General features: G+C 50.7%; 58 protein-coding genes and 2 riboswitches (2 of these 60 running past the window's edge). Of the genes, 40 read left to right on the top strand and 18 right to left on the bottom strand.

What is annotated here, in order from left to right; all coding sequences use genetic code 11:
• Together PLA01S_RS18560 and PLA01S_RS18555 are read left to right on the top strand one after the other, a co-directional pair.
• Window positions 1–538, top strand: partial view of a YheC/YheD family protein gene (locus PLA01S_RS18560; RefSeq protein ID WP_127593488.1) — the 3' portion only. 125 nt of this gene lie to the left of the window's left edge; 538 of the gene's 663 nt are visible here — the last part of the coding sequence; the start codon falls outside the window, past its left edge; the stop codon is at window positions 536–538.
• A 298-nt stretch (window positions 539–836) separates the two neighbouring features.
• Window positions 837–980, top strand: coding sequence for a sporulation histidine kinase inhibitor Sda (locus tag PLA01S_RS18555; protein ID WP_006212600.1), 144 nt, complete (start codon window positions 837–839; stop codon window positions 978–980).
• Window positions 981–1,176: 196 nt separating this feature from the next.
• On the opposite strand, the gene PLA01S_RS18550 is transcribed toward PLA01S_RS18555, so the two are convergent.
• Complete coding sequence (locus tag PLA01S_RS18550) at window positions 1,177–2,178, bottom strand: NAD(P)/FAD-dependent oxidoreductase (RefSeq protein WP_127593487.1); 1,002 nt, start codon at window positions 2,176–2,178, stop codon at window positions 1,177–1,179.
• Window positions 2,179–2,658: 480 nt separating this feature from the next.
• Here PLA01S_RS18550 and PLA01S_RS18545 point away from each other — a divergent pair, with 480 nt between their 5' ends.
• Window positions 2,659–3,852 (top strand): NAD(P)/FAD-dependent oxidoreductase, encoded by a 1,194-nt coding sequence (locus PLA01S_RS18545; RefSeq protein ID WP_076324836.1) that lies wholly within the window; start codon window positions 2,659–2,661, stop codon window positions 3,850–3,852.
• On the top strand, window positions 3,853–4,113 hold the full coding sequence (locus PLA01S_RS18540; RefSeq protein ID WP_076324835.1) for a hypothetical protein: 261 nt from the start codon (window positions 3,853–3,855) through the stop codon (window positions 4,111–4,113).
• A 69-nt stretch (window positions 4,114–4,182) separates the two neighbouring features.
• Here the strand turns inward: PLA01S_RS18540 and hemQ are convergent, their stop codons facing one another.
• Entirely contained in the window at window positions 4,183–4,932 is a 750-nt protein-coding gene (gene hemQ / locus PLA01S_RS18535; RefSeq protein ID WP_100539224.1) for a hydrogen peroxide-dependent heme synthase, read from the bottom strand.
• A gap of 250 nt (window positions 4,933–5,182) precedes the next feature.
• On the opposite strand from hemQ, the gene PLA01S_RS18530 reads away from it, so the two are divergent.
• The 3 genes from PLA01S_RS18530 (at window position 5,183) to dnaI (ending at window position 8,173) form a co-directional block, all read left to right on the top strand.
• The gene (locus PLA01S_RS18530) at window positions 5,183–5,482 is read left to right on the top strand and encodes a YuiB family protein (protein ID WP_036644784.1); all 300 of its coding nucleotides are present in this window, start codon (window positions 5,183–5,185) and stop codon (window positions 5,480–5,482) included.
• 198 nt (window positions 5,483–5,680) lie between these two features.
• Entirely contained in the window at window positions 5,681–7,186 is a 1,506-nt protein-coding gene (locus PLA01S_RS18525; protein ID WP_127593486.1) for a replication initiation and membrane attachment family protein, read from the top strand.
• 33 nt (window positions 7,187–7,219) lie between these two features.
• Window positions 7,220–8,173 carry a primosomal protein DnaI gene (gene dnaI, locus PLA01S_RS18520; RefSeq protein ID WP_127593485.1) on the top strand — a complete coding sequence of 318 codons (954 nt, stop codon included), beginning with the start codon at window positions 7,220–7,222 and terminating at the stop codon, window positions 8,171–8,173.
• Window positions 8,174–8,293: 120 nt separating this feature from the next.
• Here the strand turns inward: dnaI and PLA01S_RS18515 are convergent, their stop codons facing one another.
• Entirely contained in the window at window positions 8,294–8,449 is a 156-nt protein-coding gene (locus PLA01S_RS18515) for a hypothetical protein (protein WP_006212594.1), read from the bottom strand.
• 254 nt (window positions 8,450–8,703) lie between these two features.
• Here PLA01S_RS18515 and trxA point away from each other — a divergent pair, with 254 nt between their 5' ends.
• Window positions 8,704–9,021 carry a thioredoxin gene (gene trxA, locus PLA01S_RS18510; RefSeq protein ID WP_009592891.1) on the top strand — a complete coding sequence of 106 codons (318 nt, stop codon included), beginning with the start codon at window positions 8,704–8,706 and terminating at the stop codon, window positions 9,019–9,021.
• A gap of 134 nt (window positions 9,022–9,155) precedes the next feature.
• A complete protein-coding gene (gene uvrC / locus PLA01S_RS18505; RefSeq protein ID WP_127593484.1) occupies window positions 9,156–11,159 on the top strand; it encodes an excinuclease ABC subunit UvrC in 2,004 nt (667 codons plus the stop codon).
• On the opposite strand, the gene PLA01S_RS18500 is transcribed toward uvrC, so the two are convergent.
• Entirely contained in the window at window positions 11,131–12,819 is a 1,689-nt protein-coding gene (locus PLA01S_RS18500) for a CPBP family intramembrane glutamic endopeptidase (RefSeq protein WP_127593483.1), read from the bottom strand. The genes uvrC and PLA01S_RS18500 overlap by 29 nt on opposite strands.
• A gap of 291 nt (window positions 12,820–13,110) precedes the next feature.
• A riboswitch (cyclic di-AMP (ydaO/yuaA leader) is annotated at window positions 13,111–13,255 on the top strand.
• 64 nt (window positions 13,256–13,319) lie between these two features.
• Between PLA01S_RS18500 and PLA01S_RS18495 the strand changes: the two genes are divergently transcribed.
• Together PLA01S_RS18495 and PLA01S_RS18490 are read left to right on the top strand one after the other, a co-directional pair.
• Window positions 13,320–14,660, top strand: a complete 1,341-nt coding sequence (locus PLA01S_RS18495; protein WP_127593482.1) for a TrkH family potassium uptake protein — start codon at window positions 13,320–13,322, stop codon at window positions 14,658–14,660.
• Window positions 14,661–14,676: 16 nt separating this feature from the next.
• On the top strand, window positions 14,677–15,351 hold the full coding sequence (locus PLA01S_RS18490) for a potassium channel family protein (RefSeq protein WP_009592874.1): 675 nt from the start codon (window positions 14,677–14,679) through the stop codon (window positions 15,349–15,351).
• A 33-nt stretch (window positions 15,352–15,384) separates the two neighbouring features.
• On the opposite strand, the gene PLA01S_RS18485 is transcribed toward PLA01S_RS18490, so the two are convergent.
• The gene (locus PLA01S_RS18485; protein WP_127593481.1) at window positions 15,385–16,302 is read right to left on the bottom strand and encodes a LysR family transcriptional regulator; all 918 of its coding nucleotides are present in this window, start codon (window positions 16,300–16,302) and stop codon (window positions 15,385–15,387) included.
• A gap of 348 nt (window positions 16,303–16,650) precedes the next feature.
• On the opposite strand from PLA01S_RS18485, the gene PLA01S_RS18480 reads away from it, so the two are divergent.
• From PLA01S_RS18480 to PLA01S_RS18460, 5 genes are all read left to right on the top strand, one after another.
• Window positions 16,651–17,319, top strand: coding sequence for a succinate dehydrogenase cytochrome b558 subunit (locus tag PLA01S_RS18480; protein WP_127593480.1), 669 nt, complete (start codon window positions 16,651–16,653; stop codon window positions 17,317–17,319).
• Window positions 17,320–17,335: 16 nt separating this feature from the next.
• Window positions 17,336–19,078, top strand: coding sequence for a succinate dehydrogenase flavoprotein subunit (sdhA, locus tag PLA01S_RS18475; protein ID WP_076324824.1), 1,743 nt, complete (start codon window positions 17,336–17,338; stop codon window positions 19,076–19,078).
• A 19-nt stretch (window positions 19,079–19,097) separates the two neighbouring features.
• Complete coding sequence (gene sdhB, locus PLA01S_RS18470) at window positions 19,098–19,862, top strand: succinate dehydrogenase iron-sulfur subunit (RefSeq protein ID WP_127593479.1); 765 nt, start codon at window positions 19,098–19,100, stop codon at window positions 19,860–19,862.
• 113 nt (window positions 19,863–19,975) lie between these two features.
• Window positions 19,976–20,776, top strand: a complete 801-nt coding sequence (locus tag PLA01S_RS18465) for an AAC(3) family N-acetyltransferase (RefSeq protein WP_127593478.1) — start codon at window positions 19,976–19,978, stop codon at window positions 20,774–20,776.
• A gap of 217 nt (window positions 20,777–20,993) precedes the next feature.
• Window positions 20,994–21,680 carry a potassium channel family protein gene (locus PLA01S_RS18460; RefSeq protein ID WP_127593477.1) on the top strand — a complete coding sequence of 229 codons (687 nt, stop codon included), beginning with the start codon at window positions 20,994–20,996 and terminating at the stop codon, window positions 21,678–21,680.
• Between the two features lie 69 nt (window positions 21,681–21,749).
• Here the strand turns inward: PLA01S_RS18460 and PLA01S_RS18455 are convergent, their stop codons facing one another.
• Entirely contained in the window at window positions 21,750–23,129 is a 1,380-nt protein-coding gene (locus PLA01S_RS18455) for an aldehyde dehydrogenase (RefSeq protein ID WP_127593476.1), read from the bottom strand.
• Window positions 23,130–23,226: 97 nt separating this feature from the next.
• Here PLA01S_RS18455 and PLA01S_RS18450 point away from each other — a divergent pair, with 97 nt between their 5' ends.
• A complete protein-coding gene (locus tag PLA01S_RS18450; RefSeq protein ID WP_127593475.1) occupies window positions 23,227–24,135 on the top strand; it encodes a metallophosphoesterase in 909 nt (302 codons plus the stop codon).
• Window positions 24,136–24,370: 235 nt separating this feature from the next.
• Here the strand turns inward: PLA01S_RS18450 and PLA01S_RS18445 are convergent, their stop codons facing one another.
• Both PLA01S_RS18445 and PLA01S_RS18440 read right to left on the bottom strand, forming a co-directional pair.
• Entirely contained in the window at window positions 24,371–25,180 is an 810-nt protein-coding gene (locus tag PLA01S_RS18445) for a histidinol-phosphatase (protein ID WP_100539213.1), read from the bottom strand.
• Between the two features lie 53 nt (window positions 25,181–25,233).
• Complete coding sequence (locus PLA01S_RS18440) at window positions 25,234–26,136, bottom strand: LysR family transcriptional regulator (protein WP_071222421.1); 903 nt, start codon at window positions 26,134–26,136, stop codon at window positions 25,234–25,236.
• Window positions 26,137–26,554: 418 nt separating this feature from the next.
• Here PLA01S_RS18440 and PLA01S_RS18435 point away from each other — a divergent pair, with 418 nt between their 5' ends.
• Both PLA01S_RS18435 and PLA01S_RS18430 read left to right on the top strand, forming a co-directional pair.
• Window positions 26,555–27,013, top strand: coding sequence for a chemotaxis protein CheX (locus tag PLA01S_RS18435; RefSeq protein ID WP_127593474.1), 459 nt, complete (start codon window positions 26,555–26,557; stop codon window positions 27,011–27,013).
• 95 nt (window positions 27,014–27,108) lie between these two features.
• Window positions 27,109–27,882, top strand: a complete 774-nt coding sequence (locus tag PLA01S_RS18430) for an SDR family NAD(P)-dependent oxidoreductase (protein ID WP_127593473.1) — start codon at window positions 27,109–27,111, stop codon at window positions 27,880–27,882.
• A gap of 11 nt (window positions 27,883–27,893) precedes the next feature.
• On the opposite strand, the gene PLA01S_RS18425 is transcribed toward PLA01S_RS18430, so the two are convergent.
• Entirely contained in the window at window positions 27,894–28,727 is an 834-nt protein-coding gene (locus tag PLA01S_RS18425) for a nucleotidyltransferase domain-containing protein (protein ID WP_127593472.1), read from the bottom strand.
• A gap of 45 nt (window positions 28,728–28,772) precedes the next feature.
• Window positions 28,773–29,714, bottom strand: a complete 942-nt coding sequence (locus tag PLA01S_RS18420) for a helix-turn-helix transcriptional regulator (RefSeq protein ID WP_127593471.1) — start codon at window positions 29,712–29,714, stop codon at window positions 28,773–28,775.
• Between the two features lie 148 nt (window positions 29,715–29,862).
• Between PLA01S_RS18420 and PLA01S_RS18415 the strand changes: the two genes are divergently transcribed.
• The gene (locus tag PLA01S_RS18415; protein WP_127593470.1) at window positions 29,863–30,615 is read left to right on the top strand and encodes an alpha/beta fold hydrolase; all 753 of its coding nucleotides are present in this window, start codon (window positions 29,863–29,865) and stop codon (window positions 30,613–30,615) included.
• Here the strand turns inward: PLA01S_RS18415 and PLA01S_RS18410 are convergent.
• Window positions 30,602–31,882 carry an adenylosuccinate synthase gene (locus PLA01S_RS18410; RefSeq protein ID WP_127593469.1) on the bottom strand — a complete coding sequence of 427 codons (1,281 nt, stop codon included), beginning with the start codon at window positions 31,880–31,882 and terminating at the stop codon, window positions 30,602–30,604. The two genes, PLA01S_RS18415 and PLA01S_RS18410, sit on opposite strands and share 14 nt — an antisense overlap.
• 209 nt (window positions 31,883–32,091) lie before the next feature.
• On the opposite strand from PLA01S_RS18410, the gene PLA01S_RS18405 reads away from it, so the two are divergent.
• The 4 genes from PLA01S_RS18405 (at window position 32,092) to PLA01S_RS18390 (ending at window position 36,667) form a co-directional block, all read left to right on the top strand.
• A complete protein-coding gene (locus PLA01S_RS18405) occupies window positions 32,092–32,976 on the top strand; it encodes a LysR family transcriptional regulator (RefSeq protein WP_127593528.1) in 885 nt (294 codons plus the stop codon).
• A 258-nt stretch (window positions 32,977–33,234) separates the two neighbouring features.
• Entirely contained in the window at window positions 33,235–34,581 is a 1,347-nt protein-coding gene (locus tag PLA01S_RS18400) for a DEAD/DEAH box helicase (RefSeq protein ID WP_127593468.1), read from the top strand.
• Window positions 34,582–34,697: 116 nt separating this feature from the next.
• Complete coding sequence (locus tag PLA01S_RS18395) at window positions 34,698–35,450, top strand: ABC transporter ATP-binding protein (protein WP_100539205.1); 753 nt, start codon at window positions 34,698–34,700, stop codon at window positions 35,448–35,450.
• Window positions 35,447–36,667 carry an ABC transporter permease gene (locus PLA01S_RS18390; protein WP_127593467.1) on the top strand — a complete coding sequence of 407 codons (1,221 nt, stop codon included), beginning with the start codon at window positions 35,447–35,449 and terminating at the stop codon, window positions 36,665–36,667. The genes PLA01S_RS18395 and PLA01S_RS18390 overlap by 4 nt, the downstream gene beginning before the upstream one ends.
• 130 nt (window positions 36,668–36,797) lie before the next feature.
• Here PLA01S_RS18390 and PLA01S_RS18385 read toward each other — a convergent pair whose 3' ends face one another.
• Window positions 36,798–36,920 carry a hypothetical protein gene (locus PLA01S_RS18385; RefSeq protein WP_009592125.1) on the bottom strand — a complete coding sequence of 41 codons (123 nt, stop codon included), beginning with the start codon at window positions 36,918–36,920 and terminating at the stop codon, window positions 36,798–36,800.
• 256 nt (window positions 36,921–37,176) lie between these two features.
• Between PLA01S_RS18385 and PLA01S_RS18380 the strand changes: the two genes are divergently transcribed.
• On the top strand, window positions 37,177–37,833 hold the full coding sequence (locus PLA01S_RS18380; protein WP_164817464.1) for a hypothetical protein: 657 nt from the start codon (window positions 37,177–37,179) through the stop codon (window positions 37,831–37,833).
• Between the two features lie 115 nt (window positions 37,834–37,948).
• Here PLA01S_RS18380 and PLA01S_RS18375 read toward each other — a convergent pair whose 3' ends face one another.
• Both PLA01S_RS18375 and PLA01S_RS18370 read right to left on the bottom strand, forming a co-directional pair.
• Window positions 37,949–39,247 (bottom strand): aminotransferase class I/II-fold pyridoxal phosphate-dependent enzyme, encoded by a 1,299-nt coding sequence (locus tag PLA01S_RS18375; RefSeq protein ID WP_127593465.1) that lies wholly within the window; start codon window positions 39,245–39,247, stop codon window positions 37,949–37,951.
• 125 nt (window positions 39,248–39,372) lie between these two features.
• Window positions 39,373–39,987 carry a pyridoxamine 5'-phosphate oxidase family protein gene (locus tag PLA01S_RS18370; RefSeq protein ID WP_127593464.1) on the bottom strand — a complete coding sequence of 205 codons (615 nt, stop codon included), beginning with the start codon at window positions 39,985–39,987 and terminating at the stop codon, window positions 39,373–39,375.
• Window positions 39,988–40,108: 121 nt separating this feature from the next.
• On the opposite strand from PLA01S_RS18370, the gene pdxR reads away from it, so the two are divergent.
• From pdxR to PLA01S_RS18355, 3 genes are all read left to right on the top strand, one after another.
• Entirely contained in the window at window positions 40,109–41,572 is a 1,464-nt protein-coding gene (gene pdxR / locus PLA01S_RS18365; protein WP_127593463.1) for a MocR-like pyridoxine biosynthesis transcription factor PdxR, read from the top strand.
• Between the two features lie 59 nt (window positions 41,573–41,631).
• Entirely contained in the window at window positions 41,632–42,417 is a 786-nt protein-coding gene (locus tag PLA01S_RS18360) for a helix-turn-helix domain-containing protein (RefSeq protein ID WP_127593527.1), read from the top strand.
• A gap of 575 nt (window positions 42,418–42,992) precedes the next feature.
• Window positions 42,993–43,847 carry an SDR family oxidoreductase gene (locus PLA01S_RS18355; RefSeq protein ID WP_127593462.1) on the top strand — a complete coding sequence of 285 codons (855 nt, stop codon included), beginning with the start codon at window positions 42,993–42,995 and terminating at the stop codon, window positions 43,845–43,847.
• Window positions 43,848–43,912: 65 nt separating this feature from the next.
• Here PLA01S_RS18355 and asd read toward each other — a convergent pair whose 3' ends face one another.
• Complete coding sequence (gene asd, locus PLA01S_RS18350) at window positions 43,913–44,716, bottom strand: archaetidylserine decarboxylase (protein ID WP_127593461.1); 804 nt, start codon at window positions 44,714–44,716, stop codon at window positions 43,913–43,915.
• A 163-nt stretch (window positions 44,717–44,879) separates the two neighbouring features.
• Window positions 44,880–44,992, top strand: a riboswitch (TPP riboswitch).
• 91 nt (window positions 44,993–45,083) lie between these two features.
• Between asd and PLA01S_RS18345 the strand changes: the two genes are divergently transcribed.
• The 7 genes from PLA01S_RS18345 (at window position 45,084) to PLA01S_RS18315 (ending at window position 50,946) form a co-directional block, all read left to right on the top strand.
• Window positions 45,084–45,713, top strand: a complete 630-nt coding sequence (locus PLA01S_RS18345; protein ID WP_100539197.1) for an ECF transporter S component — start codon at window positions 45,084–45,086, stop codon at window positions 45,711–45,713.
• Window positions 45,706–47,382: an ABC transporter ATP-binding protein gene (locus tag PLA01S_RS18340; RefSeq protein WP_127593460.1), complete on the top strand. Its 1,677-nt coding sequence runs from the start codon at window positions 45,706–45,708 to the stop codon at window positions 47,380–47,382. The genes PLA01S_RS18345 and PLA01S_RS18340 overlap by 8 nt, the downstream gene beginning before the upstream one ends.
• Window positions 47,379–48,185 (top strand): energy-coupling factor transporter transmembrane component T family protein, encoded by an 807-nt coding sequence (locus PLA01S_RS18335; protein ID WP_127593459.1) that lies wholly within the window; start codon window positions 47,379–47,381, stop codon window positions 48,183–48,185. The genes PLA01S_RS18340 and PLA01S_RS18335 overlap by 4 nt, the downstream gene beginning before the upstream one ends.
• 308 nt (window positions 48,186–48,493) lie before the next feature.
• Window positions 48,494–49,063, top strand: a complete 570-nt coding sequence (locus PLA01S_RS18330; protein ID WP_127593458.1) for a TetR/AcrR family transcriptional regulator — start codon at window positions 48,494–48,496, stop codon at window positions 49,061–49,063.
• Window positions 49,064–49,067: 4 nt separating this feature from the next.
• The gene (locus PLA01S_RS18325; RefSeq protein ID WP_127593457.1) at window positions 49,068–49,427 is read left to right on the top strand and encodes a DMT family transporter; all 360 of its coding nucleotides are present in this window, start codon (window positions 49,068–49,070) and stop codon (window positions 49,425–49,427) included.
• Window positions 49,428–49,563: 136 nt separating this feature from the next.
• On the top strand, window positions 49,564–50,160 hold the full coding sequence (locus tag PLA01S_RS18320; RefSeq protein ID WP_071222441.1) for a LysE family translocator: 597 nt from the start codon (window positions 49,564–49,566) through the stop codon (window positions 50,158–50,160).
• Between the two features lie 6 nt (window positions 50,161–50,166).
• Window positions 50,167–50,946: an AraC family transcriptional regulator gene (locus PLA01S_RS18315; protein WP_100539186.1), complete on the top strand. Its 780-nt coding sequence runs from the start codon at window positions 50,167–50,169 to the stop codon at window positions 50,944–50,946.
• Between the two features lie 199 nt (window positions 50,947–51,145).
• On the opposite strand, the gene PLA01S_RS33060 is transcribed toward PLA01S_RS18315, so the two are convergent.
• Window positions 51,146–51,229: a putative holin-like toxin gene (locus PLA01S_RS33060; RefSeq protein ID WP_367398280.1), complete on the bottom strand. Its 84-nt coding sequence runs from the start codon at window positions 51,227–51,229 to the stop codon at window positions 51,146–51,148.
• 265 nt (window positions 51,230–51,494) lie between these two features.
• On the opposite strand from PLA01S_RS33060, the gene PLA01S_RS18310 reads away from it, so the two are divergent.
• Window positions 51,495–52,226: a hypothetical protein gene (locus PLA01S_RS18310; RefSeq protein ID WP_127593456.1), complete on the top strand. Its 732-nt coding sequence runs from the start codon at window positions 51,495–51,497 to the stop codon at window positions 52,224–52,226.
• A gap of 195 nt (window positions 52,227–52,421) precedes the next feature.
• On the opposite strand, the gene PLA01S_RS18305 is transcribed toward PLA01S_RS18310, so the two are convergent.
• A complete protein-coding gene (locus tag PLA01S_RS18305; RefSeq protein ID WP_127593455.1) occupies window positions 52,422–52,847 on the bottom strand; it encodes an ImmA/IrrE family metallo-endopeptidase in 426 nt (141 codons plus the stop codon).
• Between the two features lie 69 nt (window positions 52,848–52,916).
• Window positions 52,917–53,336: a helix-turn-helix domain-containing protein gene (locus PLA01S_RS18300; protein WP_100539183.1), complete on the bottom strand. Its 420-nt coding sequence runs from the start codon at window positions 53,334–53,336 to the stop codon at window positions 52,917–52,919.
• A gap of 298 nt (window positions 53,337–53,634) precedes the next feature.
• Here PLA01S_RS18300 and PLA01S_RS18295 point away from each other — a divergent pair, with 298 nt between their 5' ends.
• The 4 genes from PLA01S_RS18295 to PLA01S_RS18280 all read left to right on the top strand — a co-directional run.
• A complete protein-coding gene (locus PLA01S_RS18295; RefSeq protein ID WP_127593454.1) occupies window positions 53,635–54,111 on the top strand; it encodes an ArpU family phage packaging/lysis transcriptional regulator in 477 nt (158 codons plus the stop codon).
• A 468-nt stretch (window positions 54,112–54,579) separates the two neighbouring features.
• A complete protein-coding gene (locus PLA01S_RS18290) occupies window positions 54,580–55,419 on the top strand; it encodes a hypothetical protein (RefSeq protein ID WP_127593453.1) in 840 nt (279 codons plus the stop codon).
• A 10-nt stretch (window positions 55,420–55,429) separates the two neighbouring features.
• The gene (locus tag PLA01S_RS18285) at window positions 55,430–55,639 is read left to right on the top strand and encodes a YqzN/YkzM domain-containing protein (protein ID WP_100539180.1); all 210 of its coding nucleotides are present in this window, start codon (window positions 55,430–55,432) and stop codon (window positions 55,637–55,639) included.
• 2 nt (window positions 55,640–55,641) lie between these two features.
• Window positions 55,642–55,840 carry the 5' portion of a phage tail sheath family protein gene (locus PLA01S_RS18280; protein ID WP_127593452.1) on the top strand. 1,268 nt of this gene lie beyond the right edge of the window, so the window shows 199 of its 1,467 coding nt (coding positions 1–199); it begins with the start codon at window positions 55,642–55,644; its stop codon lies off the right edge, out of view.

Raw genomic sequence — 55,840 nt, 5'->3', positions numbered from 1 at the left:
CGAACACGAAACGGTCGTGGTCAAGCCGATTGTAGGAACCGGTGGTAACGGAGTCATCCGAATACAGAAGGACGGAACGGGATACTTGGTAACCCATAAGAGGCGTACTGTTCATGTAGATACATTGAATTCCCTGTTATACGTATTGAGCAGAATGAGACTGAGACGGCGCTATATGATACAGCAGGGGATTCATTTGGCTAAAATTCAGGGACGTCCGCTGGATTACCGTGTAAAGGTAGTCAAGGATCGAGGGAGATGGGTATTCCGGGCCATGCTTGGGCGGCTCGCGAGCCCAGGGCTTTTCGTGACGAATATTTGTAAAGGGGGGACGCTGCTTCGTTGTGGTCCTGCACTCCGGCTGTCACTGCCCCATATTAATGCAAGGGAAAAGCGCAATGAAATGCGCCACGTAACCAGACTGTGCATAGCGATACTGGAATCCCATTTTCCAGGGATCGGGGAATTGGGATTTGATTACGGATTAGACAACGAGGGCAAGATTTGGATTTTGGAGGTTAATACAAGACCAGGCTGAATTTTTGTTTAATAATCCCAAATGAAATCGTTTATATGATTTTTTAATAGGGTAATAAAAAAATAACCACAATCTACCGATATTATAATTGATCAATTTTTTTTATAGTAGATTTTCCCCATATCCTGTGTATAACATTTATCCCCATAATCCACTTTGATATGACCCTGTTTTTTACACTTACCAACAAATTATACACAGGATTTCCACAAGAGGTTGTGGATAAGCGAACAGTTGTTCCGTTTTAGCATGTCTGATATGATAGACTCAGGAAATTTGAGGAAGGGGTGTGAGAGGGATGGCTATGTTGACGGATGAGATGCTTCTCGATTCCTATCATATGGCTGTTGAGTTGAAGTTGGAGCGAGAGTTCATCACTCTACTGCTAGCCGAAATTCATAAACGGAACTTGGACACCGATTCCGGCAGCATCCTGCATTAATCAGATTTTTCGTATATAGAATAGATAAATTACGACATGATACGTATATAATGTGGGAGCTTTTAACCAAGTTCTACATATGGTTTGAAGAATAGAAAAGGTATCTTCGATTCCGGGGCGGCGCAACCCCCTCGGAATGAAGATACCTTTTTTTCTATGAATATAGATGTATATGAAGTTAAAATCCTAAATGTCCTTACAATTTCATGTTACTGCTGTGGCCCGGAGCCAATCTGGCTTCAGGATCGAAGTAAACCTTGGCATTGTTCACGGCGGTAGGTGCTTCACCAAATCCAACAGCGATCAGTTTGACCTTGCCCGGATAGGTGGTGATATCGCCGGCTGCAAAAATACCCGGGATACTTGTTTCCATACGGGAATCCACCACAATGGAGTTGCTTTCGATGGCGATGCCCCATTCGGAGATCGGACCGAGGGAGGACACAAACCCGAAATTGACGATGACATCGTCCACTTCAATCTCTTGCGTCTCTTTAGTCTTAATATGCGAAAGCGTAACCTTCGTAATCGTGTCCTCACCGTGTAATTCAGTGATTTCGGTTGGCGTAACGATATTCACCTTCGATGCCATTAGCTGCTCAACGCTATGCTCATGGGCACGGAATTTGTCACGGCGGTGAACCAGTGTAACCTGCTCGGCGATCGGCTCGATCATGAGCGCCCAGTCTACCGCGGAGTCGCCGCCGCCGCTGATGAGAACCTTCTTGCCCTTAAAGCGGCTGAGATCGTTGACAAAATAATGAAGGTTGGTCTTTTCGTATGCTTCTGCCCCTTCAATCTCCAGTCGACGAGGTTGGAACGCTCCTACACCAGCAGTAATGATAACAGCTTTGGCGTGGTGTTCACCCAGATTCGTTTTTACGACAAAATGACGTTCTTCGAGTTTTTCGACAGCCTGTACTTTCTCTTCAAGACGAATGTCCGTTTTAAAGAGCTCCATTTGGGCCGACAGATTATTCACAAGCTCTTGAGCGGTTACTTTCGGAAAGCCTGCTACGTCATAAATATATTTCTCAGGATACAGCGCAGCCAATTGGCCTCCAAGCTGAGGCATGCTCTCGATAAGTTTTACCGAAGCTTGGCGCATTCCGCCGTAAAAAGCAGCAAACATACCTGCAGGTCCGCCACCGATAATCAAAAGATCCGTCATATTGCTGTCTTGTGGCATCGTTGTCATGCGGTAAGCACCTCCATAAAATGAGTTTATATTCGAATCAGACAGACGTTCTTGTCCGGATAAAGCTGATTCAAGAATTCCTTACCTATTATAATCGTCCCGAACCGGCATGAAAAGACGAGAAATGAGTTAAAATACCTAACAATGGAATGGATGCGCTTACTTAGCAAGTAAGGGGATAAATGGCGGAATCATTTGCACATTATATGGCAAAAAAATTCTTGATATTTGCATAGTTTATGCATATGATTAACGTGATAACTTGTGTTCATTACAGGGTAGTCCTATATATTGTCAGCTGGTGCAACAGTAAGGGAAACCTTAGTGTTTCAGCTATGTTTGAACCTTAATGAACCATCAGGTCAAATGATGAAACGGGCTCTGATAAGGGCTCTTCTCTTTTTTTGGATGCAATTTCACAGAATGTTAACATGTGCACCATACTGTATATATAAAGAGTAAGCTGGAAGGAGCAATAGAATGAGCAGCATACCGAAGATCGTAATCCTTGGCGCGGGTTACGGGGGCATATTGACAGCGCAGCGGCTGCAAAAAGAGCTGAATTATAATGAGGCCGATGTTACATTGGTGAATCGCCATGATTATCATTATATTACAACGCATTTGCATATGCCGGCAGCAGGAACAGACAGCATTGAGAACACCCGGGTATCCATTTCCAAGTTGATAGACGAATTCAAAATCGACCTGGTCAAATCCTCGGTTCAGGAAATCCGCCTTCATGATAAGAAGGTTATTCTTGAAGATGGAACGTTATCCTATGATTATCTTGTCATCGGACTCGGCGGAGAGCCGGAAACCTTTGGCATTCCAGGTCTCGCAGAGCATGCGATGACAATCCGAAGCATCAACTCGGTACGATTGATTCGTGAGCATATTGAGTATCAATTTGCTTTATATAAAAATGAACGCAGACCGCAAGAGCGCATTAACTTTGTGGTTGGCGGCGCCGGATTCAGCGGCATCGAGTTTGTAGCCGAGCTGGCGGACCGCATTCCGAGACTGTGCAAGGAATATGACGTCGATCCGACGCTGGTAAATATCTATAATGTCGAAGCCGCGCCTGCCGCGCTGCCGGGGTTTGCACCGGAGCTGGTGGAGTACGCCATGAACGTTCTTGAGAAGAAAGGCGTTACCTTCAAGATGGGCATTGCGATCAAGGAATGCCTGCCAGGCGGAGTCGTTCTGAACAATGGCGAAGAGATCCGGGCGGCAACGGTGGTATGGACCGGCGGCATCCGCGGGAACCGTCTGGTGGAAGCAGCCGGTTTCGAAACGATGAGAGGCCGCGTCAAGGTTGATGAATATTTGCGTGCTCCCGGATACGAGAACATTTATATTATCGGCGATAACTCCCTGATTTTTAATGAGGAAGGCAGACCTTATCCGCCGACCGCCCAAATGGCGATGCAGCAGGGCGTGTGCTGTGCCCAAAATATCGTTGCGGCGATTCGGGACAAATCGATGCGCAAATTCGAGTTCCATAATAAAGGCACGGTTGCTTCCCTCGGCCGGGGCGAAGGCATTGCGGTTGTCGGGGATAAGAAATATCAGGGATGGAAAGCGGCTCAGCTGAAAAAGTTGGTTGATCTGCGCTACCTCTTCATTATTGGAGGAATTCCGCTCGTCCTGAAAAAAGGTAGGTTTCTATAAATGAGACACTGCAGCGTTCAAGTACGGGGGCTGCTCACGAGAGATGAGTTGGATCGTTATAATGCGCTGATGGAGGTCGGCTCCTATCTGGAGTCGCAAGAGCGGTACGATCTGGCCTATACCATTCAGCAGGAAGTCGACATTCTCATTCTTCCTGCTATTGAGCGGCTCAAGGATAAAGGACGTGCCCGGGACCGGGCGACGGCTGAATATCTTGAAACCTTGCGCAAGCAAGAGCAAGATGAGGACGACAGTGAGTAATAGAAGAAGGGATGCTCTCATGATGAGAGCATCCCTTTTTGTGTACATGCTTTTTATGTGCAGAAGGAATTATACCTTCATTAAATCTGTAAATGAAGCCTGATCGAGCAGGTTGCCAACATAGAAAGGACCAAACTCGCCGAAACGCGCACTGACTTCGTCAAATCTCATTTCGTACACGAGTTTCTTGAACTGAAGCGCGTCGTCGCTGAACAGGGTTACGCCCCATTCCCAGTCGTCGAATCCAACGGAACCGGTGATGATCTGTTTGACCTTGCCGGCATAACCGCGGCCAATCATCCCATGGCTCTTCATCATCGATTTGCGTTCATCCATGCTCAGCATGTACCAGTTGTCCGACAAATCCCGCTTTTTGTTCATCGGATAGAAGCAGATATGCTTCGATTTTGGCAGAGCCGGCTTCAGACGGGCAATGACATGCGGATTCTGCATCGGATCCTCATCGGAGGAGCCGGCCAGGTAGTTGCTCAGCTCGACAATGCTTACATAAGAGTAAGCCTTGGTGGTGAACTGGGCGAATGTTGTTTTGTTAAAGGCATTCTCGATCGCGTTCAGCTCTTCCAGCGTCTCGCGCAAAAGCATGAATACGAAATCGGCTTTTTGACCGACGATGGTATATACAGCTGTGCTGCCCTGCTGGGCAGCTTCGACGGCATCCCATTCCTCGAGGAACGCATTCAGCTCGTCCAGCGCAAAAGCACGTACTTCTTCATCTGCAGCTTTCCAGGCCGGCCAATTGATGGTGCGGAAATCATGCAGCGCATACCAGCCCTCAAGCGTCATTGCAGCTTCGTTCATGTGATCACTCCTAAACGTTATGTTCGTTATAATTGAAGCGGATGACCGCTTGCATTAACTTCCTATATTGTACTGTAAGCGCAGTCGGAAGGGCAAACGCCGACACAATGTATTCACGATTGTTCGTTGATCTGTGACATGTTTTTTAGTAAACTAGCTATTAGCTAAAGCTTGGTGTGCTGTTTCTTGCTGCAATAAAGTAGAATAGCTGCTACGCGTAGGTGATAAAGAAGAGGTGAAAACAGCGATCATGCTTCAATTTATTCCTGTGCTCGTGCTGATGATTTTGTTTTTTGTCATGATGTTCGGTATCGGTTTTATCCTAAATATGTTGATGAAGACGACCTGGTTTCCTTGCTTTCTGTTCGTGATTGTCATTTTGCCGGTCGTTGTATACAGCTTGTGGGATCGGGGCCAAATGTCGTTCTGGACTCACGTTGGATCATTCCAGCTGGTGGATTACTTAACGGGAGTTGCAGGTCTGATCGGTGCCTACTTGAGCGGATGGACCATTAAGACATTGCGTATTAAAGGCTTTAGAATGTTTTAACGCGATAGGCGCAAATTGAATGTAGTGTTGATGGCGGCTCTGCAATACCTGGGGGCCGTCATTTATTATTTGTGGAAGCATGCAAATGGCGGGCGCACGAATTCCAGAATTTTTGATGCGAAAGAACCGACTTCGAAACGATGGATTTATGATAGAATAGAGGAAGTCTATTTTTGGGCGACAGGGGGAGCATAAACGATGCGCATGACTAATTTTTTACATTTTACCGAGAACCACCGTTACTGCGTATACCGTGACTTCTGCTTAAGCGGCCTGGATGACAAAATGCTTGGTTCGATTTATCAACCGATGGTTGGCGCGTTTGCTGTCAGTCTGTACCGTCTTCTCGTTTCGCATGTGCCGGTGGAGAAGGTGGGTTACTCGGCTATTGACCAGCAGCGTAGATTGTTTTTGACATTAGGGCTTGAGCCTAGTGAAAAAGGACGCCGCTTTCTTATTGAGCAAACCTCCAAGCTGGAAGCGGTAGGTTTACTGCAGACAAGCCGGATGTTTGTCCCGGAGACGGATGACCATATCTATGAATATGAGCTGCAAGCACCGCTTAGTCCAGCGGAGTTCTTTAACACCCAGCATCTGACGCTGCTGCTTCGCGACAAGGTGGGGAAATTCGCCGTTCTGTCGTTAAGAGAAGAGCTTTGGAGCAAGGAACCCCTTGAATGGTCCGGTATTTCCTTCAACAAGGAGAACATTTCGGTTCCCTTTTATGATATTTTTGAGCTGAACACGCATGTCATTGATTATGAACTGGAGCAAGCGCTGGAAGAGGTCGCGGTGTCACGGAAGTCCATGGTGCCGCCAAATCCGCAAGGTGAAGGTCTGAACTATGCGGATATTATTCTCCGTTTCCCGCGTGAATCCCGCAATCGGGTCTTTGTGGAGCGTCTTCGCTACGACCATGAGCAGATGGGCATTGTGAATTACGTGGTGCGCAAATACGATCTCAGCACGCAGGATTTGTGCCGCCTGCTGGACGAGGACGGCATCTTTACCGAGCATGGCGAGGTCGTGCTGGATGATCTTCAGCATAAGGCCAGTCTTCACTTTAGGCAGGGAATGAAGATGCAGGAGAAGCGGCAGATTACGGCGGGCAAGGTCGTTGCCTTGCATCAGGAGATGACGGCCGATCCGGAAGAGCCGGCACAGGAGCATGCGGTAGAGATGGAATATTATGTAGAGGTTCCTGCTCAGTTCCAATCGAAATGCGATATTCACCAGTATAATATGATGCTTCGCAACGAGCCTTATACCCGGCTGCTGCAGACCTTCTTCCCGGGCTCGGTTCCCGCGCAGTTTTTGGACATCTTCGAAAAGATCGACTTGAGCTACAAGCTGCCGGGTGAAGTCATCAACGTGCTCATTCATTATTTAATGTCACTCATGGCCGCAGGCGGCGAGCAGCGCATCAACCGTAATTTCGTGGAGGCCATTGCTTCCAATATGCTGCTGAAGCAGGTTAACAGCTATGAGAAAGCTGTTCAGTATATACGTGATCAAGCCAAGATGAAAGGCAAGCAGAAGGCAACCACACAACGTACGCGTACATACGCTAAAGGCGGAAAGGTGAAGCCGGAAATTCCTGTAGCTCTGGAGACCGATCAGGCGGAGGCCGTATCGGATGAGGAATTCGAGGAAATGATGCGATTTGCGGCAGAAATGCAGGCTGGCAACAAGAAGGGCGGATAAAGAAATTCTGCTGAAGAGAGGAGGGAACAAGAGATGGAGTCCCTTGGTGAACTGCTGGAAAGCATGAAAAGTCCTGCGCTCCGACGCAGAACCGAGCAGATTACGGAGGATTTGATCAGGAATCCTCTGATTCAAGCATTGCGGAGCGAATACCCGGAGATCGATGATCGGGTTATACGTTTGAATTTAAGCAAACTGTATCAATATGCTGGAGATCAGACCCACTGCAAGGCGTGTCCCGGTCTTGACCGGTGTCCCAATGATTTCCAGGGGCATTTCAGCAAGCTGGATATCCAGCGGATGAACGGAACCGTGGAGATCTATGAGCGGAAGGCGCCGTGTTCCCTGCAGATTGCGAAAACCAATGAGGATCAGATCAAAAAACGGATTCGCAGCTTTTATGTCGATGAGCATGCCTTGAACGAAGGTTATGACAATATGGAGATTATGGCGAAGGATCGCTTGCGTGCACCTGCGGTGCACCAGGTCTTTAAATACATCCGGGATACGAAGGAGAATGGCTTGTCCCCGCGCGGCTTGTATCTCACCGGTTCGTTTGGTACAGGTAAGACCTACCTGATGGGCTACCTGATGCATGAGCTCGCAAAAGCGGGTCATTCGGGCGTTATCGTGTATATGCCTGATTTTGTGGAAGATCTGAAGACCATGATGCAGGACGGCCAGAAGCTGAAGGACATGGTGGAGACGATGAAGCATTGCGATCTGCTGATCTTTGATGATATCGGAGCGGAGAATTTGAACCCGTGGGTTCGGGATCATGTCCTCGGTTCCATCCTGAATTTCCGGATGAACCGGCTGCCGACCTTCTATACATCGAACTATCCGCTGGACGGGCTTGAACAGCATCTCAGCTTCACGAGCAAGGATGGCGAGGAGCTTCACAAAGGGCAGCGGTTGATGAACAGGATTGCGCCTTTTGTGGATGTCGTTCATTTATTTGGCGAGAACCAGAGAGGGAAATTCTAGCATGGCAAGCGAAAACTTCCTATGGACAAACTCCCCTAAATTGTAAAAAGTCTGATCCCGTTAGCGTATGAAACGCGGCAGGATCAGACTTTTTATTTGTGCACAAGGAGTCATCAAGTATTAGCCGACCAAGAATTTGATAATGACGAATCCGAAAAAGATGATGGTCATGAAACCGAACATCCCCACGAAGCCCATCATCAAATCGCCAAAGTCATTGCGTGGTTCTTCATTGATGTGCTCCCGTGGATCGTTAACGCGTACGTTTACATCCATGGTGCTTGCCTCCTCAAAAGGTGAACATGCCGTGCATAACACGAAAAACTTGACAGTCACCCGACTTGTTACTAGTAGTATACCCAATGCGCAAATCATTTGTAAAGATTGCATAAAAATCCCGTGAAATCCTCTTTCTTTAGGTGAGTATATTTCACTTTTTCCGGCCGATTGTGGTATACTAAATTCGTCGACCCATTCGACAGTTATGATTCGCACTATACCTGATCTTATCCTGTGAGGAGGAGAATACAATGGCTATCGTCAATGTTACCGACCAAACCTTCGTGAATGAAGTTGAAGGTCAAGGAACGGTTGTAGTTGATTTTTGGGCGCCGTGGTGCGGCCCTTGTAAAATGCTTGCTCCGATTCTGGACGAATTGTCTTCAGAACTCGGCGATGATGTAAAAATTGCTAAGGTGAACGTGGATGAGAATCCGGAATCCGCAGCACGTTTCGGCGTGATGAGCATTCCGACCATGATTTTCTTTAAAGACGGCCAGCCTGTCGATAAAGTGGTAGGTCTGAACTCCAAAGAAGCCTTGAAGGGCATCATTGCAAAACATCAATAAGCAGGATTGTCCATAGATGCAATCTGCTTTCATACAGCGCCTTCGGTTAAACCCGGAGGCGCTTTGTGTGGTTATTCATAATGGTTTATATTTAGGGTTAATACTATATAATCTCCTTGGAGAGGAGGAACAGCATGGACGATTATGCCAAACAGCTTGAGGAGCAGGAGAAGGCGCTGGAGAATATCCGCCACAAGCTGGCATTGCTGCCGGACCAGCCCGGCTGTTACTTGATGAAGAATCATGAAGGCACGATTATTTATGTGGGCAAGGCCAAAGTGCTGAAGAACCGGGTACGCTCTTATTTTACCGGAAGCCATAACGGGAAGACCCAGATGCTGGTTTCGGAAATCCGCGATTTTGAATACATTGTGACCGGCAGCAACATGGAAGCATTGATTCTGGAATGCAACCTCATCAAAACCCATCAGCCAAGATTCAACGTGCTGCTGAAGGATGATAAAACCTATCCGTATCTTAAAATAACGAATGAAGAGCATCCCCGTCTGGAAGTGACCAGAAGGGTGCTTAAAGATAAAGCCAAATACTTTGGCCCCTACCCGAATGCTTATGCGGCACAGCAGACCAAAAAGCTGCTGGACCGGATGTATCCTTTGCGCAAATGCGGCGTCATGCCAAAAGAAGTGTGCTTGTATTATCATATGGGACAATGCTTGGCTCCATGTGTGAAGGAAATTCCGAAGTCTGCTTATGAACAGATCACCGGGGAGATTACGTCATTCCTGAGCGGCGGGCATGAAGAGATCAAGAAGGAACTGCAGCGCAAGATGCAGGAGGCCGCGGAGGACTTGTATTTCGAACGTGCCAAAGAACTGCGGGATCAGATCATCCATATCGATACGCTAATGGAGAAGCAGAAGATTACAACAACGGATACGCGGGACCGCGACGTATTCGGTTACGCTGTGGATAAAGGCTGGATGTGCGTACAGATTCTGTACATGCGCCAAGGGAAAATGGTACAGCGCAACAAGTCCGTTTTTCCGTTCTACGGCGATGCGCACAGCGACTTTATGTCTTTTATTGCCCAGTATTACAGTGATAATCCTGCATTGCCGCAGGAAATTCTGCTGCCTGAGCCTCTGTTGATAGACGAGGCTGATCCAGAGTCGGTTGCTGGAACGGCTGCGGATGAAGGTGGACGAAACGCCGAGGCAGCCGTGGATACGGCGAATCCGCTTTCGGCAGGTACATCCGATGAACAGCAGGCAGCCCTTGCCGAGGCACAGGAGAAGCAGGCGGAAGCTGCTGGCATCGTGGATGCAGCCGGAGGGGCTGCCGCCCTGCAGGAATGGCTCGGCGTGAAGGTGCATGTCCCGCAGCGCGGCTTGAAGAAACAGATGGTGGGCATGGCATTGGATAATGCGAAGGTGTCCTTAGACGAGAAATTCCGCTTGATTGAGCGCGATGAAGAACGCACCTCGGTCGCAGCGGCAAATCTGGGCGAAGTGATCGGCCTCCAGTCGCTGAACCGGATCGAGGCATTTGATAACTCCAACATTCAGGGGACCAATCCGGTATCGGCCATGGTCGTCTTTACCAATGGGAAACCGGACAAGAAGGAATACCGGAAGTACAAGATTCGCACCGTGCTGGGACCGGACGATTATGATACGATGCGTGAAGTGATCCGGCGGCGGTACGAGCGCGTCTTGAAGGAGAACTTGCCGCTTCCCGATCTGATTGTGGTCGATGGAGGGAAGGGGCAGATTTCCGCCGCCATCGATGTACTGGAGAATGAGCTGGGGTTATTTATCCCGGTCTGCGGGCTTGTGAAGGATGCCAAGCATAAAACAGCGCAGCTCATGGTCGGAGACCCGCCGGAGCCGGTTACGCTGCCCCGGGACAGCCAGGAGTTCTATTTGCTGCAGCGCATTCAGGATGAGGTTCACCGTTTTGCGATTTCCTTCCACCGCGAACAGCGCGGCAAATCGATGGTATCCTCCAAGCTGGATTCCATCCCGGGCATTGGAGAGAAGCGCCGCAAGCTCCTGTTGAAGCATTTTGGCTCGGTCAAAAAAATAAAAGAGGCTTCAGTCGAAGACTTCAAGCCCCTTTCAATCGGTGAGAAATTAGCAACGGAAATTCTTAAGGTACTTCGTGAGGAGGAGTCGTGACATACGGCTTCTCTTTTTTTGTTGGATTGAAACGGTAAATCGCATACGCGACCATCGCCGGAAGCACCATGTAGAAAGCACCGATCAGCAAGTTGCTGGTGTCCTTGAGCAGGATCAGGCTAATGCCCATCAAGATGCTGTTAAAGATGACATGGGAGAACATGGCCGCCAAATACCCGTATTTCAAAAAGATGTAGCTGAACAGCAAGCCGATGATGACCAGTTCAATGGGCCGGGAAATTACAGGGTATATCGGATAGAGCGTATGCCCGAGCGCCCAGATGAGCGAGGTAATTAAACTGGCCACAAACGTATTGCGGACGATCTTTTTCACCATTTTGATACCGAACAGTCGATAGACGGCCTCCTCGGATATGCCGGCCAGCCAAGCCATCAGTGGAAACAGCCAAGGATAGAGCATGTTATAAGGCGACTGTGTGGCATCCGTGGTGGACCATGTATTCAAGGTTAGGCCCAGAACGACAAAGATAATGGATTGGACTCCAAGCAGGATGAAAGCCCACATATACCCCAGCTTCATGCTGTCCAGTACATACTGTCCGTATCCGGGTTCTTTGGCTCGCGGCCATGGATTGAGTCCGTCTTCTTTTTGCCATAGCCCGTTGCCCCCGACAAGGGAGAAATAGAGCAGCGCGGAGAAGATAAGCGAATAGACCGCATAAAAAATCATCATTCCGATTATACCGGTTTGCGACATCCCCTCCGATTGGAAAACGGGAATCAGATTATACGTATTCAGCATCTGAATGATAAACAGCAGCGCCGATAGGAACAGGCCGCGCTTAAACGACGTATAGGCTCTGGTCTTCACGCTGTATACAATCGCAAGAATGCCAAGGATGAGGGTGAACAGGCCATACCCTGCAAGCGTCAGCAGCGTTGCATCCTGTGTCTGCTTGTTGACATAGGCGGAATGGGCGGCCGGGACTGAAAAGGATGGCTCATAGGAGCGTAATTTCCCCTGTTCGAAGGTGAAACGGTGCTCCAATCTGGAATCACCAATCTTGGATTCCGGGTCCACATACCGGAGCCGGGGTTCCCCTTCCCGCGTAACCAGCTCCAGTTGCGACGGATCATAGCCCGCTCGCTGGAGCCAAGGCTCTGCGTGAGCTTGCTTCTCGGCTAATGACATGCCGTCCTCGACGACAAGCAGCATCTGCCTTTGTACATCGCCCTTGTTCAGCTCAATCCGGTCATAGCTGGAGCGGGCGAAATCGTACGAGAATCCGACGATGCCTGAATTTTGCATGTGCACGTCCACATTGAGGGCATCGCCTCCCGGTTCGCTGAAGCGAACGCGGTATACGTCATAGGGATATTTGGCTTCATAGGTTTTGTTGTATTCCGAAAGTTTCTTTTCCTTCGCCAGATATCCGTAAAGTTCCGATTTGGATTGATATGTAACCAATGCGTCATCCGTTTCCGCAGCCGTAAACTGCAAATGCTCCTGAGCAAAGCTTGAAGCCGCTTGCCGAGCCTGCTCCTTGGATATGATATTCGGAGTTGCCATCTCGGTCGAATCCGGATTCGTCGACGGAAACACCTGAAATAATAGGAACAGAATCAGGCCGACTGCGGCAGGCGCGATGAGCTGTTTCAGATTGGGCTTCAGCTTCAAGGCCTCTCTTGCACGATTCATGAAATTCCTCCTCTAAGAAAGTTGATACTCCCACTGGTATTCGATATGCCTGATTAAGAACACATAGAGTCAATATAACATAGTTATGAAAGTCATTAGCAGCTTATCCCAATATCCGGAATAATGAAATAAATCGATGAAAATGAATGAAAGGTTTCGAAAACGTTAGAGAACCCTATGCTTGTATTCTTGAATATGCCCAATTCGCGTTCTTTTAAAGATTTTTTGGGTGAAAAACGGCATTGGGTTACGTACCGGATTGCGTTATAATCACATCATGCTTCAAGGAACCGAATATTCCAGCCGAATTTCGTACTGAAAATGGGGGAACCATGTAATTGGGGTGAATTTCATTATTCCTAGAATAATGAATAGGGCGACCTGTGGAAATGCCCGAATCCGTCAGCTAACCTCGTAGGCTGCAGCACAGGAACCAGACCGTAAGGGCACTGCGTTTTCCAGTGTCTTTTTTTCTTGATTTTTTTTAAGAAGGTGACCGATTGAACTCTAAATTTAACTGGCTCAGGTTGTCTCCGCCGCAGATTCTCGTGCTTGGGTTTGCGGCTATTATCTTCATCGGGACCGCGCTGCTAATGCTGCCAATTTCCACAAGTACGGGTGAACCGCTTGAATTTATCGATGCATTGTTCACTTCGACATCGGCAACTTGCGTAACGGGTCTGGTTGTGGTGGATACAGGAACGACATTCAGTTCCTTCGGAGAAGTCGTGATCATGCTGCTGATCCAGATCGGCGGGCTCGGATTCATGACGATGGCGACTTTATTTGCTTTGGCTCTCAAAAGGCGCATATCGCTCAAGGATCGTCTCATTCTGCAGGAAGCGATGAATCAGTCCTCGATGGAAGGAATCGTAAGGCTGATTCGCAGAGTGCTGCTGTACTCCCTCATCATCGAGGCCTGCGGCGCTGTCATTCTATCGATTCGTTGGGCGTTCGATATGCCGCTTGGCCAGGCGATTTATTACGGTGTTTTTCATGCGGTCACGATGTTTAACAACGCCGGTTTCGATTTGTTTGGTGATTTTCGGAGTTTGACCGGGTATGTCTACGATCCTGTAGTCAACGTTGTCGTGATGTTTTTGATTGTCTCAGGCGGCATTGGATTTATCGTCCTATCCGATCTGATTGATTTCCGGAAACAGCGGAGACTTTCCTTGCACTCCAAAGTGGTGCTCACCATGACGGGTACCTTGCTGCTGGTTGGATTTATCGTCATTCTTATATTCGAATTCACCAATCCGAGGACGCTCGGCTCCCTGAATTGGGGCGGAAAATTCTTCGGCGCGTTATTCCAATCCGTAACGCCGCGAACAGCCGGCGCGAATACTATAGATATTACGGGGCTTAGACAGGCCACGCAATTTTTTATCGTTATTCTGATGTTTATCGGAGCATCCCCAGGGTCAACCGGGGGCGGTATCAAAACCACAACCTTCACCATTATGGTGGGGGCGGTCATCGCCATGATGCGTGGACGTGAAGACATCGTCATGTTCCGGTATCGCCTGGCCCAGGAGCGGGTGCTGAAGGCACTGACCATTGCATTACTGGCACTGCTGCTCGTTCTAACCGTATCGATGATTCTGTCAACGACAGAGGAAGGGGACTTCCTGGAGATCCTCTTCGAAACGACATCCGCCTTCGGTACGGTGGGTCTCTCCATGGGCTTAACGCCTGATCTGACGGTGTTTGGGAAGGTTTTGATCAGCATTACGATGTTTGCAGGGCGATTGGGGCCTTTGACACTTGCTTATGCACTGGGGCCGAAAAAGGGTAAAGAATTATATCGTCATCCGGAAGGCAAAATGATTATTGGATAAGGAGTACAGGAGAGACATGAAACCAAAGCAATTTGCAATCATCGGTTTGGGACGATTTGGCGCCAGCCTGGCGCTTGAGCTGATGGAACAGGGATATGAGGTGCTCGGCATCGACCGCAATGAAGAGGTCGTCGAGGATATGAGCGAGCTGCTGACGCACACGGTGGTGGCGGATGCTACGGATGAAGAGGTGCTTAAATCGCTCGGTATCCGTAACTTCGACTGCGGGATTGTTGCGATCGGAAACGATATTCAGATGAGTATCTTATCTGCCATCTTGTTGAAAGAGCTTGGTGTTGCCATGGTCGTTGCCAAGGCAATTTCGGTGCTGCACGGCCGGGCGCTGGAGAAGCTGGGCGTGGACCGGGTGATCTTTCCGGAACGGGATATGGGGATTCGGGTAGCCCATCAGCTTGTTACGCCCAACCTGCTCGACTATATCGAATTATCCAAGGACTATCTGATTGTGGAGATGACGGTCACCGACTGCATGGACGGAAAAACGCTTAGCGAGCTCAATACGAGGGTTCGCTACGGTGTCAGCGTGGTGGCCCTGAATAAACAATCCGGCATTATCGTAGCCCCGACAGCCATGGATGTGGTGAACTCCGGCGACATTATGGTCGTTATCGGCTCCAATGATAATGTGGATCGCTTTGAGTCTGAGGTCGTGAATATGCTGGAAAAATAAATATAGAAGAAAAACCTGACGAACTTATATCCGTCAGGTTTTCTTCATTTTATCCTCTTCGAGCTTACGAAACAGGATTTCCGTTTCGTCAATCCAGCGGCTGGCCGCCTTGCTCAGCTCCGAGGCTTGGCCGTAGATCAGCGAAGTCGTGCGCCGGGTTTCAATGAGTGCCGGAATATGAATGTCAACAAGCCCGTTATCGGACAACAGCTGCGGCCTCAGATAGGATTTGGGCAGCAGTGCCGCCGCCTTGCAGGTCGGGATGAGCCTGACGATCGCTTCGAAGGAGTCGATCTCCATCCGGATATCGGGCATGATGCCCCAGCGGTGGAACAGGTCATCCGTCAGCTTGCGGTACCAGGTTCCGGTCGAGAAAATGATCATCGGCAAGCCTTGAAGCTGCTCGATGCCAACATCCTCGAGCTCCGCCAGCGGGTGTGAAGACGGGATGACAAGCTCCAGGTGGTCATCAAACAACGGGATGCAGTTTAATCCGGGCTGGTTGATGGAGGAGGCTACAATGCCGACATCAACGCGCTTATCTCTTACATAAGAAACGATCTCATGGGTCTTGCCGGTAATCAGTTTGATTTCGGCCGCGGGATGACGCTCCATGAATGCGTTAACGAGCGGGGGCAAGGTGGTCTGAAGGGTGGTCAGACTGGCGCCCAGGTTGATCGAGATCTGATCTCCCTCCCGGTAATGGGCCAGAGTCTGCATGAATTTGATCTGCTGCTGTCTCTGCTCCAAGGCAAAAGTGTACACAATCTGTCCGATGGAGGTAAGCTCCAGTCGTTTGCCCCGGCGGTTGAACAGCTGCAGCCCGAGCTGATCCTCCAGCTTGGCTATTTTTCGGGACAGGGCTGGCTGTGACAAGTTAAGCAGCTTGGAGGCTTGGTTTATGCTGGATTGCTCTACAACGACGGCGAACATGTCCAGTTCTTCGAACATGGAATTCCTCCTATATAAAATAGACATGCGTGCAAAACATTGCTTATGCGTATAGATTATAACGATTAATAATTATATTGCAATTCCATTATAAGAAAAAAAGGAGTAACATGAAACATGACACAAGTTGTTCACACGAATGCCGAAATAGGCAGCTTTTTGTCGTTGCAACGGTTAATGCGTGTTCATAAAGGTCGGTTTAGATGCCGAGTGGCTTCCTGATTCACTTCGTGATCAAAAGCGGGCTTTTTGAACAACCTTCTTTAGGACAGGGCAAGTGTAATTGTTCTGAAAATAGGAAAGATTGAAAATGAAAACGCTGCACATTGGAAAGGGGAACGTCAACTGATGAAAGGGTATTATTCCAGAAAGCTGCATTCTTTACTCGGTGTCATACCGCTTGGGGCATTTTTGCTCAGCCATATGATTTCCAACTTTAAGGCTTTCGAGGGTGGAAAGGAAGGCTTCGCGAGCGCGGTACATTTTTTGAACAGCATGCCGTTGGTATTTTTCCTCGAGCTGTTCCTGATCTGGCTGCCACTGCTATATCACGGTGTCTACGGGTTATACATCGCTTACCAGGCGAATAACAACGTGGGCAATTACAACTATGAACGGAACATCCGCTTCACCATTCAACGGATCACCGGTGTTATTACGTTCGTTTTTGTTATCTGGCATATGTACGATACGCGTTTCCAAATCATGATCGGCAAAATCACGCATGACGATTTGGGCGCCACGATGCACGGCATCATGAACAATCCGATTCTGTTTACTCTGTACGTCATCGGCGTTGTTTCGGCAGCCTTCCACTTTACAAACGGCCTGTGGGCGTTCCTCGTTAGCTGGGGCATCACCGTCGGTCCACGCGCGCAGAAGGTATCCACTTACATCTGCATGGGCTTGTTCGTATTGATGAGCTTGCTGTTCGTTCTGGCTATGACAGCATTCCGCAGTTCCGAATTCCAGGCGGCGACAGCAGCGATCGATGTAGTTAAGACAGTCTTAAGTTAAGGGGAGTGAACGAAAAATGGCATCTAATATTATTGTAGTGGGCGGTGGCCTCGCCGGGCTGATGGCAACCATCAAAGCGGCAGAAGCAGGAGCTCACGTTCATCTATTCTCGCTTGTACCTGTTAAACGCTCTCACTCCGTGTGTGCGCAAGGCGGCATCAATGGAGCCGTGAATACGAAAGGTGAGGGTGACTCTCCTTGGGAGCACTTTGACGATACGGTGTACGGCGGCGACTTCCTTGCGAATCAGCCTCCGGTCAAAGCGATGTGTGAAGCGGCTCCGGGCATTATCCACTTGATGGACCGCATGGGCGTTATGTTTAACCGTACGCCGGAAGGCCTGCTTGATTTCCGCCGTTTCGGCGGAACAAAGCGTCACCGGACCGCATTCGCCGGCGCAACGACCGGACAACAGCTGCTGTATGCGCTTGACGAGCAGGTTCGCCGCTGGGAAACCGCGGGTCTTGTGACCAAGTACGAGAACTGGGAGTTCCTGAATGCGATCATCGACGACGAAGGCGTGTGCCGCGGTATCGCTGCCCAGGATCTGCGCTCGATGGAGATCAAGGCGTTCAAAGCTGAAGCCGTCATTCTCGCAAGCGGTGGTCCTGGTATTATTTTCGGAAAAACGACCAACTCGGTGATCAACACGGGAACAGCGGCCAGTGCCGTTTATCAGCAAGGCGTTCATTATGCCAATGGCGAGTTCATCCAGATTCACCCGACAGCCATTCCAGGCGATGACAAGCTCCGCTTGATGTCGGAATCGGCACGCGGTGAAGGCGGACGGATCTGGACCTATAAAGACGGCAAGCCATGGTATTTCCTCGAAGAGAAATACCCTGCTTACGGAAACCTGGTGCCGCGTGACATCGCTACGCGTGAAATCTTCTCCGTCTGCGTTGATATGGGACTTGGCATCAATGGCGAGAACATGGTCTACCTGGATCTCTCCCATAAAGATCCGAAAGAGCTGGACGTGAAGCTTGGCGGCATCATCGAGATCTATGAGAAATTCATGGGCGACGATCCGCGTAAAATCCCGATGAAGATCTTCCCGGCAGTCCATTATTCCATGGGCGGCATGTGGGTCGATTACAACCAAATGACGAACATTCCAGGGCTGTTCGCAGCCGGAGAATGCGAGTATCAATATCACGGTGCGAACCGTCTGGGAGCGAACTCTCTGGTCTCAGCCATTTACGGTGGTATGGTGGCCGGACCGAAGGCGATTGAATATGTCAAAGGTCTGAAGAAGTCCGCTGAGGATGTTTCCTCCACGGTATTTGATCGCGTAGCGAAAGAGCAAACGACCAAATACGAAGGCCTGCTCAAGATGGAAGGAACCGAGAATGCTTATGTGATCCATAAAGAGCTCGGCGAATGGATGACCAACAACATGACGGTGGTTCGCTACAATGACAAGCTTGAAGCTACCATCGGCAAAATCAAGGAATTGAAGCAGCGCTACCGCAATATCAATATGACGGATACCTCCCGCTGGAACAACCAGGGCGTGGCGTTCACGCGCCAGCTGTGGAACATGCTGGAGCTGTCCGAGGCCATGACGCTGGGTGCGCTTCTCCGGAACGAAAGCCGTGGCGCTCACTACAAGCCGGATTTCCCTGATCGTAACGATGAAGAGTTCCTCAAGACAACCAAAGCAACCTGGACGCCTGATGGACCGCAGATTTCATATGAAGAAGTGGATGTTTCCTTAATCCCGCCGCGTATTCGCGATTATTCGAAAGACAAGTAAGAAGGAAGGGGGATTTACGATGTCTCAAACGGCAACCGCCTCAAAGAGCGTTAAGTTTATCATTACACGTCAGGACAATCCGGAGACGAAATCCTATACTGAGGAATTCGAAATTCCGTACCGTCCCGGCATGAACGTCATTAGTGCGCTGATGGAAATTCAGCGCAATCCCAAAAATGCACAGGGCCAAACGACCGCACCTGTATGCTGGGACTCCAACTGCCTGGAAGAAGTGTGCGGAGCTTGCTCCATGGTCATTAACGGCAAACCGCGCCAAGCGTGTGCGGCACTGATTGATAAGCTGGAACAGCCGATCCGGATTCAGCCGATGAAGACGTTCCCTGTTGTAAGAGACTTGGTTATCGACCGCAGCCGCATGTTCACGGCGCTCAAGCGCGTCAAGGCGTGGATTCCGATCGATGGCACCTACGACCTTGGCCCCGGACCTAAAATGGCTGAGAAGAAGCGTCAGTGGGCTTACGAGCTGTCCAAATGTATGACATGCGGCGTATGTCTTGAGGCTTGCCCGAACGTTAACGAAAAAACGGACTTTATCGGACCAGCCGCCATTTCCCAAGTTCGCTTGTTCAATGCTCACCCGACAGGTGAGATGAACAAGGAAGAGCGTCTGGAAGCGCTGATGCAGGACGGAGGCATTGAGGGCTGCGGCAACTCGCAGAACTGCGTGCGTTCTTGTCCGAAGGGCATTCCGCTGACGACATCCATTGCGGAAATGAACAAGGATACAACCAAACACTTGTTTAAGCGCTGGCTTGGCGTTTAATCGGTTTAGCTTCAACACCAAGGCGTCTGACCGGGGCATGACTTCGGTACAGGCGCTTTTTGTTATATGATATGAATGATGTGTTTTTAGATTTTGAATTTGAGGTGAGTCACTTGATCAGCGAAAGACCGATTACGATAAGGGATATAAGCGATGACCTGGTCGCTCTGGGCGTACAGAAGGGAATGACTCTGCTGGTCCATTCCTCGCTTAAGAGCTTGGGCGGATGGATTGTTGGCGGTCCGGAAGCGGTTATACTGGCCCTGGAAGACATACTGGGCGATGAAGGGACACTGGTGATGCCGACCCAGTCTGCGAACTTAACCGACCCGAAGACATGGGGAAATCCTCCGGCTGACCCGAAATGGTGGGATTTGATCCGTGAGGACATGCCTCCCTATGATCCGGATCTGACCGTCACAACAGGGATGGGGATCATACCGGAAGTGTTCCGTAAGCAAGAAGGGGTCATCCGAAGCCTTCATCCGCATGTTTCGTTTGCAGCACGAGGCAGGGACGCAAAGGCACTTATGCACTCCCATCTGCTAGATTACGGCTTGGGAGAAGCCTCGCCCCTGGCGCGTTTATATGAAGCTGGGGCCTACGTGCTTATGCTGGGCAGCGGCTATGGCAATAATACTTCTTTCCACTTAAGCGAATATCGTGCGAATTGGGCAGGCAAGAAGGCGGTCACCGCCCACGCGCCAGTACGCAGGGTACAGGGAATAACAGAGTGGGAGGCATTCCAGGATATCAACTATCACTCCGACGATTTTGAAGCGATTGGAGCCTCGTTTGAAGCGCAATGCCCCGGTGCATATAAGCATGGTCGTGTAGGAAAGGCAGACTGCGTATTGGCTGAACAACGGGCAATGGTGGATCATGCCGCGCAGTGGTTGGAGAAGAACCGTTAGATGCTAAAGCAAGCAGTTGGACGGCTTTCTTTCGACTCGCTATATACGTGTTTGGCGCTATTTTTAACACGAGCTCGGCTGGTCATAAACGTTGTCTAAAGTGAGCTGAGGCTCGACTACCAGCGACCTCCAGGTGCATAAATACCGTTACAAGGGTAATAAAGATGTAATGGTACGGTCTGTAGTTTCAGACCTCAAGCCAAAGGAGGGGCTTAAAATGTCATGGTGGATGTGGCTGCTCAATTTGACGGGCTTCCTGCTGTTGATTTATTTGTTCTACAGTATGGACAAGAAGTGGTCCAGCAGGCCTTTGCTGCTTGCTCCACTGCTCATTTATGTCCTGGTATCAGTTGAAGATTTGCTGGGGTGGATCGATCTGATGAACGTGGTGCCCGGAGAAGGCGGCATGCGTGCTCTGATCCTGTTGTTTGCATTATGCTCCGTTATTTTCTATGTGCTTTATATATTCGACAAGATTGCAGACTCCGTTCATCAGCATGTTGACATGAAAACAACCCTGGTTCGGATCAGCATGGCCGCGGGGATGTGCATTTTGTTTTTCACGATGGTGTATATGTCGATCTATAAGCTGTTCGGAGGCACTTCCTTCGAAGGCGAGAATATCGGCCAGGATTTCCTGAGCCAGTTCATTACCTTCCTGTATTTCAGCATGGCGACGTTTGTCACGGTCGGGTATGGTGATGTAGCCCCAGTCGATAATACGTCCCGGCTTGTCGTGGTGTTGGAGATTGCCTTCAGTTTCATTACCGTTGCGTATGCGCTGTCCATGCTGGGAACGCTGCGCCGGATTTTCACACCCGGCGATGACGGCTTGGATGTGGCTGGCAGTGAAGAGAAGTCGAAGGCGAATAAGCCGCATCGAAGAAAGCATTCATCCATGTAAAAAAGGCGCATCTCGATGCGCCTTTTTTTATTTGTGCATATGGTCAAGTAAGCAAAGTCTTAGTTAAAGCTACGGCTTCATCAGCTTTTTCAGAATGCCGAGCCCGTTCTTGGAAGGGTAGCGGAATTTAAAATCGAACCGGTTGGTTTGCTTGAGCACGCTTTTCTTATGGGAGAAGGTATGGAAGCTGTGTTCCCCGTGGTAGGCGCCCATCCCGCTCTCGCCGACACCCCCGAATGGAAGGAAGGGAGTGGCCAGATGCATCAGCGTATCGTTGACACATCCCCCGCCAAAAGAAACCGAGGAGAGTACGTAATCCTGAACGTCTTCATTCTCCGTGAACAAGTAAAGGGCGAGCGGCTTGGGACGGTGATGAATCGCCTGGACAGCTTCGTGTACATCCTCATATGTCAGGATCGGACACAGGGGGCCGAAAATCTCTTCTTCCATAACCGGCATATCCCAAGTGATATCGTCCAGCACGGTGGGCTCGATGAGCAAGTTTTCCTTAGAACGGTTCCCGCCATGGCGAAGGGTTCCATTGTTCAGAAAGCCGGACAGCCGGTCAAAATGCTTCTCCGAAACAATGCGCCCATAGTCGGGATTGGTCAGGGGGTTCTCGCCGTAGAACGAAGTGATGGCGTCTTTCAGGTGCGCGATGAACTTCTCCTTCACCTTGCTGTGTACAAGAATATAATCCGGCGCAACGCAGGTTTGGCCGGCATTTGTATATTTGCCGAATGCGATACGTGAAGCCGCCAGGGCCAGGGGTGCATCCTCGTGGACGATACAGGGGCTTTTGCCTCCAAGCTCTAGCGTCACCGGGATCAACTGCTTGGCGGCGGCTTCCATGACGATTTTGCCGACATGGGTACTGCCGGTAAAGAATATATAATCCATCGGCTGCTCCAGCAGGCTCGTGCTTACCTCAGGTCCTCCCTCCACCGAAGCCACGTATTGCGGCTCAAACGTCTCCGTGATGATGGACGTAATGAGTCCGGATACGTTAGGTGTCAGCTCGGAGGGCTTTACAATCGCGGTGTTCCCGGCGGCCAAAGCCCCGATCAGCGGAGAGATGGCCAATTGCCAAGGATAATTCCAGGGAGCAATAATCAGTACCGTACCGTAAGGCTCAGGGTAGACCATTCCCTTGCTGCCTACATGCGTCAGTGCGGTTTTGACTCGCTGCGGCTTGGCCCAGCGCTTCAGATTCTTTATGATAAAGGAAAGCTCCTTATAGACAATGCCGATCTCCGTCGTGAAGGCCTCCTGTTCACTTTTGTTCAAGTCTTTGCGAAGGGCCTCGATGATATCGTTTTCCCTGGCAATCAGAACTTGGCGCAGCTTGGTCAGCTGCTGCAGACGGAAATCCACTTCCTTGGTGATGTCTTTATGAAAAAAATGCCGCTGAGCTGAAACTAATGCAGCGATCGAATCGTTATCAGTCATACATAAACCCCTTTCCCTTGCTATTCCATATATATGAATAACCGTAAGGCCGTTAAAACTTATACTCTTTTATTATTATATAGGAGGATGTCCACCTATGAGAAATCCATCCTCGGCAACCCCCCATGACAAAGCCCATGACGGGGCAAAGCGAGAAGTCATGCAGACGAAGATGTCGCGCCGCCAATTTCTGAAGATCGGTGTTTCCGCCGTGGTTGGCGTTGGCGTTGCAGGCGGGGCTTACGCATCTTTATGGGAGCCTCATCAATTGGACATTAAAAGACTGACTTTGGCGTTTCCTTCACTGCCTAAGGCTTTTGATGGGATGAAGATCGTTCAGTTTAGCGATATGCATCTGGGCTTTCACACCGGGGTAAAAGACGTGGCCCGTGTGGTACAGGCCATTCAACATGAGCAACCGGACATGATCTGTTTCACAGGGGATATGGTGGACGGCAATACAGAGGATATGAGGGCTGCCATTCAACCGTTCACCGAGCTGAAAGCCCCTCTCGGCTTATTTTCCATATTGGGTAACCATGATTACGGGGACGTGGAGACACTGATCTCACTGGAGGAAGAGGCGGGATTTCAGGTGCTGCGAAACACCGCCGTGAAGCTGAGGCGGGATGGTGCCGTCATCGCCGTGGCAGGTTTGGACGATGTTTTCTGGGGCCAGCCGGATCCGAAAACAGCCATTCAGGATTTACCCGACGGGATGTTCAAGCTGCTGCTGATGCACGAGCCGGATTATGCAGACACAACGGCAGCCTATTCATTCCATCTCCAGCTGTCGGGACACAGTCATGGGGGCCAGATCCGTTTGCCCTGGGTGGGCGAGGTGATCACGCCGCCCGGTGCAAAGCGTTATGTGCAAGGTCTATATACCATCGGTTCGCAAGGCATGCTGCTTTATGTAAACAGGGGAATCGGTACGACGCAGCTGCCTTTTCGTTTCTTATGCAAACCGGAGCTTACCGTGCTCACCTTGCGCTCTATGGCATGAGGGGAACGAAGTATGTGATCTGAACATTTCAAGATGATAGGATCACTTGGAATTTGTTACACAAATGAAATATACCTGTTATCAAACTCTAACAGCCGCGGGTTAAACTTATCACATGACCCCCTTTTGAGAATATATATTATGTTTTGGACCCGGTAACGGGTCCACTTTTTTTTGCCTATTTTGCTGTGCTTCCTATGTAAATACAAAAAAACAGAAGGAGGTGTACCCCCCATTAAAGAGGTACGGTCACCTTCTGTTTTTGTTCAAAGTATACCCATTCCGTGTATCCGATTTCTTTGAGCACTTTGGCCACTTCGTCAAATTCATCTCCGACCCGTGACGGTTTGTGGGCGTCGGAGCCGAAGGTGACGTCAACGCCGTGATGATGCGCGACCTCCAAGATGGCGCCCGATGGATACCAGCCGCCGCACAGCTTGGTTTTTCCGGAAGTGTTGATCTCAATTGCCAGGCCCGATTCCGCGATGACTTTCAAGGTTTCCTCGATCGCCTCGTCGGCCTTGATTTCGGAGAAGAGCGGATAATTACCCTTCATGGCATCCATATGGGCGATAATCTGGAACATTCCGCTTCGTGCGGATTGGCGGATCAGATTGAAGTATTCCTCTTTATCGGCAACCTGCTGCTGCTGGGTCAGTTTCTTCCAGCGGTTTTTATTGAAGATGCTGACATCCCTGACGTGATGGATGGAGCCGATGATGTAGTCAAAAGGGTAGGCCGTTAACGCCTGCTGATAAACCTGGGCATGATTCGGAAAATAATCGGATTCAATGCCCAGCAGGACTTTGATTTTACCTTCATATTCCCGCTTTAAGTCCAGAACTTCTTGTACGTACCCCGCAAAATCCGCTTTTGCCATGGAGATGGCCGGAAAGGGCTGCTCTTCCGGGCTCCCGAAGTATGGAGTGTGGTCCGAGATTCCAATCACCTGTAAATCTGCCGCAATCGCAGCCTCGATATAATCTCGAATGTTGCCGTCTGCGTGGCCGCAGCGGAAATGATGGGTGTGCAGATCAAATTTCATGTTGACCTCCTTCATATCGCTTGATTGGTTATTATTCTAGGATTGATGAAGCGTTATTCGCTGCTGATGAACTGTGTCTCGGGCATGCCTTTCAAATCACTGAGGAATTGACGCATAGCGGAGCTGACGTATCGTCCGCTCTTATAGATTACGCCGACAGGGTGGCTGACTTCAAGCTCGCTCAGGGGAACAATCTGCAGGGTGCCGTTGCGCAGCTCCGTCGCCACGGACTGCTTCGATATAATCGCTGCGCCCAAATTGATCTCGACCATCCGTTTAATTTCTTCACTGCTTGACAGTTCCATGACAACCTGCGGCTCAATGCCGTGTTTCTTCATCACGTCATCTGCGAAGCGGCGGCCGACGGTGTCACGCGTTAGCAGAATAAGAGGGGTTCCGCCCAGCACATCCATGCTTGCTGTGGAGAGTTTGGCTAGCGGATGCTGTGGGGATACGACAAGCTCAAAGGTATCGTAGTACAGAATGGATGTGCTTAAGTTGGGATTCCGCTCGATCAGATAGCCGATCCCGATGTCGATGAGCCCGTTCTCCACGCTGTGGTAGATTTGCGAAGAGGCCATGGATTGAATGGTTGTTTTAATATGAGGAAATTGATCCTGGAAGTAGGAAAGTACCCGTGGCAGGATCTGAATGGCTATGGAAGTGGTTGTACCCAGCTGAATATGACCCTGGGGAGTTTGATCAAGGTCGGACAGCCGCTGCTTCAGCTCATCGACGATCCCGAGGATCTGTTCGGCATGGTCCACGAAGACCTGTCCCCGGTCGGTTAACGTTACGGGCTGACTCCGGTCCACCAGCACCGTTTTAAATTCTTCTTCCAGGCTCTTGATCTGGGCGGATACCGCCGGTTGTGTCAGATTAAGAAGCTCTCCCGCTTTGCGAAAGCTCATCGTTTTGGAGATGGTAATAAGCGTTTCCAATTGGCTGATGTTCATAGCCTTCCTCCTTACTTGATATATTCTTCCGCTCATCTATCGCGTGCAATCTGTATGATTTAAATTATAGGTTATTCTTCCCGGTGGAGCAACGAAGGGGGAAAACCTGGCGGTTTTCGGATAAAAAGATGAAAAACATTTTAATTTCCATTTAATTATTATTAAAAGATGGGGAAACCTTCCGATAATAGTAAAGTAGACATAGAAAAAAGGTGAGACCAAAGGCCCGTTTAAGCGAAAGGATTATCTTCGTACTAAAGCGTTTCAAGCGATAGCTGACATGGCAAGACAGTTGTTGGAATGAGGGCTGTCGCTATTTTGTGATGATTTATTACAAGGTATCCATTATAATGTTTAAATATATAGGTGGGACTTTGGGACCCTGACCAACAACCCAGTGAAAGGGGCGTAATGAGGAATGAAAGCGGAAGTCATCAATCCTTTTTTAGAGTCCGCACGACACGTGATCGAACAAGTCATACAGGTTTCACCTTCCACGGGGAATCTTGGGGTCAAAGAGATCGGATATTTGGAGAATCATATCTGGATCCAAATCGGCATGACAGGCCAAATGAACGGTGACATTGTATTTGGAATTCAGGAGCAGGTAGCCCTGCAGATGGTATCGGTGATGATGGGCGGCTATGTCATTACCGAGATGGATGAGATGGGACAAAGCGCGATTTCGGAGCTCGGCAACATGATCAGCGGCAATGCCAGCACCATTTTATCGAACCAGGGCGTCAGCGTGGATATTACGCCTCCCAAAGTCATGAAATCGGATAGAACATCCAGTCTTATTCAGAAGAAGGCACTTTGTATTCCGCTGAGAATGGAAGGAATCGGAGAGCTGGATATTCAAGTCATGATTTCATAAAATAGGAGTAACGAACCCAATGGCCGTGTATATGTAAGGCTCTGTAAATGCTTTGGAGCTAAGAGCTGTGCCGGCGAAGAAAGGGATATGAAATCATGCTGAAAAATAAAGTTATCGTCGTTACGGGAGCATCCAGCGGAATCGGCGCCTTGATCGCGGAGAAGCTTTCTGCGGAAGGAGCATACGTGGTTCTGTGCGCCCGTTCGGTAGAACGTCTGCAGGAGGTGGGTGCGCGAATACCGGGCCCCCATGAGCTTGCAACCATGGATGTTCAGAGCCCTGAACAGGTGCAGTCTGTCATGGAGGGCCTTCTTCGCCGCCATGGCAGAATCGACGTGCTGATTAACAATGCCGGCTACGGCAAGTTCGAAGCTGTCATGGACATGCGCCAAGAAGAGTTTCAGGACATGATGGACGTCAATTATATGGGCATCGTGCGCTGTACACAAGCCGTGCTGCCGGGGATGCTGAAGCGGGGGGACGGCCAAATCGTGAACATTGCGTCCATGGCCGGAAAAATCGGAACGGCCAAATCCACCGCCTATTCGGCCACCAAGCATGCCGTGCTTGGATTCAGCAATTCACTCCGGCAGGAGCTGCGGAACACGGGCATAACGGTGTCTACTGTAAACCCTGGCCCCATTGATACCCCGTTCTTTTCCTTGGCAGATCCGACAGGCGGTTATGTCAACAATGTGAGCTGGTTCATGATGAAGGCCGAATATGTTGCGGATCAGGTCGTGAAGCTGGTGAAAAAGCGCAAGGAAGAGCTCAATCTTCCGAGGCTGGCCTCATTGGGGATAAGGCTGTACCAGCTGTTTCCGAGGTTTGCTGACCGCGTGTCTTACAGATGGATGAATAAGAAATAACGGCTGCGGCACTACAACGCTTCCGTTTCGGCAACAAGCTCCTGAAGCAGCGCAGTGGCTTGTTTTGTTTTTTCTGTATCCGATGAGAGCAGTGTGATTACCTGGTCCAAGCGTTGCTTGTAATTGGCCGGCTTGATGGGAAAGGTTTCGATCATGGCCACCGCACGCTTCTCATTGATGCAGTACAACTCATTTTTGGCAAACAGCACTTGATTCAAGCACGAAATGCAGCGGAAGCAGTGACCGGTAACATAAGTGATATCATCGCTGGCAGCTGTTTTATCCGCTAGCATCAAGGAGAAGGATGCTTCAAAGGTAAAGAAGCCGACCATCGCATCCTTTAGTGCTTTTGGATAAGGAGCCGTTTTGGCTTTCAGGGTTAGTATTCGGTTATCCGAATCTGAGAGTATACGACAAATCGCAAGTTCCCCCATATACATCACATTCAGATAAGCATGCGGATGTCCGGTTTGGTAATGGGCTGACACCAAGCCTGCGGAACAGTCGTCGATGATGCTGGACACGCGGTTTATATCACGGAATAAGAAATCCACATGATAACCCTCGATCACTAACCATCCTCCCCCGTTAACCCAGGCACCCCATTCACCTAATGAAGTGATAATCCCATCCCGATGATCGTCATCTAATTTCTGAGCCACCCTAGCGATGTTCTCCACATTGAATCCTTGTGATTCATCGTAGTAAATGCCGATATCGATATCGGAATCCGGTTTGGCGGTTCCTTTGGCTCTGGATCCCCCGAGTACGACCCCTATAACGCCGGGCACTTCCCGAAGTTCTTCCGTTATCCGTTGGATCAAACGATCTACTTGTGAAGTCATGCATGTTCTCCTCCTTTATATGTTTCATACGGAATCGATCTTCCTTTATGTATACCTTAGCCTCATGGATTCAATTTTCGCGCGGGTCCATTGAACCGCTTCAGCTGGCGAGAGGATGGTTGCTTCCTCTCCGAGACGCCACACATAATCCGAATAAAAGAAGATGTTGGCCGCTGGTATTTCAAGCTGTATATTTCCACTGCCATCCTTGTTCTTATGGATATGGGGGCCGAGGCGAGTATCTGTTTCAAGCAGCCAAACCCCTCTGGAAGTTAATTGTACCTCAAACGGCTTCATGTCCCCATCCCCGGTTTCCGGTATGTCACGCAGCGTTTGGTTAGCGATATCTTCACGGATTGCTATGGACGCATTGGGACTGGCCGCAAGGATCCGGTCGACTCTGAACTGTCTGATATCCTCTTGAGTGAAGCAGTAGGCAGGACAATACCAGTAGCCCGAGCTTGCATACAAACCGATAGGCTGAATATGCCGCTGGCTGCTTCCGGCGGATGAACGATAGGAGATGGTGACCGCTTGCTGAACCATAACGGCTTCCATTAGCGTTTGTAAAATCTCGGTGGACATCGCACGGAAGGGACTGTGAATCATAACGCGATCCTTAAGACGGTCGATCTGCTCTTTGGTATCTGCCGGCAAATAATGATAGAACTTGTGGAGTGCCGTGGCAGCTCCGTCACCGAATGGGAGCGTGCTGAAATAGCTTAGGGATTGGCAGGCAAAAAAGATGGCGATTGCCTCGCTTTCCGTGAAACTGATCGGCGGCAGCATCCGCTCCTGCAGCAATCTGTATCCACCCCCTCGGCCTTGCACAGAGTAGATGGGAACGCCGAGCCCGCTCAGCTCATCCAAATCTCTTGACAGGGTCCTGACGGAGAGTCCGAATTCATCGGCCAGCTCTTTTACGGTAAACGATTTTTTTGCATTGATCATCATCATTAATTGAATCAGGCGCTGGGATTTCTGCATGGGCAAACCTCCGTCTCTGTATCATTTATTTTATCTTATTCTTTAAATAAGACAACATTTGTCTTATTTAAAAGATATGATGTTCTCAAGAAGCAAGGGTTCACGCTGAATCCTTGGAGCACGGTCCATTAAGGGAGGAGAATATAGAATGAGGCAAGACATGACTAAAGAAGAGCTGGGATTTGTTTTTATACACGGAGCAGGATTGAACGGAGGAGTATGGGATTTCGTGGTGGAAGGGCTGGGTCATCCGTGTTTGAAAGTGGAATACCCGTTGCGGGATCGGAATGTGATTTCCAGACATCATTTGGGGCTGGAGGATTACGTAAACCATATGACGGAACAGGTGAGAACGTGGGGAACGAACAAGTTTGTCATTGTGGCGCATTCCCTGGGCGGGGTATTAGCTATGGAGCTGGCCTCCCGGTTCACAGGCCGTGTTGCCGGCTTTGTTGCCATCGGTGCGGCAATTCCCAAGCGCGGAGGTTCATTTGTTTCGGTGCTTCCGTTTCCTCAGAGGCTCATCATGCCGATCATCCTAAAAGCGGCTGGCACGAAGCCGCCCGAATCCGTAATCCGTAATGGGCTGTGCAGTGATCTGCCGGAGGAGCAGGCCTCCCGAATCGTAGCGGAGTTTGTTCCGGAATCCCGCAGAGTCTATACGGATCGCGTTCAAGCGTCTATTCCCGATGTGCCAAAGCTTTATGTGAAGCTCACCCAAGACAAAGAGTTCGGATTATCCATACAGGAAAGCATGATAGCCAATCTGTCTGCAGATGGGGTTGAAAGCCTCAGCACCGGCCATTTGCCAATGCTGAGCGATCCCCGTGGAGTCCAGCGGATTCTGGGTGGCTTCGCAAATCAAGTGAACGAAGGCCGTTCCCCGGTTATCTCATCATAATCTGATCCCGTCTCGGGCCGACGGATATCGTCTTGATAGGAACGCCGATGGACGATTCAATGAACTGCACATATTGCTGCGCGGCTTCCGGAAGCTCGTCAAAGGATCGAATATGCGACAGGTCGCCTTTCCAGCCCTTCAGTGTTCTTAGAACAGGCTTGGCAGACTGCAGATCGGCCGTTACCGGAAAATGGTCAATGATGCTTCCGTCCTCTAATTCGTAGCCAACGCATACGGGAATGTCATCCAGGTACCCCAGGACGTCAAGGTTGGTGAGAACGGCTTCGGTAGCTCCCTGCACCATGCAGCCGTAACGGGTGGCTACCGTATCAAACCATCCCATTCGTCTTGGCCGGCCGGTCGTTGCCCCGTATTCGCCTACATCGCCGCCACGGCGGCGGAGCTCATCGGCTTCATCCCCATGCAGCTCGGTTACGAAGGGACCGGCGCCGACACAGCTTGAATAAGCCTTAACCACAGCAATGACTTGGCTGATGGCGTACGGCGGCAGTCCAGCTCCGACCGGTGCATAACCTGCCAGCGTGGAGGAGGAGGTGGAGAACGGGTAGATCCCGTGATCCGGGTCCCGCAGTGCTCCTAATTGGCCCTCCACGAGAATAGGGTCGCCTTTCATATAAGCTTGCTGCAGCATTGTGGTGGTATCCTTGATATATGAAGTCAGGAACTGGAAGGACTCCAGCAGTTGCTTGGTCATCTCATCAACGCTTAGCGGATCTCTCCCGTACAGATGCTGCAGCTGCACGTTCTTGATGGCAAGCATCTGCTCGAGCCGTTCACGAAGTCGCTGGGGATGGAACAGATCAGCTACCTGAATGCCCAGTTTTGCATATTTATCAGCATAGAATGGCGCGATCCCTCGTTTCGTAGAACCGAATCCCCGGGCACCGAGCCGTTCTTCTTCCAGTTCATCCAGCAGCCGATGAATAGGAAGCACGACTTGGGCGCGCTCCGATATAAACAGTTTGGGGGCGGGTACGTTCCTTGCTTCCAGCTCCTGCAGCTCCTTGATCAATACCTCCATATCCAAAGCCGTTCCTGGACCGATGATATTCGTTACGCTTGGATAGAATACACCCGACGGCAGCATATGCAGCGAAAACTTCCCAAAATCGTTAATAATGGTGTGCCCTGCATTGCTCCCTCCCTGAAATCGAACGACATACGACGATTGCGCCGCAAGAACATCCGTCATTTTTCCTTTGCCTTCATCTCCCCAATTGGCTCCTACTATGGCTGTGACTGTCAAAACGTGTTCGCCTCCTACGGTCTTTTTCTTTTACAGGGCTCATTATATGAGTGAAATTATCATAAATAAAATTGATATTAGTAATAGTAGACATTAGTTTCATTTATGTTATACGATTCTGTAGAGAAGAATACGGATAACGGATGAATTCTAAGTTGATCTTTCAATAAAGGTTCCCGTTATCATTTGATAAAATCGAGGTCATCATGATGGAAATCAATATGGAGTGGTATCGTGTCTTTTATTGGACTGCACGGCTCGGCAGTTTATCGAGGGCAGCGGAACATCTGCATATCACCCAGCCGGCGGTTAGTCATACCATTAAGCATTTGGAGGGAACGATCGGAGGCCCGCTGTTCTTTCGGACAACCAAGGGGGTTAAACTCACGTCGGAGGGTGATGTGCTGTTTCGCTATATCGAGCAGGCCTTCAGCTTTATCGAGATCGGCGAGAAGGCCATTGCGGACATGCATAATTTGTATAGCGGCGAAATCAATATCGGAGCAAGCGATACGCTGTGCAAGTATTATTTGCTGCCGCATTTGGAGTATTTCCATGCCACCTATCCGGATATTCGGATCCGCATCACCAACCGCACAACACCGGAAACATTGTCCCTTCTCAAGGAAGGGAAGATTGATTTTGGCATCGTTCATTTACCGGCCTCCGATAAACAAATCGATTTTCGCGCGAGTTCCCCGATCCATGATTGTTTAGTTGCCGGTAAGTCCTTTGCGGAGCGGACCCAGTTACATCACCCGTTGTCCCTTCGCGATATAGGGAACTACCCGCTGCTTATGCTGGAGAGGGGCGGGAGCACAAGAATGTATGTCGATCAATATGCCGAGCTGCAGGGAGTCACGCTCAAACCCGAGTTCGAGCTTGGCAGCATTGAGCTGCTGGTTCAGTTTGCCCGGAGCGGCTTTGGATTGGCTTTTGTCATCCGCGACTATGCTAACGAGGAATTGCAAGCAGGTCAGCTGATCGAGGTGCCGCTCCATCCGCCGATTCCCGAGCGCAGCATAGGAATTGCAACGCTTCGGGGTATTCCGCTATCTTCTGCCGCCAAGTCGTTTCTTTCTCTTTTGCCTTAAACAGGTGGGTGATCGTGCCTATTCGAATGGCCATGTATGAAGTGCTGTTCACTGCCGTTTAGGATGTTTGATTTGGTGAGGACTCCTGTTTTGGCATATAATGAAAAAGAACGAACAAGACTGGTTAGGAAACACGCCTGCTACCACCACTATGAAAGTAAATAAACCACATGTATCGGAAGGTTTTTCTAGCGATATCAGGCAGACGCGCTTTGGAATTATAGACTTCTGATATCTAAAAAAAGGATGGACTAACATATGACTGCAACTACATTTCATACATTAGGAATAGCCGAGGATTTGTCCTCCAGATTAACGGAGTTTGGCATTGTCACGCCTTCTCCCGTTCAGGCTGAGGCGATTCCGCCCATACTCGAAGGCAAGGACGTGCTTGCGACTTCCCAGACAGGCACAGGAAAGACACTTGCCTATTTGCTGCCTGTGCTTCAGGGCATCGATCCGGAGATCAAGGGAGCCCAGAAATTGATTCTTGCGCCGACGCAAGAGCTTGCCGTACAGATTGTGAGAGAGAGCGAGCGTTACGGAGAAGCCCGCGGGATCGGTGTGCTCGGACTCATCGGCGGTGCCGCTGCCAAGCGTCAGATCGAGAAGCTTAAGCTGCATCCGCAGCTGATTGTAGGGACACCGGGACGAGTGCGGGAACTGATCGAAATCCGGAAACTGAAGATGCACCAAGTGACCACGATCGTAGTGGACGAGGTGGATCAGGTGTTTAATTTGGGCGGCGCCGGCGATGTGGATCGCATTCTGCGCAGTGCATTACGTGACCGTCAATTGGTGTTCTTATCCGCCACGGTGAGTCCGGAGACGGCGGAGCTCGTCAAGAAGGAGATGGATCAGCCGGTCGAAATCGGAATCGATCCGGAGCAGCGGACGCCGTCCGCGCTGGAGCATTATTATTTTGTGACGGAAGAGCGTGACAAATTGGACATGCTGCGCCGCGTGGTCCGGCATTACAATCCCGACCGTGCGATTGTCTTCGTCAATACCACCGAGGATTTGGCAGAGGTTGAAGCGAAGTTAAACTACCTTGGCTTAAATGCGGCTGCCATCTATGGTGATGCTGACAAGATGACTAGAAGCCGGGTTCTGAATGCGTTTAGAGAAGGGCGTACCAAGCTCTTAGTGGCTAGCGATGTCGCTGCCCGCGGACTTGATATCGAAGGACTCGGCATGGTGATCAATTACGATCCGCCTATTGATGCCGAGCATTATACGCACCGCGCAGGACGTACTGGACGCATGGGACGGAGCGGTATGGCGATAACGCTTGTAACGGACCGTCAGACATTCATCATGCGCAAGTTCAATCGCGAGCTGGGCATATCGATTGAAGAACGTGCTCTTTATGGCGGGAAGGTTAGATCCCCGCGTTCTACACCAGAGAATCGAGGACATGGCCCACGTGGGTCAGCCGGAGGTCCTGCCCGAAAAGAGAAACCAGCCCGAAAGCCTGCTTCCACCAGCGCCAATGGAAAGGCGGGAAGCGGAAAGGCATCAGGTGAGCGTCAGAGTGAAAGGGAGCGGGACCGCAAGAACAAGGGCGCTCCGAAATGGTTGAAGAACAAGCCTCCTCGGAGCTAATGGCTGTAAGCTCCATAAACGAGGGTTTGCAACCGATATGTTGTTTTCGGGTCCGATTCAACGGATGTGGTCGACATCATAGGGACCGGACTTTTCAGAATAAGAGGTGATCGATAATGAGTGAACAGCCGGTATTGTCTGTTCAAGGATTAAGCGGCGGGTATAGCATGAACCGACCGGTTCTGCATGACGTAACCTTTCAGGTTGAACCGGGTGAGATGGTGGGTTTGATCGGCCTGAACGGTGCGGGCAAGAGTACCACGATGAAGCATATTCTCGGGCTGATGAATCCGCAAAAAGGTAGCATTCAGGTTCAAGGAAAGAGCCGGACAGAGCATTCGGAAGCCTATCACGGCGCCTTGGCGTTTGTTCCCGAATCCCCGCTGCTGTATGAGGAGATGACAGTACGCGAGCATCTGGAATTTACGGCGCGCTCCTATGGCGTATCCCGTGAAGATTATGAGGCGCGTTCGGAGCAGCTGTCGAAGATGTTCCGTATGGAAGAGAAGATGGACAGCCTGTCCACGCATTTGTCCAAGGGGATGCGCCAAAAAGTGATGATCATGTGCGCGTTCGTAGCCAGACCGTCCCTGTACATCATTGACGAGCCCTTCCTTGGGCTTGATCCGCTTGGGATACGTTCGCTGCTTGACTTCATGCTGGAGCTGAAGGCATCCGGCGCTTCGGTATTGCTAAGCTCCCACATTCTCTCCACGATTGAGAATTATTGCGACCGGTTCATCGTGCTGCACCGCGGCAGCATCATTGCTCAGGGGACGCTGAAGGAAATTCAGGATCAAGCCGGAAGACCAGGCATGTCGCTGGAGGAGCTGTTTAATGTGCTGATTCAGGACGGTAAAGGCGAATGAATCTGCGTGAGCTGTATGTCAAACGACGCGGGCAGTTCTGGGGTGAAATTTTCCCCTATCTGGGTTATGTCATACAGAGCGGGGTAGCCGTCGTATTTCTGTTTCTGCTGATTGCATTCGCTGCCTGGTACACCGCACTACTGCAGCAAATTCCGCCAGATCTGCCGATTCGCTGGATCATGATGATTTTCCTTGTGCCCCTCATGATCAACAGCAGCATCCGCACATATCTGCGTCCGGCCGATACGGTGTTTCTCATTCCGCAGGAATCCCGGATGAAAGAATACTTCAGTACAGCATGGTTCAGCGGCGTCATATATAAAATCATCGGCTTAGGACTGGTGATGTTAATCCTATGGCCTCTATACATACGCAGCGATGTTTCGCCAAAACCGCTGCTGGCTACGTTTGTTGTGCTGACGCTGTTTAAACTGTTGTCCAGCTTCGGCAGCTGGAAGGAGCAGCTTATGGTGTCAAGGAACGCGGCAGCAGCCTACCGGGTACTCCGCTGGATCGTTCCGGCGCTGAGCTTAGCCGCCTGGTTATGGCATCCAACGGGCCGCGCCCTCCTATTCATGGCGCTGCTTGGCATCACGTATGTTGCCGCCTTGTCCGTACCCGTCAAGCACCTGGTCGCTTGGGAACGATTAATCGCCGTCGAGGAGAGACAGGCGAGCCGGGTGATGATGGTGCTGAGCTGGTTCGTGAATGTGCCTCAGCGCGGGCAGCGTGTTCATGCGCGAAAATGGCTCTCCGGATGGGGAAAGGGATTGGCGTGGAAGAAGGAAAGCGCCTATCGCTTTCTTCTCATTAAGAGCCTGACACGCAGTGATATTCTGGGCATACTGATTCGGGTCGGACTGCTGGGTGCTTTTCTTGTATGGGCAACCCGGGATAGTCTGGTATCGGCGATTGTGTATCTGGTCAGCCTGATGATCATCGGACTTCAGTTGTCTGCACTGCGAAAGCTTCACCCGGAATCGTTCTGGCTGCATGTCTATCCGCTTCCGGAAGGAACGCGCCGCGACAATGAAGGGAAGCTGATCTTCCAGGTGCAGCTGTTCTGGGCTGTACTGCTGTGGCTTCCTCTCATTCCAGGCATCCTTAGCGCTCCCGGTCGGACACTTGGTACGATGGCCGCAGGTATCGTGCTTGTATTTCTGTTTCGAAGCGCTGCTGCCCGGAAGAGCCGGCGTGAAGACGATGACGACGAATAAATGGGAAGAGGCCGGGACGTTAACGTCCCGGCCTTCTATTATCATTATAGTATGGGTTATTCCGTTTGCAGAAATCGCAGTGCGTGGTGTGGCGACCTGCGATTTCTGTTCGGCTGTTATCTAGTTGTCATTACACCCAGAAAGAACGAGTGATGATAACGAGCAGGATAAAGAGAACCAGGATTGCTCCAACTCCGTATCCACCGCCGTATCCGCCGTATCCGCCGTGTCTTACTTCTTCAACTGCACCCATGTTCATTCCCCTTTCGGTTCGTTGATTTGTAGTACACGGTATTGTATGTAGCTAATCGTCTATGTGTATGGGCGAGCGTTTATATAGGGCAGAAGAAAAAATAAAGACCGGGGATTTATCTTCCCGGTCTTTATTAGCAAGCCCCTCAGCATGGGCGTTATCTCTAGGGTGAAATCCCCGAATGGAAGCCTTTAACTTGTGTTAGGATGTAAAATAATCAGGGAAATTGGAGGCTGAAATGGAAATACATAATAGGTTGAGTCAGATCAGAGTACGGAACAAATCAACTACAAAACAAAAAGTCTTTTCAATAGTAAATACAATGATGATCGGAGCTATTTTGGGTTTAGCAGCAAAACTTGTGGATACTCCAGGTATCAACCCCATTTTTGACAATATCTGTGGACGTCTTGGTATATGGGTTTTTGTTGCAACACTTTTATCGGTTTTTAGCTATTCGCCCAAATTAGCAGCTGTAAAAATATTCGCCTTTTTTGGATCGATGCTTACTGCTAATTATGCTTACACAGTGCTTTTTCTACATTTCTTCCCAATGAGAGAAATTGTGTTTTGGGGAATGTGCGCAGTGGTATCTCCCGTGTGTGCTTATATTATGTGGTATGCGCGTGGAAATGGATTGTTATCTTATATTGTTTCGGCTCTTCCAATCACAGTCTTGCTGTCGGAAGGGTTTGAATTACGTCACGCTTACTTACCCATTCACACTCATTACTATTTAATCCCATTTCTTATGGGAATATATCTAATCATGATCTTGGTTTTATTGCTTATTATTCCTAAAAATAAAATACAATTTGTAGTCGTTCTACCAATAGCCCTTATATTGTCTTTTATCATGATATATTTTAATGTTTTAGGTCGGATATTTGGTGGAACGAACAGTGTATTGTAAGAGTGTCCCTGAACCTAAATAATGCCCTCCCGACTTCCTACAGGGAAGTGAGAGGGCTGAAGAGTTTGCTTTCACGTTATTTGGAGCTAATATCTTCTTCAGATGCAGCGGATCATCAAGCTTTCTGCAGGTCTTGAATCCCTTTATAGACCAGGTCGAACAGATCCTCCAAATACTCCTCGTCAATACAAGAGAAGGCGATCCGGAGATCATGCTCGCCAAGGGCGATGGTTCCTACGCCATACTCATGGATGAGATGGGAACGGAGCTCCTCGGCGTTAACCGTGTTCAGCTTCAGGCACATGAAGTAACCGGAGTTGAACGGATAATATTCCCATACATCACCGTATTTGCCGCTGTCGAGAATGGACTTTACTTTGTTGGCTCGGCCTTTCATAATGACGAATTTCTCTTCCTTCTGCTCGTGGAATTCCGGCGCCTTCAGCGCCTCCAGAACAAAGGTCTGCGAAGGGTGGGAGGCGCTGGATATCGTGGCACGGATAATGCCGAGCGTTTTCTGCTCCAGTGCGTCCAGCACGTCTTTATTTTCTGCCGCAAACGTGATAAAGCCGACACGGAATCCCCATACGAATTCTTCCTTGGTCGCACCGTCAACCTTTACAGGAAGCACGCGAGGGTGAAGGCCTGCCAGACGTCCGAATAGCGATTCCTTCAGCGAATCTTCAAAGAACAATCCGAAATACGCATCATCCGTCACGACGACAATATTAATGCCGGCTTCGGCGGCCTCCTGGATTGCGGACACGATGGCGGCCCCTTCCTGAGCGCCAGGGGTATAGCCTGTCGGGTTGTTCGGGAAGTTCAACAGCACGACCGCTTTGCCTTTATCCTTCTGGCTTAGCAGAGCCTGACGAAGTCCTCCGGCGTTAAATTTCATATCGTCCGTAAAGAGAGGATAGGTTACATGAATGCCATGGCGGCGAATGCCGAATGTCAGCTCGTAATTCTCCCAATTTTTATCGGGATAAATAACGGCGTCTCCTTCATCCACGAATAAATCGGCTACGATGCTAAGACCATGCGTCAGCGCATTCGTGACGATGGGATTGCTGAAACTCTTGCCTTCGAGTGAAGGGTTCTCCTGAATCATCTTGTTTCGCCATACGGAGCGCAGCTCCGGCTTGCCTGCCGGAGGGGCATACGGGTACAGATCCTTCGGCTGGTAAGCCGAAAGTTTGTCTTGGATGACGCCCAGATGCATCGGGACTCCGCCTTCGGTTGCAATACCGATCGTAGCGTTATATTTTTTCGCATGGCTCGTCGCTTCCGCAGACTGGCTCAGGATGCCTTCTTTCGGGAAGTAGATTTCTTTGCCGAGTGTGGAGAGCATGTCGTACACATGCGGATTGCCGGCTTGCATTTTTCCATTCAATTGACCAACCAATGGGTTCATGAACTGATTCCTTCCTTCCGAATACTTTTGGTTAAGGTAAGAGCAGGTGACAAGTTGCCTTTACGTTTTCATTGCCTAACATTATACCACCTACCCCGGGAACCGTCACGGATAATTGCAATGCTTTAACGCGGTCCAGGATGATATTTGCATATCAGCCCGGCGGTTTCTTCATCCCGCTCTTTGCCGCGGCATTCAAGCCCTTCGACGACGGCCTGGAGCCGATCCGGCTTCAGGTTCTGGCCGAACTTGAACTTGGCGCTCATTCGCTGCGGAGCGAGCTTGATGACCGCTACCCCTTTCAGTCTGGGGATATAAGCCCGGTCACTCGCGTCAATGGTGCGGTATCCGCCTTCAGGCTGCAGCTTTGTCATCAGTGCCTCCATCGCAAGCGCCTTTTCCTCCAGATCATCCACGATCACCACCTCGCCGATCGCCGTTACACTTTTGAAGTAGGCCGTGGCCGGGCAGGCCATCTCCGGATCGGAGAAATAGGAAGGGATCAGTGCGTACTCGTCAGCTATGGTAAAGCACACGGCTGGCGTCCGGCGCAGATGATCCATTTTTTCACCCATCCGGCTGCCGTGAAAATAGAACGCTCCGTTAACATAGGCAAAGTTCAATGGCGTTACACGCGGGATTCCCTCTTCATCGGCTGTCCCAAGGAAACCAAAGCTCATGCCGCTGAGGAAATCCTCGATTTCTTGTTGATCCTCCATCGCAAATTCGTCTCTTCTCATGATTAAACGCTCCCCCTATCATTTTGAATAACAGCATACGATGATCATTGACAAGGAAAAAGCGCCAATTTAGAGTAATTTATATAGTCCAATTTCAAAAAATGATAGAGGAGTCGTCATTATGGAGCTGGGATTGCCGTTCGAGACGTATGTGGAACAATATCGATATAAATATTTGGCTTTATACCACGCACTTCGTGCTGCCATTCATAGCGGCAAGCTGCCGGAAGGAACCCGCCTTCCCGCCACACGCGAGCTGGCAAAGCTGTATGGCGTGTCCAGAGGCTCGGCCGCGCAGAGCTATGACATGCTGATGGCCGAAGGTTATGTTGTTTCCAGGCAGGGCAGCGGAACTTACGTAGCGGAGGGGATCGCTATGGTGGACCAGCCGCCGCCGGTCGAGGGAGCGCCGGTGCTCTCGGCATGGGGGCAACGACTGGTGAGCCAAAGCGGGGATTATACCTCGGCACAGATGATGCTGAGAGAACCTCCCCGAGGTACAATCTCATTCGCGAATGCACGGATGCCCATGGAGGATTTTCCTTATTCGGAGTGGAGGAGCGCGTTATCCTACGCCGGCGGAAGCGGGGGCATCGAGCTGCAGAACGGAGCGCCGCCGGAGGGGGATCTCGAACTGCGGCAGGCGATAGCCGGACATCTGCGTTTTACGCGGGGAATCCAGGCCGACCCCGAGCATATCGTGATTTTCAGCGGATCCATGCAAGGGCTTGTCCTGATGTTTCAGCTGCTGGTTGATCCTGGCGATCAGGTGGTCATGGAGGATCCGGGCTATCAAGGCATCTATCGGGGCATCAGCCTGAGCGGCGGGATTCCGCTGCCATCCCCGGTCGACGATGCCGGATTAATACCACGTGACTGGGACGCCGACCTGCTTGTCGTAAGCCCCAGCCGTCAATACCCGACGGGAGCGGTACTGCCGCTGGAGCGAAGAAGAGCGCTGCTGAATTGGGCGCGAAGCCGTCAGGCTTTTATTATCGAGGATGATTACGACAGTGAGTTCCGCTGGGGCGGCAAGCCGATTGAGCCCTTGCGGATGCTGGATAACGAGGGACGTGTCATCTTCGTCGGCTCGTTCTCCAAAACGATGTTTACCGGGCTCCGCATCGGGTATGCCGTGCTTCCCCCAAGCTTGGTTGAGGCGGTTGTGCAGGCCAAGGCGCTTTACGAGCCGATTTCACCAGCCGTATTGGAGCAGCGTGCGCTGGCACGCTTTATTGTGCGAGGGGGTTACGGTCGGCATCTTAGAAGAATGACCCGGCTGTATGGTGCGCGGTATGAGGCGCTTCGCCAGGCGATGGATACCCATGCCTCCGAACTGTTTCGTCTTCATCCCGGCGATGCCGGCCTGCACGTTTATGCGAACTGGCTGCGCTCTGAGGAAGAGTATGTCCTGGTCCAAGAAGCTGCCCGCAAACGCGGCGTCATGTTTCGAGATGCATCGGTATATCATCGTACCCCCGGGTTACCTGCGGCATGCTTCGGCTTCTCGCATCTGGACATAGCCAGCATCGAAGAAGGGGTTGCCCGGATTGCGCAGGCGTGGCTGGACATGCAAAAAACATAAAAAACGGGTATGATGGAAAAGAGGTCAATTTTTGAATGAGATGAGGGGGTTATGACGTGATGCTGAATGCATCGCCGTCTTCTTTTATAATCATGCCTGCGCTTGCCAAAATCGTATGTGAGCCGGGCTGGAAATGGCAAAAACGCGAAAGACCCATGCAGAATTATGATTTGTTCTATGTATGGAGCGGTGAAGGCACGGTCGAGCTCAATGATGAGCCCTTTGCCGTGGGAAAAGGAAGCTGCTTTCTATTCCGACCCGGAGATCATACGAGCGCGACGCACAACCCGCAGAAACCGCTCGTATTGACATATATCCATTTTGACGTGACCGACCCGGTCCAAGAGATTCCGGCATCTTATCGGAAGCTGACGGAAACGATGGATTTCGAATATTTGCTCGCGCGTTACGTGCGTTTGTATCTGGACAAGCCCTATGGATCATTGGAGGAGGGGCAGCTTATTCTGAAACAGCTGATGATTCATCTGCTGCGTTCGGATCACGCTGAGCCGGTGGTTAAAAAAGCAAGCAATCAGCTGTCAGAGGCTATCCATGAAATCGCGAATTATGTCCGCCAGCACCCGGGGGTTCCCCATCGGGTCGAGGATTTGGCGGCCAGAGCGGGGTTGTCCCCCCGTTACTTCTCGATCAAATTCAAGGAACTGATCGGCACGCCAGTGCAATCCTATATCATTCAGATGCGGATCGAGCGGGCGCAGCATCTGCTGCTGCATCAAGGGATGAATGTAACGGAGGTAGCCGACGCGCTGGGTTACCGCGATATTTTCTTTTTCAGCCGGCAATTTAAGCAGTATACGGGCAAGAGCCCATCCGAAATTCGGTGATCCCCCGCCCTTCCATAACTTACCTGAGTGGCCGAAGGGCAAATGGGTTTCATAGCAAGCGATTTAGGGTAAAAACGACATACAGTTTCATTTTATGAAGGGGGGAGAGAGGAATGAGCCCAAGAAGACGGGTGCGTGGACGTTTCTTCAGTCGTGGTGGCTGCGCTATTTTCAGAAATCGCTTGCGCCGCATGAAGACAACGACTCAGGATCATCAGGATGTGTGGTTTTAATGAGACTTGGCCTACATACGGGAAACGTTGAATCCCGTTATCATATACGCTTTTCTCTGGATGAACGCAAAAGGGAGCTAAATGGCTCCCTTTTTTTCGATATGTTTTGGGGGTCCCCGCAAAGTATTTGGAATAAGCATCGAAGCATAGGCTCCACTTTGTGGGGCTATTTAATGGATGCATATATGGATAGGGAATCTGATTATGTTGCAAAATTTTGTTATATTAGGGATACCCTGAACGCAGGGTTCTTAGAAACATGGACCAGGCAGGCATTTCGGATAACGGAAGGGTGACGGGAGTGAAGGAGAGAGTGGCATTGGCAGAGCAAGCGGTGATCCGGTGGTAGCAGCGGGAGCAGGAAAGGTTGCGCTGATCACGGGCGCATCGAGCGGGTTTGGACTGCTCATCAGTCTGGAGCTGGCAAAAGCAGGTTATGACGTGGCTGCGGGTCTGCGCAGGCCTGAGGCGGCTGCAGAACTGCTGGCGCAAGCCGAACAAGCAGATGTTGCCGGGCGCATTCACGTATTCCAGCTGGATATATGCATTGAGGAACAAGTCAAGGCCGCTGCTTTGGAGATAGAGCAGAGGTATGGACGCTTGGACGTGCTGGTGAACAATGCTGGCGAGGCGGTAGGCGGCATGGTGGAGGAAGTGCAGCTCAGCGGCTGGCGAAAACAGATGGAAACGAATTTTTTCGGGACCGTATCGGTAACGCAGCATATGCTGCCGCTGCTCCGCCGGACCGGACATTCCAAAATCATTCTCATGAGCAGCATTAGCGGCGTGGTCGGCTTTCCGGGTTATGGACCTTATGCGTCCTCCAAATTTGCATTGGAAGGGTTTGGCGAAAGCCTGTCCATGGAGTTGATGCCCTTTGGCATCGATGTCGTGCTGATCCAGCCCGGTGCCTATGGCACGCCGATCTGGAACAAAAGCTTTGGGGAGCTTGCGGTAAAGGAAGGATCACCCTACAGCGATCTGCTGAAGGGCGTGCTGGACTATTCCGAGCGGACAGCCAGGGGAAGCGGGGATCCGCAGGAGGTAGCCAGGCTTGTGGCAAAAATTGCATCCATGGCTAAGCCCAGGTTCCGCTATTTGCTGCCCCGAGGCACGCGGCTAACCGCATGGATCAAGGGCGTGCTGCCGGATCGGCTGTTTCAGCGGATCATTTATCGGATGCTGGGCCGGCGTTAATCATTCATGCCGCGAATGATTCATGGCTTTAACTTGTCATGCGATGCTTGGTAAGGTGAATGGAATTACCCTTTTCTGGCTGGGGACGGGTGAAGCAAACCGAGGAGTTCCCCCATCTTCACCTTGGAGCCGGGTTCCAGGTCACCGCGCGGTGTAAACGTGCCGTTCTCCGTCAAAAGCACGACGGTAGAGCCGAATTCAAAGTACGCGAGTTCATCGCCAATCCCGTATTTCTTCACGTTCTCGTCAGCATAACGGATGCTGCTTACGTTCATGGCTCCGACCTTCACGACGGCAACTTCACCGAACTCATGCGCAATATAGGTAATGAGGCGCTCATTGCGGCTGAGCACGTTCCGGATATGGGTCATCGCAAAATCGTTCACAGGGTAAACGCGGCCCTTCAGATGCTCGCTCTCCGCCTGAACACCGGTTACCGGGGAATGAATGCGATGATAATCGGTCGGGCTTAAATACAATACGAATGCATAACCGTTGATGTAGTTTTCCATTCTTGGCGATTTGGCGAGCAGCTCGCTCAGGGTATAATTCTGTCCCTTGACGCTCAGAATGGTGCCGGCGTTGACGGCGCCCATTGCCGAAATCGTGGCATCGACCGGGCTTACCATAGCGTCGGCGGTATCATCTATGGCGCGCAGGCCTATTTTTAACCGGCGGGAAAAGAACTCGTTCAGTGAGCGGTATTCGTGGATTTCTTTCTCCGCTTCATGCGCCGGAATCTGATAAATTCGTATAAATGCAGGTATTAGATGACGGCTCAGCCGGCTGTGGGAACAATGCCCCATGATTCGGGACAGCCACTTGCGGGAGGATAGCTCAGTCATCAGACGCAGCAATTGTTTAGCCATGTCATTCTCCTTTGTGCATAGGTGTCAGCAATAAACGTTGGTGGAAAAGCCAATCACTCTGATATTGACATAGAATGAGATGGAAATCAATAAATAGCCATTTTTGAAAAAAGGTTCTTGCTTATTCCGGAGCGAATGTGTATTTTAAAGTTAACATGAAACCGAATAGGAATACGGGGGCTTGAGTGAATCAGGCTGAGATTGCAGCTGTTATCCGCTGTTGACCGTTAATCTGAACTGGGTAATGCCAGCGTAGAGAATATCCGACCCTGCCTACATAGGGCCTATTTTTCCGTCTGCGCGTTTTTCCAGACGGTTTTTTGTTGTGTTTACACAAAAATAGAGGTGGAGAGGGGAATGTGTTGTTATGGGAACGTCTGTGCAAGAGAAGTTGGGGGTTCAGCCCCGAAAAGGGCTGCGGTTAAGCGATATTTTGGTGACGGTGCTGGTATCGCTGGTGCTTGGCGTCATTTATCACTTCTGGGGTTCGGTTTACAATCTGTTAAAACCGCTGTTCTTTGAAGCGGATGAGTTGTTATACGGCATGTGGTTCGCTGCAGCCACGCTGGCTTACTTGCTGATCCGCAAGCCGGGAGTGGCCATCATCGCGGAAGTGGCGGCAGCCCACGTGGAAGTGCTGTTTGGCAGCGGATGGGGATTGACCCTGCTGCTGTATGGCCTCATTCAAGGACTGGGGGCAGAATTGGTATTCGCGGCGTTCCGTTACCGGAGCACCTCCGCGTGGACGCTGGCGATTGCCGGAGCCGGCGCGGCCATCGGCTCGATGATCATGGACTTCTATTACAGCTATACCGATGACCTGCAGACGTGGATGTTCCTTGCCAAATACGGCATGCGGGTACTCAGCGGCGCCGTCATTGCAGGCCTCCTGATGCTCCTGCTGGCCAAAGCGCTTGACCGTACGGGAGTGACATCCCTGCTGCGTCCTGCGTCGAAGAAGGATTACGAAGCACTGGATGATCCGCGCCATGTCTAATGCCACGGTTAGCCTGGTTCCGGCGCAGTCCGCTGAGATGCTTTCGGAACCGGCCGTGTATGTGGAGGGATTGCGTCTGAAGTATCCGGGCGAGGAGCGGCTGATGTTCAAAGACCTCTCCTTCTCGGCTGTCCGCGGGGAGAAGGTGCTGCTGCTCGGTCCGAGCGGCTGCGGCAAATCCACGCTGCTGCAGGTGCTTAGCGGGATGATTCCCCGCGCAACGGAGGTGCCGATGAAATGCGAGGCCCAGCTGGTTCCGCGCTCTTGGGGTTATGTATTTCAAGATCCGGATACCCAGTTCTGCATGCCGTATGTGGATGAAGAGCTGGCTTTCGTGCTGGAGAATCTAAGTGTCCCTCGCGACGAGATGAAGGAGCGGATGCAAGCGGCCCTCCGCGAGGTGGGGCTTGATCTCGAGGAACTTCATATGCCGATCGGGCATCTGTCCCAAGGCATGAAGCAACGACTGGCACTGGCATCGGCTCTGCTGCTGGAGCCGGAGGTTCTGTTCCTTGACGAGCCTTCTGCCTTGCTCGACCCGGAAGGAAGGGAGCAAATCTGGTCCGCGGTGAAGGCCGTATCGGAAGGGCGGACGCTGATCATCGTGGAGCACCGGATAGAAGAAATGGCCAAATACGTAGATCGTGTCGTGTTGTTCAGCCCCGATGGCGTGATTCTGGGCGAAGGTCCCCCAGCAGCGATATTCGCTGAATACGAGCGGGGACTCCAAGCCTATGGAATCTGGTATCCCGGCGTATGGGAAGATTATGCGCAGACCCGGGCGGGCAGAGAGTTGTTTGCTCTGGTCGACGCTTTTGGCGATGAGCTAGGTAATCTCCTGCATGAGGCTGCTCCGCCGTACGCTCAACGTAGGGAGCCTGTCATTCAAGTGGCGGATTTTAGGGGGATGAGATGGGATAAACCTGTCATCACCCTTCCTGCGGCTGAGGTGTATCCCGGGGATTTCATTGCGGTGATCGGCCCTAACGGTGCCGGCAAAAGCTCGCTGCTGCTCAGTTTAATGGGGCTGCTGCGAGCCGAGGGGACCTATATGCTCTGCGGGGAAGAGGTCATTCAGGGCAGGCGCAGGAAGGTGCGGAAGAAGAGAGAACAGCAGCTGCGCCAAATCGGATTCGTGTTTCAGAATCCGGAGCTTCAATTCCTGACGGAGCGTATCGGCGATGAGGTGGTTTATTCGCTGCTGGTGGATCATGTGCCGCCGGAGGAAGCCAAGTCGCAGGCCGACCTCTGTCTGGAACGCTTCAGACTGAAGGGCATGGAGGCTAGGCATCCGTACCAGCTGTCGACAGGTCAAAAGCGTCGCTTAAGCGTGGCTACGGCCATGGCAAGACAGCCGTCTGTGCTGCTCCTGGATGAGCCGACCTTCGGACAGGATGCGCGGAATACGTTTGCGATTCTGGAGATGTGCGAGCAGCTGCGCCGCGCGGGAACCGCCATTCTCATGGTGACGCATGAAATGGAGATCGCGCAGCGGGTCGCCACGCATATATGGGAAATCCGGGAGGGGCAGTTGACGTCAAGCATGCCTTCCCCCCGATGGTGTACCGGGACGGAATCCGGACGGGAGACGGGCGGAGCGAATGGCGCTGATGAGACTCGCGAAAACCTAACCGGGGCCGATCATCGCCTCACGGGGGTGAACGCATGAATATATGGAATCCCGTGCGGATCACTTGGCTGCACCGCGCGAATCCGGTGGTGAAGCTGGGACTGATCTGTGCGCTGTTTTTTATGACGGTGTTAACCCATGATCTTGATTTTGTCATGTATCAGGCGTTTATCTTTATGGTCTGTCTCGTGGTGCTCAGCGGGGTGAAGCCGTGGAAGATGCTGCTGTTTTTCATACCGTTTCTGCTTGCCTTTATTTCGTCTTCCTCTTCCATGATGCTGTTCGGCAAAGGGGAGACGATCTGGTGGGAGTGGGGATTGTTCCGGGTATCGGAAGAAAGCTTTTATCGGGGGCTGCATCTGGGGTTTAAGGGAATTGCCTTTGCCTCGGAGGGGCTGCTGCTTGTTACGACAACGTCCTCGGTGGATTTATTCTACAGCCTGATGCAGAAGCTGAGGCTTGCGCCCAAGTATGCTTACAGCTTCATGGCTTCGATCCGGCTGCTGCCCATGGTCTGGGAGGAATATGTAATCCGCCGCCAAGCCTTGAAGGTACGAGGAGTCCGCCCGATTCGCGGCGTTCGCGGCATGGTGAACCGCGCAGGACTGTATGTGGTGCCGCTGCTGGCGCAGAGCATCCGCCGGGCACACCGGGTGGCCGCGGCGATGGAGGCGAAGCAATTTGACGGGGACCGGGCGAAGGCTCGAACGTATTATTACCCGTCACGTTATTCCCGCTACGATCTTCTGGTCATCGGATTACTCGCCGCCGCCGCCTGCTGTGCTTATATGGCAGCCGGATATTTTCCTTGGTTCGGCATTGGCGACGTGCGGTTTGATTAAACGGTTTGGTGAAATCGAAAAGAGTCTGCTTACGTTACGTAAGCGGCTTTTTTGTTATGAGATTTAAACTTCAAATGCTAACCATCCTTATATCGCAAGAAAAATATATGTTATAAGCAGTCTGCCTTCTGAGAAAGTGCGGTCTATGAACGTTTTTTTTCATATGTATCCGGCGTTCCTAGTACGTTAAGGTATTTTCTGCCCCGTTTAATATAAAAAATCATGTCTGGATTTCATGCTGATCGAGGCGTTATAATACTAGTGGTACCTAAAAAGTATTTATAGTACCAGAAGGGGAGTTTATTTACTTGCGCGAGCGAATATTGAATGAAACGATCCGCTTGATTCAGCGGCAGGGCTTTACGTTTACGGTCAGTGATCTGGCCCGCGGCCTTGCGATTAGCAAACGGACGATCTATGAACACTTTTCATCCAAGGAAGAGATTGTCGAACATATCATCGACGGAATGATCCGGCACATTCAGCAGCGCGAACGTGAAATTGCGGCAGATGAGGGGCTTACTGTTCTGGAGAAGATTCATCAGATTCTAATCTGTCTGCCCCAGGAGATGGAGAAGATGGATCTGGGGATGCTGCCGGATTTGAAGCGGTCGCATTATCCGCAATGGGAGAAGCTGGACACCTTTTTCCGAGAGGAATGGGACATTGTTACCGAGCTGATGGAACAGGGCATGGCCGAGGGAAGCATCAAGCGGATTCACATGCCGCTGTTCATCGACCTGTACCTCGGGTCGCTCCATCAGATTTACGATTCGAGGGCGACGGTGAAGCATCAACTGCCGCTGGGGGAGCTGCTGCAGTCCGTCATGGATATTTTATTGTTCGGCATTGCCGCTGAGAAACGGAAGGAGTCTTGAGATTATGCATTGGTTATATTTAAGTTTGGCAATTCTGTTTGAAGTGGCGGGGACGCTGAACATGAAGCTGTCGGAGGGGTTCAGCAAACCGCTGCCCAGCGTGCTGCTGGTGGTGTTCTATATTTGCAGCTTGAGCTTCCTGACGCTAAGCTTGAAGCAGATTGAAATATCCGTGGCTTACGCGATCTGGTCGGGACTTGGCATCATGATCATTACCGTAATCGGTTATATGTTCTTTGCGGAGCAGATTAATGGCCTGAAAGTATTCTCGATCCTGCTGATCATCGCGGGTGTCGTTCTGCTGAACTTATCCGGCAGCGCGCATGCGCAGGAACAACCGAAGACGCACCAGTCCGGTCACTAAGTACGATCAAATGAACCGGAATCTGCGGAAGGGCCGTACTCGTGCGGCTCTTTCTCTGCTGCAATAATGTACTATGCCTCGTTTCGCCTCCAGCTCTATAATGACAAAGGAAATTCCTTTGTTAGGAGCTATCATCATGAACCTGTCTTCGTTTTTTATTTACTGTTTTATCGTGGCTTTCTCGCCGGGACCGTCCAACATCGTCATTTTGTCTTCGGTTCAGAATTCCGGCATGAAGAAGACCTTGCGCTACATTGCCGGAGCATCCATCGCTTTTTTCCTATTAATCGCTGCTTCCGTGGTATTGGGCCAGCTGCTGTCTACAGGCATGCCAATCGTACTGCCCATCTTGCGGATCGTAGGCTGCCTGTTCATGCTGTATCTCACGTATCAGGTATATACCATGGACGTATCCAAGTCCGGCACTAATCAAACGGCGTCCTTCACGTCCGGCTTTCTGATGCAGTTTCTCAATCCGAAGGTGGTATTGTTTACGCTGACGGTCATTCCGAGCTACGTCATGCCGTATTATACGGCTGGCCCTGTCATTTCGGCGTTTGTGGTCGCGGTTTCGTTAATCGGGCTGTCCGCGTATATGACCTGGGCCGTGTGCGGTAGCCTTTTTCAAGGAATTATGCAAAAATATCGGAGAACGACCAACACGATCCTGGCTTTGTTTCTGCTGTACTCGGCAATTGTCGTATCCGGCATACCGGAGCTCATAAAGGGGTGATGGAAGATGGAGCAGTTTATTTATAAAAAAGCGGTGGGCATTACGGCGCTGTCCGCGAGCCTGACGGATTTCAAATATAAAAAGCATTATCACGAGGAGTATGCCCTCGGCGTCACGCTGCGCGGCATTCAGAAGTACTCGCTGGACGGCAGTCAGCAGGCCTCTTACCAAAGCGGGGTTATGCTGTTCCATCCGGAGCAGAAGCATGATGGCTGGTCCCAGGAACGAACGGGCATCGATTATGTGATGATTTACATTCACCCGGAGTTATTCCTGGAATTGATTCAGAAAAAGGATATCGTCCGGTTCCAATCCCCGATTGTCTATCACGCCGGGCTGCGGAAGAGCATCCTGGATGTAACGAGGTCGATCTTCACCGGTCAGCCGGAGGCAAGAAGCAGCGAGCTGCTTCTGGGTCTGGCGGGGCATTTTAACGAGGATATTCTGAACCCGGATAGCCGGAAGGACAGCGTGTTTACGCGGAAGGCCAAAGACATGATGCAGGATTATCTGGATCACGTTCTCCGTCTGGACGAAATAAGCGGGGAGTTCGGGATGTCGAAGTATCAGTTCATCCGTACGTTTAAAGCGAATACCGGGTTGTCTCCATATCAGTATTACCTGAACTGCAAAGTGGAGCGCGCCAAGCATCTGATCGAGGACAGCCGGGATGTATATCAGGCCGTTACCCAGTGCGGCTTCACGGATCTTGCCCATTTGAATCGGCATTTCAAGAATGTGTACGGCACGACGGCATTTGATTATATGTCCCATCTGGATAAGTAAAATCTGGCTGCAGGGCAAAGTTTGCATACGTTATTATCAAGCTAGGCTTGGCATTTGTGAATAAACTCCGTTATAATGTGTATAGAATGTAAGAGGGACCGTGCGCGAACACGATCCCGGAGTACAACGTACCGCTATAAGAGCGGCCGGCTATAGGAAATCCGATCAGAAATAGACCGTGATCCTGACCAAGGGCGGTCTATTTCTTTTTATGGAACGAAAGTATTAACACAACCAGCGTCGCGAATGAAATCATTAGCGTCAATGTTTGGTACACTTCCATGGCATCACCTCCCATCCTGGGGAGATTAGCCGACCGCCCTTATTAGCCGATATATTGTACTTCCCAAATTATAGCATACAAGCCCTGCGTTCAGGGGCTTTTTATGGTCTGATCGAGAGAGGGTTTGGAGCTTTTCTATGCGAATTCCACTTCATCGGCTGCTTCGTATAGCATGCGGATTTTGATATAAGGCGCAGGGATGTTAATCTGTATTTGGATTACTTGAAATTACTCAGGCTTTAGCCGGATGGAAGGAATCATTCGAATGGAATATATCTATGAATCAGCCCAGCGCAGCTACGAGGATTTTGCAAGCGGCCGGGTTCTATATAATGCGCAGGGAACGACTTCGTTTCCTGTCAGACTAGCCAGCGAGATTGCCCAGCGGTGCTTTCGACTATTGGAGCAAAAAGGGGTACAGGGACCGTATACCTTGTTCGATCCCTGCTGCGGCGGGGCGTATCTGTTAACGGTGGTTGGGCTGCTGCATGGGCAGCGCCTTCATCGCGTCATCGGCTCCGACATTAACGCGGAGGTGCTCGGCATAGCCGGGAAGAACCTGTCGCTGCTCCGTGAAGAGGGGCTGGAACAACGCACGGAACAGCTAAAAGAGCTGTTGGCGTTGTATCATAAGCCGTCCCACCAGGATGCGCTGCAAAGCGCTGGCCGATTGAGGGAGCTCCTAAGGTCGTCCCGTTTGGAAGAGGCGGTTTGTTTTCAAGCCGATATCACCCAACCGGAGGAAAGCCTGGCATCCTGCAAGGGAACCCATATCGTCATGACTGATCTCCCTTATGGGGATCTGGTTAGCTGGGGTGGCGGAAGTGATGAGCCGGTGGAGGATTTCTTTAACGGCATTCATTCCATCCTGGATCCTGCCTGTTCCGTGGTTGCCGTCATATCCGATAAAGGGCAAAAATTAAAGCATGACCGGTTTAAAAGGATTCAGCATGTGAAGGTGGGCAAACGGCAGGTAGCCATCTTTGAGCCGCTTTGATCGGAGGATGGCGGACAAAACCAAAGAACATCCCCTCGGTCCCTGCAGCCTAACCATTATATAAACTCTTCTCCAAAAGAGGCTCCCACATCAACCCGCTGTTGACGTCATGTCAAGAGCGGGTTGTTCTTATTGGTCGTAAGAGGGAGTTAACAGGCGGGCATCTTTCACTATAAATAGAGAACGTATGTTCGTTTAAAATCTAAAAAAATATAGCATTTCTTGTGGAATGCCAGCTCGTAGATAGAACTCATGTAAGGACTCACCCGGTCCGGGAGCCAGATCCGCCGTCAATAGGGCAATGGCAAAGCGGTTCGCTTGCCGCTCCAGTTTGCCCGGACTGAAATAGGAATGCTCCTCCAGAAAAAAGCGGCTGATTCCCTTATGGAGACGGTCATGCCCGAGCTCATGCGCGCATACGAAGCGCTGCCATGGCGGTGGCAGCTGATTGTGGATGACGATGAATCTCCGCCTTAGTTTACGGAAATACAGCCCTTTGGTCGTTTGGCCTAAATCTGCAAATCGAATATGTATGCCCAAGGAAGTCGCAATTTCAAAAGGGCAGTTGGTATGATGTTTTTTGATCAGCTGACGGATTAAGGGTTGTAAAAAATCATCCATGCCGGTTCACCTGCAATATTGGTTTTGGTTGAATCGTTGTAATCGGTATGTATCTCCTTACATGTAGATTTATTTCTTGCGCTTGTTCATCTGCTTGGCTTCCCAGAACAGTCCGGTCAGGACGTCCTTGATGCGCTGCTTGTCCTCCTCGTTCAGAGGGACGCCGTCAAACATGAGCTCACCGTCATCCTCAAGCATTTTCTTGAAATCCCGTTTATCCCTGGAGGTTGCCCAAGCGGGAGCCGAGATATCTTCGTGCTTGGCAGCATCCTGCTGCAGATAACCTGCTTTATTCATCAGCTCTTCATAGGGAATTTCGAGTGCCTCCGCCATTTTACGAAGCGTTTGCGGCTTGGGTATGCCCCGCAGCCCATTCTCGATCCGGGAGATTTGCGATCCGCTGATGTCGGCGGCTTGGGCCAGCTGATTGATGCTCCAGCCTTTGTTCTCCCTCATCTCTTTCAAGTATGATCCAAATATGCGTTCCACGTTCCGGCCACTCCTCACCATAGTCCATCTGAAACATCTATTTATAGTATAAACACAACCCCTTCCTTTGCCAACAGGTAAAATAAAAGAGAGTATCATTGCCAAAAGGCAAGGATATGAAAGATATGACCCATATTCCCGTGAATAGTTCGCCCATTTTGAAGGTTTACGCCGGTCTCCAAATAGTGGTATATTAATGAAAAATACGAACAAAATACGAACACGTGAGATGAGACAACCTTCTGCCAAATGGCAAATCAAACCTCGACAATGACAATCCAAAGGGGAGTGTTTCCTAATGAATCCATTTTTACCGGAATTGGATCGCAGAAAGACCCAAAGTGCTGTTGAAGCGATATTCGAGAAATATCGTATCTATAAAACCATTACATTCGAAGTCAGGGAAACGAGCGTGACCGCATCCTACACGGAACGATTTCACGGACCGACCAACGTAACCTCGGACCAAACAGCAACGGTTGCTATATATAATGTAGATATGCCTGCGGCCAGGAAGCAGTATTGCGAGACGATCGAGTCAATCGTAGAACGGCTTGGCGAGCGGGAGCAGACGCTGATTCGGGAACGGTACATGAAACAGGACGACGTATTCGATTACAAAGTGTACAACCATATCCTTGAGCCGCCGGTCAGCAAGGATACGTATACCAAAATCCGCACGCGGGCCTTCTACAAACTGGCACTGGCTCTAGCAGACAGGGGGCTGTTGAAGCTGCAGGAGTTGGAGAAAGCCGCAAAGAGCAAAATGAGCTGAATAAGCGCCGAGCGAGCATGGATCATCAAATCGAGCCAAAACCGGAGGACCTCAGAATGGAGGCCCTCCGGTTTTTTTTGTTTCAAATGGAGGGCAGCGTTGTTGAGGAAGAGACCCAAGAGAACTGGTATATAATCAAATATACGAACATAGGTTTGTACTATTTTCCGCCGACATTCCACTTAAAGTTCCACATTATCCGTCCCATAAGACGTCAGCGCATCCGATTTAGGGGTGTAAGATTGTATTATCGGAAATGAAGTTAAACAGAGCATACCGAACACACACAGTGTAGATGTGAGCCGGCCTTAAGAAGGACCGGTTTTTTGCTGCGGCTTTAGGCTTTGATTTCTTCATTTCCGATCCCTATATGAAAAGAAAGGAGGGGGCCGTGTTGTTCAAGCATGTGACCGTCGTAAGAAGCTGGCTATCCCATCACCGACCGGAAGTCACTCGGCCATCTGCGGAATGAGAGGGGCGGTCAAGCAGGCCGTTCTAGATATCGTTCCGGAGCTTGAAGGCCAAATATATGACATACATCCGCCGGATGGGGTAAGCGAGCCTTTTTATGGTGTCATTACGCTGGGAGAGGACGTTTGGAAATCCTCATGGGCAGGGTACCGGCAGGTGGTGCGATTGAAGCTGTATGCAGATCGTTCCGAATTGCATCAGTTGGATCGCTGGGCGGAACTTCTAATCCCGGGACTTCATCGAAAGCGGGTTATCGGAGCCGATGGGAAAGCATTCAAGCTTCATTATTTGGGTGTGCCGGAAGCCGACAAGTTCGATTCTGTTTCAGGCAAAATGGTTCGGATCATGCGATTCGGCGTCTATGTGCCTCAGGCATCCGGGGCCGGTTCCACCGGACAACCCGACGAATGGCTGCATACACTGACAGCCTGGACAGGAGAAGTACTGGGCAATCCTTGGCGCACCTATCATACGGCATGGCCGGCGGGGCGGGAGGATCATGCCGTCCTATGGCGGATGACGGGCTGCCAGACCAAGATGGCGGGAGCCTCGATGTTCGAAGTTCGCAAAACCTTTACCGGGCATATTGCCGCTCTTCATTCCGCGGACGAGCAGCTCACCGCTGCAAGGCTGGTGGAGGAGCTTGGTACCCAGGTCCAGCTGATGCTGGATTCACAGGATCGCCGCTATTTATCCGTTGCGGAGATTACCTCCGATATGCAGGCCGATCCCATTCTGGACGGGCAGCTGAAGCTGACCCTGGCGCAGCGGAAGATGCGTTCACCGGAGGAAGCCGCTTTGATCAGGCGCGTTAACATTCATCCAATTTTAAAGTGAGGTGGTCACAATGGCTGTGAAAAAAACACTCAAGACTGAAGCTCGCAGTATCAGCGCTCCGCGATATGCGCTCGATGAACTCGAAACACACGCCAAGGAACTGTTCGAGGTTCGGGCGGAGGTGCTCGCAGGTGCTATGTATGGGGCAGACGGAGAGCTGTTCACGGTAACCGAAGTTAAAGAAAGAATCCAACAATTTATGAAAGCGAAGGTGGACTAATCATGGCAGGTGGAACATGGGAAAGCGCAAATAAACCGGTACTTCCGGGTTTGTATATGAATTTCAAGGCGGCCGCCGCGTCGGCTGTTCAGGGCGGATCCCGCGGTACGGTCGTCGTGCCGGTTAAAGCCAATTGGGGACCGGTGCGCGAGTTCGTGGAAATCGGAAGCGAGTTCGCGATTTCCGAAATGTATTCTGCGG

Source organism: Paenibacillus lautus NBRC 15380 (genome assembly GCF_004000945.1).
In the GTDB taxonomy this organism is placed as follows: Bacteria; Bacillota; Bacilli; order Paenibacillales; family Paenibacillaceae; genus Paenibacillus_AQ; species Paenibacillus_AQ lautus.
This window is presented reverse-complemented; position numbering and strand designations above follow the sequence as displayed.

Excerpts from the sequence above, each read along its gene's own strand:
- PLA01S_RS18555 (WP_006212600.1), top strand. The coding sequence starts at position 837 with ATGGCTATGTTGACGGATGAGATGCTTCTCGATTCCTATCATATGGCT.
- PLA01S_RS18550 (WP_127593487.1), bottom strand. The coding sequence starts at position 2,178 with ATGACAACGATGCCACAAGACAGCAATATGACGGATCTTTTGATTATC.
- PLA01S_RS18545 (WP_076324836.1), top strand. The coding sequence starts at position 2,659 with ATGAGCAGCATACCGAAGATCGTAATCCTTGGCGCGGGTTACGGGGGC.
- PLA01S_RS18540 (WP_076324835.1), top strand. The coding sequence starts at position 3,853 with ATGAGACACTGCAGCGTTCAAGTACGGGGGCTGCTCACGAGAGATGAG.
- hemQ (WP_100539224.1), bottom strand. The coding sequence starts at position 4,932 with ATGAACGAAGCTGCAATGACGCTTGAGGGCTGGTATGCGCTGCATGAT.
- PLA01S_RS18530 (WP_036644784.1), top strand. The coding sequence starts at position 5,183 with ATGCTTCAATTTATTCCTGTGCTCGTGCTGATGATTTTGTTTTTTGTC.
- PLA01S_RS18525 (WP_127593486.1), top strand. The coding sequence starts at position 5,681 with ATGCGCATGACTAATTTTTTACATTTTACCGAGAACCACCGTTACTGC.
- dnaI (WP_127593485.1), top strand. The coding sequence starts at position 7,220 with ATGGAGTCCCTTGGTGAACTGCTGGAAAGCATGAAAAGTCCTGCGCTC.
- PLA01S_RS18515 (WP_006212594.1), bottom strand. The coding sequence starts at position 8,449 with ATGGATGTAAACGTACGCGTTAACGATCCACGGGAGCACATCAATGAA.
- trxA (WP_009592891.1), top strand. The coding sequence starts at position 8,704 with ATGGCTATCGTCAATGTTACCGACCAAACCTTCGTGAATGAAGTTGAA.
- uvrC (WP_127593484.1), top strand. The coding sequence starts at position 9,156 with ATGGACGATTATGCCAAACAGCTTGAGGAGCAGGAGAAGGCGCTGGAG.
- PLA01S_RS18500 (WP_127593483.1), bottom strand. The coding sequence starts at position 12,819 with ATGAATCGTGCAAGAGAGGCCTTGAAGCTGAAGCCCAATCTGAAACAG.
- PLA01S_RS18490 (WP_009592874.1), top strand. The coding sequence starts at position 14,677 with ATGAAACCAAAGCAATTTGCAATCATCGGTTTGGGACGATTTGGCGCC.
- PLA01S_RS18485 (WP_127593481.1), bottom strand. The coding sequence starts at position 16,302 with ATGTTCGAAGAACTGGACATGTTCGCCGTCGTTGTAGAGCAATCCAGC.
- PLA01S_RS18480 (WP_127593480.1), top strand. The coding sequence starts at position 16,651 with ATGAAAGGGTATTATTCCAGAAAGCTGCATTCTTTACTCGGTGTCATA.
- sdhA (WP_076324824.1), top strand. The coding sequence starts at position 17,336 with ATGGCATCTAATATTATTGTAGTGGGCGGTGGCCTCGCCGGGCTGATG.
- sdhB (WP_127593479.1), top strand. The coding sequence starts at position 19,098 with ATGTCTCAAACGGCAACCGCCTCAAAGAGCGTTAAGTTTATCATTACA.
- PLA01S_RS18460 (WP_127593477.1), top strand. The coding sequence starts at position 20,994 with ATGTCATGGTGGATGTGGCTGCTCAATTTGACGGGCTTCCTGCTGTTG.
- PLA01S_RS18455 (WP_127593476.1), bottom strand. The coding sequence starts at position 23,129 with ATGACTGATAACGATTCGATCGCTGCATTAGTTTCAGCTCAGCGGCAT.
- PLA01S_RS18450 (WP_127593475.1), top strand. The coding sequence starts at position 23,227 with ATGAGAAATCCATCCTCGGCAACCCCCCATGACAAAGCCCATGACGGG.
- PLA01S_RS18445 (WP_100539213.1), bottom strand. The coding sequence starts at position 25,180 with ATGAAATTTGATCTGCACACCCATCATTTCCGCTGCGGCCACGCAGAC.
- PLA01S_RS18440 (WP_071222421.1), bottom strand. The coding sequence starts at position 26,136 with ATGAACATCAGCCAATTGGAAACGCTTATTACCATCTCCAAAACGATG.
- PLA01S_RS18435 (WP_127593474.1), top strand. The coding sequence starts at position 26,555 with ATGAAAGCGGAAGTCATCAATCCTTTTTTAGAGTCCGCACGACACGTG.
- PLA01S_RS18430 (WP_127593473.1), top strand. The coding sequence starts at position 27,109 with ATGCTGAAAAATAAAGTTATCGTCGTTACGGGAGCATCCAGCGGAATC.
- PLA01S_RS18425 (WP_127593472.1), bottom strand. The coding sequence starts at position 28,727 with ATGACTTCACAAGTAGATCGTTTGATCCAACGGATAACGGAAGAACTT.
- PLA01S_RS18420 (WP_127593471.1), bottom strand. The coding sequence starts at position 29,714 with ATGCAGAAATCCCAGCGCCTGATTCAATTAATGATGATGATCAATGCA.
- PLA01S_RS18415 (WP_127593470.1), top strand. The coding sequence starts at position 29,863 with ATGAGGCAAGACATGACTAAAGAAGAGCTGGGATTTGTTTTTATACAC.
- PLA01S_RS18405 (WP_127593528.1), top strand. The coding sequence starts at position 32,092 with ATGGAAATCAATATGGAGTGGTATCGTGTCTTTTATTGGACTGCACGG.
- PLA01S_RS18400 (WP_127593468.1), top strand. The coding sequence starts at position 33,235 with ATGACTGCAACTACATTTCATACATTAGGAATAGCCGAGGATTTGTCC.
- PLA01S_RS18395 (WP_100539205.1), top strand. The coding sequence starts at position 34,698 with ATGAGTGAACAGCCGGTATTGTCTGTTCAAGGATTAAGCGGCGGGTAT.
- PLA01S_RS18390 (WP_127593467.1), top strand. The coding sequence starts at position 35,447 with ATGAATCTGCGTGAGCTGTATGTCAAACGACGCGGGCAGTTCTGGGGT.
- PLA01S_RS18385 (WP_009592125.1), bottom strand. The coding sequence starts at position 36,920 with ATGGGTGCAGTTGAAGAAGTAAGACACGGCGGATACGGCGGATACGGC.
- PLA01S_RS18375 (WP_127593465.1), bottom strand. The coding sequence starts at position 39,247 with ATGAACCCATTGGTTGGTCAATTGAATGGAAAAATGCAAGCCGGCAAT.
- PLA01S_RS18370 (WP_127593464.1), bottom strand. The coding sequence starts at position 39,987 with ATGAGAAGAGACGAATTTGCGATGGAGGATCAACAAGAAATCGAGGAT.
- pdxR (WP_127593463.1), top strand. The coding sequence starts at position 40,109 with ATGGAGCTGGGATTGCCGTTCGAGACGTATGTGGAACAATATCGATAT.
- PLA01S_RS18360 (WP_127593527.1), top strand. The coding sequence starts at position 41,632 with ATGCTGAATGCATCGCCGTCTTCTTTTATAATCATGCCTGCGCTTGCC.
- asd (WP_127593461.1), bottom strand. The coding sequence starts at position 44,716 with ATGGCTAAACAATTGCTGCGTCTGATGACTGAGCTATCCTCCCGCAAG.
- PLA01S_RS18345 (WP_100539197.1), top strand. The coding sequence starts at position 45,084 with ATGGGAACGTCTGTGCAAGAGAAGTTGGGGGTTCAGCCCCGAAAAGGG.
- PLA01S_RS18340 (WP_127593460.1), top strand. The coding sequence starts at position 45,706 with ATGTCTAATGCCACGGTTAGCCTGGTTCCGGCGCAGTCCGCTGAGATG.
- PLA01S_RS18335 (WP_127593459.1), top strand. The coding sequence starts at position 47,379 with ATGAATATATGGAATCCCGTGCGGATCACTTGGCTGCACCGCGCGAAT.
- PLA01S_RS18325 (WP_127593457.1), top strand. The coding sequence starts at position 49,068 with ATGCATTGGTTATATTTAAGTTTGGCAATTCTGTTTGAAGTGGCGGGG.
- PLA01S_RS18320 (WP_071222441.1), top strand. The coding sequence starts at position 49,564 with ATGAACCTGTCTTCGTTTTTTATTTACTGTTTTATCGTGGCTTTCTCG.
- PLA01S_RS18315 (WP_100539186.1), top strand. The coding sequence starts at position 50,167 with ATGGAGCAGTTTATTTATAAAAAAGCGGTGGGCATTACGGCGCTGTCC.
- PLA01S_RS33060 (WP_367398280.1), bottom strand. The coding sequence starts at position 51,229 with ATGGAAGTGTACCAAACATTGACGCTAATGATTTCATTCGCGACGCTG.
- PLA01S_RS18310 (WP_127593456.1), top strand. The coding sequence starts at position 51,495 with ATGGAATATATCTATGAATCAGCCCAGCGCAGCTACGAGGATTTTGCA.
- PLA01S_RS18305 (WP_127593455.1), bottom strand. The coding sequence starts at position 52,847 with ATGGATGATTTTTTACAACCCTTAATCCGTCAGCTGATCAAAAAACAT.
- PLA01S_RS18295 (WP_127593454.1), top strand. The coding sequence starts at position 53,635 with ATGAATCCATTTTTACCGGAATTGGATCGCAGAAAGACCCAAAGTGCT.
- PLA01S_RS18290 (WP_127593453.1), top strand. The coding sequence starts at position 54,580 with ATGAGAGGGGCGGTCAAGCAGGCCGTTCTAGATATCGTTCCGGAGCTT.
- PLA01S_RS18285 (WP_100539180.1), top strand. The coding sequence starts at position 55,430 with ATGGCTGTGAAAAAAACACTCAAGACTGAAGCTCGCAGTATCAGCGCT.